This is a genomic window from Streptomyces graminilatus (assembly GCF_001418565.1).
GTDB lineage: Bacteria > Actinomycetota > Actinomycetes > Streptomycetales > Streptomycetaceae > Streptomyces > Streptomyces graminilatus.
In genome coordinates this window covers 2115-49905 of record NZ_LIQQ01000127.1, presented here as the reverse complement: position 1 = coordinate 49905, position 47791 = coordinate 2115, and the positions used below count along the sequence as shown (strand labels likewise).

The window sequence follows — 47791 nt, the reverse complement described above, 5'->3', positions numbered from 1 at the left end:
GGGGCAGGGCGAGGGGCGGGGGCAGAGGCTGCCGATGCGGCCCCCCGCCCCCGCGCAGCAAGAGCGGCGAAAGCTAGGCCACTTGGGCCTGCACCTGCGAGGAGATCAGCTCCAGGTGGTCCAGATCGTCGAGGTCGAGGATCTGGAGGTAGAACCGCTGGGAGCCGATCTCCGTGTACCGGCCGATCTTCTCCACGACCTCGGCCGGGGAACCCGCGAGTCCGTTGGCCTTCAGCTCGTCGACGTCACGGCCGATCGCGGCGGCACGCCGGGCCACCTCGCGGTCGTCCTTGCCGACACACACCACAAGGGCGTTCGAGTACGTCAGCTCGTCGGCCGCGCGGCCCGCCTGCTCGGCCGCCGCACGCACCCGGCCGAACTGGCGCTCGGTGTCCTCGATGGACGAGAACGGCATGTTGAACTCGTCCGCGTACTGCGCGGTCAGCCGTGGGGTACGCGTCGCGCCGTGGCCGCCGATGAGTACGGGGATCTTCGTCTGCGCGGGCTTGGGGAGGGCCGGCGAGTCGGTCAGGTCGTAGTGCGTGCCGTGGTGGCTGAACGTTTCCCCCGCCTTGACCCCCCACAGGCCGGTGACGATCGCCAGCTGCTCTTCGAGTCGGGCGAACTTCTCCTGCGGGAACGGGATGCCGTACGCCTTGTGCTCCTCCTCGAACCAGCCCGCGCCCAGACCGAGTTCGACCCGGCCGCCGGACATCTGGTCGACCTGCGCGACCTGGATCGCCAGGACGCCGGGGAGGCGGAAGGTGGCGGCCGTCATCAGCGTGCCGAGGCGGATCCGCTTGGTCTCCCGGGCAAGTCCGGCGAGGGTGATCCAGGCGTCGGTGGGACCGGGCAGGCCGTCCCCGTCACCCATGCGGAGATAGTGGTCGGAGCGGAAGAAAGCCCCAAACCCAAGGTCCTCGGTGGCCTTCGCCACGGCGAGCAGGGTGTCGTAGGTCGCGCCTTGCTGGGGTTCGGTGAAGATACGAAGATCCATGGCCCCCATCCTGCACGGCCGGGGACCGGTCAACCTCACCGGCACCCCCTGCCCCGCGCCTCCCCGGTCGGGTGAAAAACCGTCAACCGTGTGAGCGGTGCGGGTCCGTACCAGTGACCCCCCACGGCGATGATCGTTGGCTCGGGCGGAGCCGGCCCGACCGGCGCCCGCACCGGCACCGGCCGGTCGGCCCGTTCGATCGCCGACCCGCCCGCTACCGGTGTGCACCCGCGTCGGCTCCCCCGGGAGCCAGTGGCCGAGGAGGCCGTCCATTGTCCGAAGAAGTCGTGCCGCAGCAGGCGGGGCCCGCGCAGCCGAAGGGGCTGCTGCAGCAGATGGAGGAGCTGATGGCCGCGCTCAACGCGGACCTTTCCGCGCTGGACGCCGATTTCCAGTCGGCAGGTGTGTCGTCGGCGTCCGCGAAGGAGCCTGAGGCGGGTTGAGACCGCCGGGCCGGGCTGCGAGGCTCGGCCCCCTGGAATCCGGCCAGGGCCCACGGGGACGCGGGGCTGTACGGATCGCGGCTCCGCCGCCGGGCGCGGCCGGCCACCACCGCCTCGCACCAGGAAACGGGCCGCCTACCCCGCCACCCGCTCCGCTCCTCCCGCCGCCTCCCTGGCCGCCAGTTTGCGGAGCATCTCCAGGACCCGGTCGCGGGACTCGTCGGCCGCGTCGATCGATTCCATGCACTGCCAGTACGTCGTCTCGTCGTCCGCCGCGCTGGCGATGCCGACCAGGGCCATGCCGGCCTCGCCGAGGAGCGCGCCGAGGCAGATCAGGGCCTGGCGGGCGTCGCCCAGTTCGGTGAGCTGGGCAGCGCGTAACGCGCCGACGGCGAGGCGCGGTTCGTCCAGCACGCCGCAGCCCCGGCCCGCCAGTTCCGTCAACCCCAGTGCCTCGCCCCGCAGTTCGGGTGGCCCGGTGACCGCGAGGCGGCTGCCTATCGCCTGTGCGAGGGCCTGCGCCTGCCACACCTCCGCCAGGGTCCGAGGCACACCGTCGCTGCCCGCCAGGGCACGTCTGCTCTTCAGGATGAGCCGCACAGCGTCCATGCGCTGCCCCCGTCTGTCCCCGACGCGCTGTCCGCACGTCCGCCCGAACTCCACCGTCCACTACCCAGAGTGAAGTGATGTGGGACGAAAAGCCAGAGGAAGGCGGAAATCTGCGGACAACAAATGGAGAACGAGACGCAATTCAGCTACCCAAAGTGACTATTACCCTTCCTTTGCCGGGAACCTCTGTTCATTGCGGTCGATCTTCGCGTCGAGAGCCGCCAGTGCGTCGATGCCGAGCACCTCGCACAACTGGAGGAGATACGCGAGCACGTCCGCGACCTCGTCCGTCACCCGGTGGGCGGTGTCCGGGTCGTCCATCACCCGCGCCGACTCCTCGGGCGTCAACCACTGGAAGATCTCGACCAGTTCGGACGCCTCCACGCTGAGCGCGGCAGCGAGGTTCTTGGGCGTGTGGAAGGGCTGCCAGTTCCGTGCCGCCGCGAACTCGGCCAGCCTGCGCTGGAGTTGCGCCACGTCCAACCCCTCGCCGTGCTCGCGGTGTTCGCGCTGCCGGTGTCCGCGCTGCTCAGCGCCTTCGGTGTGTTCCTGATCCGTCACGGTTCCAGGTGTACCACCGTCACCCCGGGCACCCCCTCCGCCCACGACGCGTCGCTCACCGTCCCCAGGAGACGGATGTGTCCCCGCTCGCACATCCGGGCCGCCAGCCGCAGGAGTTCCGCGCGCTGCCGTACGTCCAGGGACCGGTCGAAGCCGTCGGCCAGGACGGTGAGTGCCTGGAGGGCGTCGGGCACCTCGCCGGGCCGGTCGACCGCCAGCACACCGGGGCCGGTCAGCAGGACCAGCGCCAGGCCCGCGTACCTCAACTCGCCGTCGCCCAGCCTGCCGAAGTGGGTGAGCGGGCCGTCGCCCCGGTCGAGCACGGCACGGACGCGGCCGTCGGCCACCTCGTCGGCGCGTACGTCCGACACCGGGCCCGTGCAACCCTCGCGGACGGCGCCGACCAGCAGCCCGTGGCGGACGGCGCATTCGGAGCGGGTGCGCCACAGGACCTCGGCCAGGTTGTCGCAGCCGGGCAGCAGCCGCCCGCTGGTCACCGGCACCGCCGCGCGCATCCGGTCGGGCCGGGGGTCGCAGGCGAACACGGAACGGAGGGCGACCACCATCTGTTCGGCGGCGGCGATGACCCTGCGCTGCCCGTCCGTCTTCCCGGCGACCCGCAGGGGCAGCAGGGCCGTGCCGAGCCGGTCGTCCGGCATCGGGGCGCGGGTGACCGACGCCGAACCGGCGGTGTACCAGGCCGCCTGGACGGTGCGCCGGCCGGGATCACGCAGCGCCGTCTCCAGCAGGACCACCCCGCCCGCGCTCAACCGCTCGCCCACGATCCGGAGTTCGGGCTCGGCCTGGACGGCGACGTCGAGCAGTACGGGACCCTCGGGACCGTCCGCCGTACAGCCGATGCGAAAGCCGCGCCGGTGCTGGGCGTCGGGCCGGGCGCGTTCGGGTACGCAGGCCGCCGGGTCCGGGAACGCCGTTTCGACGGCGGCGCCGGAGCCGAGGCGGGCCAGTGACTCGTACGCCCTGAGGGCGGTCGACTTGCCGCCGCCGCTCGGCCCGGCGAGCAGCGTGAGCCGCCCGAGCGGGAATCTGGCGCGGCGGTGCCCCGCGTAGGCGGACAGCCTGAGTTCGGTGACGGTCGGCCGGTCGGGACGCACCGCCCATCGCGCTTCGGCGGCCGAGGCGGGCGGTAAGTCCAGTGACCGGGTCATAACCGGACCGTAGGCCTCCGCCCGCGAGGCGAACCGTTCCGTCCGCCGCACCTTCCTACGAACGGGGGACGGATCGCACGGCAGCGGCGTGTCTCAGTGCTCCGGGAGTCCCGCTCCCCCCATGAGTCCGCCGACCTCGGTGCCGGGCGGGGTGAGCAGGAACACGTTCCGGTCCACCCGGTGCATCCCGCTGGCCAGCCCGAAGACGACGCCTGTGCTGAAATCGAGGACCCGCTTGGCGGTGTCCGCCTCGGCGCCCGTCAGGTCGAGGAGGACCGGTATGCCCGCCATCAGCGTCTCGGCGACCTCGCGCGCGTCCGCGAAGACGTTGACCCGCAGGACGACGAAACGGCGTCTGGCCTCGGTCGGCGCCTCGGGTATCGACCGGTGGCCCACCGCGGACGGCCAGGCGTCGCGGCCTCTCAGTGGTACGACCTGGGCGAGCCCCTCCCATTGTTCGTCGGTGACATCGTGGCTTCTCATCGACGCACTCCGCCCTGACTGGCACTGACTGTCTGCATCGGCCAATTCTTACTCATGGTCACCCGATCGGCCCAATACGACACGCTCAGCGACCCCCTGTGTGAGAAAAATCCGAACACCTATACGTACCTCACAGCACTGACAGTGCGACTGTGCAGTGGGCGTAACCGCTCATGATCCGATCACGTGACATCGACGTAACGGGCAATTCGTACGCTCATCGGTACCGGATCCGGCAAGGAGAGACAGAAAGACACAACCGGAAGACGCAGGACACGCAGAACACGCAAGACGGAGAGACGGCGAAAGGCAGCGCGTGACCACGACCCCCACGACCACGCAGGTGCGGACCGTGTGCTCCTACTGCGGGGTGGGCTGCGGAATCGTGCTGGACGTCGGGCTCGGACCCGATGGACGGCGTACGGTCTTCAAGGCGTCCGGCGACAAGGCGCACCCCGCGAACGCCGGGCGGCTGTGCACCAAGGGCGCGACCACCGCCGACATGCTCGGCGCGCCCGGCCGGCTGACCACCGCGCTGGTCCGGCACGGCCACGACGACCGGGGCGAGGAACTGGTGCCCGCGCCCGTCGCCGACGCCATCGCGGAGACCGCGCGCCGGCTTCGGGGAATCGTCGACGAGCACGGGCCGGACGCCGTCGCCTTCTATGTCTCCGGGCAGATGGGCCTTGAGGCCCAGTATCTGGCGAACAAGCTGGCCAAGGGGTTCGTGGGCACGAACCAGATCGAGTCCAACTCCCGGCTGTGCATGGCGAGCGCGGGCACCGGATACAAGCTCTCGCTGGGCGCCGACGGCCCGCCCGGCTCGTACGACGACTTCGACCACGCCGACGCCTTCCTGGTCATCGGGTCGAACATGGCCGACTGCCATCCGATCCTGTACCTGCGGATGATGGACCGGGTGAAGGCCGGGGCCAAGCTGATCGTGGTCGACCCCCGGCGCACCGCCACCGCCGCCAAGGCCGATCTGTTCCTGCAGATCAGGCCCGGGACGGACCTGGCGTTCCTCAACGGTCTGCTCCACCTTCTGCACGCCGGCGGGTACACGGACCCGGAGTTCATCGCCGCCCACACCGAGGGCTGGGAGGAGATGCCCGACTTCCTCGCCGACTACCCGCCGGACACCGTCTCGGCGATCACCGGCATTTCCGAGGACGACATCAGGGAAGCGGCGCGCGTTCTCGGGGCGGCCGACGACTGGATGAGCTGCTGGACCATGGGGCTCAACCAGTCCACGCACGGCACCTGGAACACGAACGCCCTGGTCAACCTGCATCTCGCCACCGGCGCGATCTGCCGCACCGGCAGCGGCCCGTTCTCCCTCACCGGGCAGCCCAACGCCATGGGCGGCCGGGAGATGGGGTACATGGGGCCGGGGCTCCCCGGGCAGCGGTCAGTGCTCGTGGACGAGGAACGGGCGTTCGTCGAGGAGCTGTGGGAGCTGCCGACCGGCACACTGCGCAAGGACGGCGCCGGGCACGGCACGATCGAGATGTTCCGGCGGATGGCCGAGGGGCACATCAAGGCCTGCTGGATCATCTGCACCAACCCGGTCGCCTCGGTCGCCAACCGCCGTACGGTCATCGAGGGCCTGGAGGCCGCCGAGTTCGTCGTCACCCAGGACGTCTTCGCCGAGACCGAGACCAACGCGTACGCCGATGTCGTCCTGCCCGGCGCGATGTGGACCGAGGCGGAGGGTGTCCTCGTCAACAGCGAGCGCGGCCTCACCCTCGCCCGGCCGGCCGTCGACCCGCCCGGCGACGCCATGGCCGACTGGCGGATCATCGCGGCCGTCGCCCGCGCGATGGGGTTCAAGGGTTTCGCGTACGAGAGCGCGGAGGACGTCTTCGAGGAACTCAAGCGGGCGTGGAACCCGAAGACCGGCTGGGATCTGCGCGGGGTCACTTACGAGCGGCTGCGGGAGACTCCGGTGCAGTGGCCGGCCGCGTCGGTGGACGGGCCCGCCCGCAATCCCATTCGCTACAAGGGAGTTGGGGATGGGGTCGGCGAAGGGGACGGTGAACTGCGGTTCCCCACCGCCAGTGGGCGCGGGATCTTCTACGCCCGTCCGCATCTGCCCGCCGCCGAACTGCCCGACGACGACTTCCCGTTCGTCCTCAACACCGGGCGTGTGCAGCACCAGTGGCACACGCTGACGAAGACGGGGAAGGTCGCCAAGCTCAACAAGCTGAACTCCGGGCCGTTCGTGGAGGTGCATCCGGAGGACGCCCTGGAGTTGGGGGTCGTGGACGGCGACTCGGTCGAGGTCGCCTCGCGGCGCGGGCGGGCCGTGCTGCCGGCCGTTGTCACGGACCGGGTGCGGAGGGGGTGCGTCTTCGCGCCCTTCCACTGGAACGACCTCTTCGGGGAGTACCTCAGCGTCAACGCGGTGACGAACGACGCGGTCGATCCGCTGTCCCTTCAGCCTGAGTTCAAGATGTGCGCGGTGTCCCTGGTGAAGGTGCACCGGCCCGAGGCACAGGTGCGGCAACCTGAGGCACCCAAGAAGGCTGCCCCTCAACTGCCGGTCTCCGCACCCGAGTTCTCCGCACCTGAGTTCTCCGTTCCGGAGTTCGCGTTCACGCCCGCTCCCCCGCCCGTTCTCAGCGCCCAGGAACGCCAGTACCTCTCGGGATTCCTCGCCGGGCTGCCCGCCGGTGCCGCCGGGATTCCCGTACTGCCCGCCTCCGCGCCCTTCAGCGCCGAACACGCGGACTGGGTGAACGGGATGCTCGCCGGCATGTACTCCAGGGCCGCCGACGCCCCGCCACGGGAACGGGTCGGTGTCGAGGTCGAGGTCGGCGGGCGGGAAGTCGTCGTGCTGTGGGCCTCGCAGACCGGCAACGCCGAGGAACTGGCCGGCGCGACCGCCGAGCGGCTGAACGCCGGCGGGCACCGGGCAAGGCTCGTCGGCATGGACGAGGCCGATGTGCCCGCCCTCGCGCGCAGCGCCGATCTCCTCTTCATCACCAGTACGTTCGGCGACGGCGACGCCCCCGACAACGGCTCCGGCTTCTGGGACTCGCTCTCCGGTGAGCAGGCGCCACGGCTGGACGGCGTGCGCTACGCCGTACTCGCGCTGGGCGACTCCTCGTACGACGACTTCTGCGGGCACGGGCGCCGACTGGACGCGCGGCTCGACGAGTTGGGGGCGGTGCGGATCGCGCCGCGCACCGACTGCGAGCCCGACTTCGAACCGTCGGCGGACGCGTGGCTCGACCAGGTGCTCGACGTGCTGGGCACGAAGGAGACGACGGAAGCGACGGAAGCGACGGAAAGGCCGGGCAGGACGGACAGGACGGAAAGCAAAGGCACCCGGACAGCGCGGGCGCCGCAGGACACCGTCCGTTCCGCCAAGCCCGCCCCCTCGCCCGCCCGGCTCGTCGGCAACCGGCTGCTCAGCCTGCCCGGCGCGACCAAGGAAGTACGCCGGTTCACCTTCGACACGAGCGGTACGGAGCTGACGTACGAAGCGGGTGACGCGCTCGGGGTGCGGCCCGTCAACTCCTCCTCCCTGGTGGCGGAATGGCTTGCCGTGACCGGGCTGGACGCGTCAACCGGCGTAGAGGTGGCGGGAGTCGGTGAGTTCGCGCTCTCCGAGGCGCTGCACCGGCAGCTCGACATCACCCGGATCACCCCCGACCTGCTGCGCTTCGTCTCCGAACGGGCCCGGGACAACCGCGAGTTGAAGAAGCTGATGCGGTCCGACAACAAGGACGGGCTGGCCCGCTGGTCGTGGGGTCGGCAGGCCGTCGACGTGGTCGCCGAGTACGGCGTACGGGCGTCCGCACAGGAGTGGGCGACGGTACTGCGACGGCTCCAGCCCCGGCTGTACTCCATATCGTCGAGCCCGCTCGTCGACCCGGCGCGGGTCTCGCTGACGGTGTCCGTGGTGCGGTACGAGAACCTGCACGGCCGGGCCCGCGGCGGAGTCTGCTCGCCGTTCCTGGCCGACGCCGGGCCGGACACGGCGGTGCCCGTCTTCGTACAGCGTTCGCCGCACTTCAGGCCCCCCGCCGACGCGTCGACACCGATGGTGATGGTCGGGCCGGGCACCGGGGTGGCGCCGTTCGTGGGGTTCCTGGAGGAGCGGCGGGCGCTCGGGCACGCGGCGCCGAACTGGCTGTTCTTCGGCGAGCAGCACCGCGCCACCGACTTCTACTACGAGGACGAGCTGGCCGGCCTGGTCGCCGAGGGCACCCTGACCCGCCTGGACACGGCGTTCTCCCGCGACCAGCGCAACAAGGTGTACGTCCAGGACCGGATGCGCGAGCACGGACCCGAGCTGTGGCACTGGCTCCGGGAGGGCGCCCACTTCTATGTCTGCGGAGACGCCTCCCGCATGGCCAAGGACGTGGACCGGGCACTGCGGGACATCGCGGTGGCGCACGGCGGCCTCAGCGAGGACGAGGCGGGCGTGTACGTGAAGCAACTCACGGCGGCGAAGCGCTATGTGCGAGATGTGTACTGACAAATAGCCCATTCCGGTCATTCTTACCATTTTCCTACCGGACTTTGCCCGTCCTTCCATCGGCCGCACACCGGGCGCGATTACGTTCCGATGTCGTGCACTTGGCAGAAACAGCGGCGGACGTCGAAGCGAAGACCGGCACCGCGCGATCCCGGAGCCCGGAGGCGGACGCCCCCGCGCAGTGGCATCGCGTCCTGACGCTGCTCGCGACCGTCAGCCTGTTCATCGGCACGCGGGCGGTGTGGACCCAGGCCGCCGGTCACCGGCTCGTCATCGCCGCCGTCATCTCGCTCTGCTATCTGTCGATCCTGGTCAGCGGGGTACTGGCGCTGACCGTGCGCCGGACGCGGTCACTCGCCCGGCTCGACCTGTGTGTCCTCGTCACAGCCGTGACCCTGACCCTGTGCACGTTCGTCATGAACCACGCCGCCGGCGACGAGGGCGTCCTCACCGCGCAGGCCGCCCGCGAACTGGCCGCCGGACATCCCGTGTACGGGCAGCCGTGGCCGTGGCTCTTCCGGCACAACCCCCACGTCGCTCTGACCCCGACGGCCAACGGCGGCTACGACCTCACGTACGGCTACCCGCCCCTGGCCATACTGCTGACCGCGCCGCTGCTGTGGCTCGGGCACGGCGCGCTCGCGGCGACGACGGTGACCACCGGGGCGCTGCTCGTCGGAACGGTGACGCTGTGGTGGCTGCTGCCGGTGCCGTGGCGGTCGGCGGTGACCATGGCGTGCCTGGGCTTCGGCTTCCTGCCGAGTTACGCCCGGCTCGGCTACCCGGCGATCCTCGGGCTGGCCCTGCTCATCCCGGTGGTGGTCCGCTGGACGCGGATCGGTGAGCGCGGGCGCCTGGGGTGGGGCGGCCTCGCCCAGGCCGCCTGTCTGGGCGCGGCCTGCGCGGCGCAGCAACTGCCCTGGTTCCTCGCGCCGTTCCTGCTGGCCGGGATCTACGCCGTGCGCCGTGGCGAACTGGGTGCCCGGCCCGCCGCCGGGGTGGTGCTGCGGATCGCCGCCGTGGCGGCCACCGTATGGCTGCTGATCAACACGTACTTCATCGTGACCGAGCCGCGCACCTGGGTGGAAGGGGTCGCGCTGCCACTGACGCAGAACGCGACGATCCACGGGCAGGGCCTGGTGGGAATCGCGCTGTACTACACCGACGGCAGCGACCGGCTGGCCTGGTACGGCCACGCGAGCATGCTGCTGTCGGTGGCTCTGCTGGCGCTGCTGATCCTGTTCATGCGGCGGCTCGGTCCGGCGGCGATGGTGCTGCCGTGGTGCGCCTTCTACCTGGCGACGCGTTCGCAGGACGGCTACTACCTGCTGATGACCCCGCTGTGGCTGGCGGCCGCGGTGACCACCCCGGCCGCGTCCTTCGCGGGCGCGTGGCAGCCCCGGCCGCGCTTCCTGGCGGGTCCGCGCAGGCGTCCGGCGCTGGTCGCGACGGCCGTGCTGCTCCTCGTACCGGCACTGGCGAGTGCGGCGGTGGCGGTGACGGGTTCGCCGCCGCTGCGGATGCGGGTGACGAAGGTGCTCGCCGTGCGGCCGCGCGCCGTGTCGGAACTGGCCCTCCGGATCACGAACCTGGACGACAGCGCCCTCACTCCCCACTTCACGCTCACCCTCGCCCAGGGCATGACCCGGTGGTGGAAGGTGGTCGAGGGGCCGGCCACCCTGCCCGCCCGCGGGAGCGCCGTCTACCGTCTCCGGCCGCCCGGACCGGTGTTCCCCGTACCCAACCGCCCTGGGACACGAATCCGGCTGCGGGTCTTCACGGAGTCGCCGGACACCTTGACGAGCATGGACGTCAGGGTGCCGGGCCAGCGGTAGCCCCTCCGGCGGGCGCGCGGGGGAGCGGAGGGTGGCCGTGACCGTCGCCGCCTCCTCGGGACCGGTCCGGGCGGCCCCGAGGGGTGCGGGACGATCCCCGTCAGGCCGCCAGACCCGCCAGACCGGCCAGAGCTCCCGACGAGGGCTCGTTCGCGGCCTCGGACCTCGCGGCCTCGGACGCGGAGTCCGGCGCCGCCTGGCTCTCGGCCTCCGCGAGCAGGCCGACGAGGGTCGCGCGGGCCCGGGCGACGCGTGACCGGACGGTCCCCACCGGGCAGTCGCTGACCTCGGCCGCCTCCGCGTAGGGCAGCCCCATCAGTTGCGTGAGGACGAACGCCTCGCGCCGCTCGTCGGGCAGCACGGCCAGCAGGTCGAGGAGCGCGATCCCCTCGTCGAAGCCGGGCAGCCCGCGCGGCTGGGCCAGTTCGACGGTCAGCAGCCAGTCCTCGGCGTCGTACAGCCGGGGCCGTGCGGCGGCGTGCCGGAAACTGTCGATCACCGCGCGCCGCGCGATGGCCATCAGCCAGGAGCGGGCCGAGGACCGCCCCTCGAACCGGTGCAGACTGCCGAGCGCCCGCAGGAACGTGTCCTGGGCGAGGTCGTCGGCGGCCTGCGGATCGGCACTCAGATGGGCGACGTACCGCACGACATCACGGTGCAGGGCGCCGACGAAACGTTCGACGGCGACCGGATCGCCGCCCCGGGCGGCGAGCGCCCAGGCGGTTATCGACTCGTCGACCGAGACGGCCGGGGAAGCCGAGGCAGTCGGGCGGGTCGGGAAAGCCGGGAGAGCCGGGAGAGCCGGGGCAGGGAGTACGGGCATTACAGGAGCGATCACTGGTGTCCTTCTCGGATCATCCGGATCCGGCAGGGCGGCCCGCCCGACACGACACGGCACGAAGCCATTCGATGGGGGGGCAGGCGGCGGGAGCCATGCGCGGGGATGTGGGCGCACGCCGCTGCCGGGAGAGGGAGGACGGCCGTCCGCGCAGGCGGGTACGGCCGAGGCCCGGAGCGCTCGCGGAGGCCGACGGAGAGTGTGTCGGCATGGCGTGGAGCGGCCCGGGGAACCGGCTGTCTCAGACGACAGCGATCCCCGTCGGCGGGCCCCGGGAAGTGATCGCGTGGACGAGCAGGAAACGCCGCGGCGCCCGGTCCGAGCCGCCCCGCCTCGGGCGCAGCCGGGGACGGTCCGGGGTCGCGGGCAGTGTGAGGGCCAGCCGCAGCGGAGCGATGAGCCGGCCGGCCACGGCCCGCAGGATGCGGAACGCGGCCCGCTCACCGTGCGCCAGCCACAGGCCGCACAGCAGGGCGGCGAGCGTGTGGGCGGCGAGCATGCCGTACGAGGACGACAGGACGTCCATGCCGTGGGCACCGTGGGCCATGTGGACGCCGTGGGCCATGTGGGCCATGCCCATGGAGTCCATGGAATTCATGGAGTCCATCGCCATACCGGCGGAACCCGTACCCCTGCCCGTGCCCGTACCGGCGCTCCGGGTGAGCGAGAACACTGAGTGGAGCGCGCCCTGGGCGACGACCACCACGCCGACGACCAGCGGGAGTCCGCGCTCGCGGCCGGTCAGACACCAGCCCACGCCGCCGGTGACCAGGGCCCCGGCCGCAAGCGTCCACCAGGCGACGGCGGAGCCGGACATGAGCACGTGACCAAGGGCGGCGAGCAGCACGCAGACGGCCGCGAACACCGCGGCCCGTAGCGTGCGCGCACCCCACCCGGCAGTCATGACGGCCCCCATCCTCCCATCCAGGGCTCGAACGTCACTGGTAGGTACGCAAATTACCGATCAGCCGTTCGGCCCTGCATCCACCGCCCTCACTATTTTGAACGCGTTCAAATATCTGCGCTACTCTCGCACCGACACGTTCCGAACCCCAGGGGGAGTCGTGAAGATAGTCATACCCGGAGGAACCGGTCAGGTGGGTGGCATCCTGAACCGGGCGCTCACCGCCGCCGGCCACGACGTCACCGTCCTGACCCGACGGCCCACGCGCGCCGGTGAGACCGGCTGGGACGGCGAGACCCTGGGCGCCTGGGCCGGGGCGGTCGACGGCAGCGACGTCGTGATCAACCTGGCGGGCCGCAGCGTGAGCTGCCGCTACACGCCCGCCAACCTGCGGGCCATGATGGACTCGCGGGTGCACTCCGCCCGGGTCGTCGGCGAGGCGATCGCGGGCGCCGCACGGCCTCCCCGGCTCTGGCTCCAGATGAGCACGGCCACGGTCTACGCCCACCGCTTCGACGCCCCGAACGACGAGACGACCGGCGTCATCGGCGGCACCGAACGAGGCGTACCGGACTACTGGGGGTACAGCGTCGAGATCGCCAAGGCCTGGGAGGCGGCCCAGGAGCAGGCGGCGACACCCGCCACGCGCAAGGTCGCCCTGCGCACGTCCATGGTGATGAGCCCGGACCGCGGCGGCGTCCTCGACGTCCTGCTGAGGCTGGCCCGGCTCGGCCTCGGCGGCCCGGTCGCCGGCGGCGCGCAGTACGTGTCCTGGATCCACGACCACGACTTCGTACGCGCGATCGAGTTCCTGACCGACCGGGACGACCTCACCGGACCGGTGAACCTGGCCGCTCCCCACCCCGTCCCGCAGCGCGAGTTCATGCGCGCGCTGCGCACCGCGTGGGGCGTGCCGGTGGGCCTGCCCGCGACACGGTGGATGGCGGAGCTGGGCGCGTTCGCACTCCGCTCGGACACCGAACTCCTGCTGAAGAGCCGCCGCGTCGTCCCCGGCCGCCTGCTCGACGCGGGCTTCACCTTCGAACACGCCGAGTGGCCGGGGGCGGCCACCGACCTCGTACGCCGGGTGCGGGGAAGGGCGCGGGCGGGGACTGGCGCCTGAGCACGACCGGGGTGGCCGCGCGAGTACCCCCTGGTGAGCGTCCCTTCAAGGGCGAGAGGGAAGCTGGTCTTGATCAACTCTCTCTGGAGGTACGTGAGATGACGAGCCGTCTGCCCCGCCGTACGGTGCTCTGCGGAATGATCGGCGGCCTGGCACCGGCCGCGGCCGGCACGGGCGCCGGATCCGCCATGGCCGCGGAACGCGCACCGGGCACCATCGGAAAAGCCACCGCACAAGCCACCGTACGAGGCAAAGGACAAGCCACCGCACGAGGAAAGGGACAAGCCGCCGGACCGGAGCCGTATGTGCCGGTGGCCGTGGGTGCCGGAGGCGGGCCCGCCGGGACGGACCGGGTGCATGTGCTCAAGGTCGGCCCCGATTCGGCGGCCACCGTTCTCGTGCTGGTGCCCGGTATGTTCGGGGCCGCGAACGACTTCCGGCTGCTGGCCCGTGACCTGGTCGCGGCCGTGCCCGGTCTCCAGGTGTGGGCCCTCGACCGGCGGCAGGAGAACCTCGTCGACCGGACGGGATTCACCGGCCCCGACCCCCTCACCTACTACCTGGACGGCCACTACCGCGCCCAGGACCCGGCCGCCTCCCCCTTCGCCGCGCACTGGGGCCTGCCCCTGGCCCTCGCCGATCTCCGGACCGTGGTCCGGTCGGCGGCGCGCGGTGGCCGGCGGGTGATGCTCGGCGGGCACTCCTGGGGAGCGACGACCGCGATGGCGTACGCGGCCTGGGACTTCGACGGCTGCCCCGGCTACCGGGACCTCGCGGGGCTCGTCGCCGTCGACGGCGGTGTGCTCGGGGCGTTCCACGGCACGGGCGAACCGCCGGTCCAAGACTCGCCGGACGAGATACGGGACCGGCTGGCGGCCATCGACGCCGGGGCGGTCTTCGACCTGACGCTGAGCGGCGTGGGCCTGGGCAGCCGCGCGGAGAGCACCCAGATCTGGTACCAGCTCGCCGGCCACTACGCCCTCCACGACCCCGACGGCCCCTCGGTGCTCCAGCCCCGCCTGCCCGAAGCCCGGCGCCTGCCGTACCGGGTGACCAACGCGGGCCTGCTGGGCTTCTTCGTGGACACGGGCTTCGGCTGGCCGAACTCCATCACCGTGCACTCCGGACACCTCGCCGACAGCGGTGACCTGCGCGGCTGGGTCGACACCGGCATCACGCCGATGAGCCGGGTCGCGGCGTCGTACGCCGGTCCGGTGCCGACCGTGTGGGAGTGGTACTGGCCCGCCCGGCTCTCCGTCGACCTCGACGTCACGGACGCCTACACCGACTCCCCGCTCGCCCGCTCCCTGGGCCTGCGACTGCACCACGCCGACCGTCTCGACGTACCGCTGTACGCCTTCGGGACGAGCTACGCCAAGGGCACCATCGAGGAGGCGGCGCGCACGGTGGTGGCCGACTCCCGTATCCCGTACGCCGTTTACGAGACCGACACCGGAATGAACCACCTCGACCCGCTCTTCGCGGCCCCGGCCCGGAACACGCTGACGCGGACGCTCTCGGAGTTCCTGAGGCGGCCGACGGCACACTGACGAACCGGCGGAGCGCCGTGACGGGTGTGCGGTCCCGACACCACCGGACAGGCAACCGGAAAGGCCCCTTCACGGCGGCCCGCATGCGACACGCCGCGGAGCAGGGACTGACCCGGTTCCGCCCCGACACCGAGCCCGAGCCGCTGGACAAGGCGGAGCTGCTGGAGATCGAGGGCGAGTGCCGCGGGGAGCGGCGCGCGCTGCTCGCCGCCACCGACGAGGCGTACCGGGCCGGCGCGCGGGGGCAGGCCTTCGCCGCGTGCGTACTGGACCGGGTGAAGACGCTGGGCGGCGGAGAACGGGACGCGCGATGGCTCGACCACGCCTACCAGGAAACGCTGTTCAGCGCGCGGAACCAGTTCCACGAGAAGTGGTCCACCGCCGACCCCGGCATGGCACCACCGGACCACCTCGACGCCATCCAGGCGTACGTCCGCGAGCCGGACCCGCTGCGCGCGAGCATCGTGCGGACGCATGAACGCCGCCCTGTCCGGCGTCGTGGACGACGTCCTCAGGGGGTGCCGACTCAGTCGTCGTTCCCGGAGTTCTCGCTCGGCAGGAACGTCTGGCGTGCCCAGAGGCTCAGCAGTGCCGTTCCACCGACAAGCAGCGGCACGGGGTCCCGGGCAGGGGGAGCCAGCACGTATCCCAGCACCGTGGCCGTGCAGACCGTCAGGGGGATGAACGCCGCCGTGCCCTCCATCCCCCGTCGCAGCGCGCGCTGAGCGGTGCCCAGGGCGCTCGCCCCGCCGGGCACCCAGGGGCCGACAGCGACCACCAACAGGCCTGCGGCGGCACAGGCGTCGGCGACCTGGCAGGACATCACCCCGGGGCTGGGCGGGCCGACCGCCCACAGTCGCAGGGTGTCACCGATCAGCATGAGGGACAGCCCGACGATCCCCACCCACAGGGTGACTCTCCGGTCGCTCCGTACGAGACGGCGCAGGGCGAACAGAAAACTGAGGAAGACGACCTCAGCGGCCCACAGGACGCCGATCATCCCCGTCCCCAGCCGCCAGCCGTCACCGGCCGACCGCAGCAGTACCCATACCGTCATGAACACGGCCCCGCCCGTGACGATCCCGTCGAGCACGCGCCGCAGCAGCACACGCCGACCCGTACCGGCGTCGGCCGCGACCACCAGACCGGCCATCGCCAGGCCGACCGTCAGCGTCACCCCGGTGACCACCACCGAACCCAGCCACGACGGGGCGTCCCGTCCCGAGCCCGGAGGCCGAGCCGACAACGCGGTGACCGCTCCCCGGTACACACCTCCGGCTACCGCGGAACCCCCCAGCAGCAGCAGACGCGTCCGCACCCGTCCGCTCGTGCCCCTCGCGCGGAGCATCAGGGAGGCAGCCAGCCCCCAGCAACCGGTGGACGGCCCGAAGACCACCGCCCGCGCCGCCCCGCTGCCGGCGGCCCACGCCCCGCCGAACGTCAGCACTGTTCCCACGAGACATGCCACGCCGACCGCGCCCCAGGTCCGTACCCAGGTCCGATGGCAGCGGCCCGCCCGGAGCCCGAGCACGTCCGGCGAATCCCCCAACCCCGACATCAGGTGCGCCTTTCCACCGGTCCCCCGCCCGCGGGGCCTCCCCGCAGCCCCCCGGATCCATTCAGGCACCGTAGAAGACCCGGCACCTGCCCCGAACGAAACCATCGGCTCATTCACCCGTGCTGAGTAAGGGTGCTGAGTAAGGGAGGGCCGAGTAAGGGGTGCCGGGTGAGGGATGCCGGGTGAGGGAGAAGACCCCGTTGCGCGCCGCCGCGGGCACCGGACGTCCGGTGGTCCGGTGGTGTGGCCCCGTGCTTCTCCTCGACGGCCACCGCCCGTATCAGCAGATCCGCGGCAGCTGCTCCCCGATCGGCAGATCGACCACCCGCGTTCCCCCGAGGCCCGTCCGGGCCACGACCATGCCGGGATGCGCCTCGACGGTCTCACCGATGATCACTGCGTCCGCGCCCAGCGGGTGGGCCCGCATCGCCGCCAGGACTGCGTCGGCGTGCTCGCGGGGGACGAAGGCCACCAGCTTGCCCTCGTTGGCGATGTACATGGGGTCCAGTCCGAGAATGGCGCAGGCGTTGGCCACGGCCGGCGGGACCGGGACGTCGCGTTCCCGGATGACCACCCCCGTGCCGGAGGCCGCCGCGATCTCGTTGAGCGTGGCCGCCAGGCCGCCCCGGGTGGGATCACGCAGTACGTGCAGATCGGGGGTGACGGCGAGCATGGTCTCGACCAGCCCGCCGAGCGCCGCGCAGTCGCTCTTGATCTCCACGCCGAATTCCAGGCCCTCGCGAACGCTCATGACCGCGACCCCGTGGACACCGATCGCGCCGCTGACGATCACGACGTCGCCGGGGACGACCCGCTGGGGGCGCAGATCGACGCCCGCCGGTACGAGACCGATGCCCGCGGTGTTGATGTAGATCCCGTCGCCGTGGCCGGCCTCCACCACCTTGGTGTCGCCGGTGGCCACCTCCACACCGGCGGCGCGCGCCGCCGCGCCCAGCGCCCGGGACACCCGGGTGACCGTGTCCAGCTCGACGCCCTCCTCCAGGATGAATCCGCAGGAGAGGTAGGCGGCACGGGCGCCGCTCATGGCGAGGTCGTTGACGGTGCCGTTGACCGCCAGGTCACCGATGCTGCCGCCGGGGAAGAACAGGGGCCGCACCACGTAGGAGTCGGTGGAGAACGCCAGCCGGGCCCCGCCCAGGGAGAGGACGGCGGCATCACCCATCTGGGCGAGCGCCTCTCCCCCGTAGGCGGGCGCGAAGATCTGCTGGACCAGCTCGGCGGAGAGGACGCCACCGCCCCCGTGGCCCATGACGACCCGGGGCCGGTCACGCAGCGGCGCCGGACACACCAACGCCTCGATGTCCAGGGTGGCGGTGACAGGGAGTTCGGTGGTGTCAGACAACGGGGCTCGCCTCCCGAACAGTCGTGGTGGTGGGCACGTCCAGCCGCCGGTAGAGGTAGTACGCCGCGCAGGCTCCCTCGCTGGAGACCATGGTGGCTCCCAGGGGGGTGCGTGGGGTGCACAGGGTGCCGAAGGCCTCGCACTCGTGCGGCTTGAGCAGCCCCTGAAGGACCTCTCCGCTGCGGCACTCGGCGGGTTCCTCCGTGCGGATCCCAGTGACCGAGAAGCGGTGCTCGGCGTCGTGGTCGCGGTACTTCGGCGACAGCCGCCAGCCGCTGCCGGGGATCACCCCGATGCCGCGCCAGGCGCGGTCGGTGACCTCGAAGACGTCCTCCAGCATGGTCCGTGCGGCCGCGTTGCCCTCCGGGCGGACGGCACGGGCGTAGGCGTTGTCGACGGTGTGCTCACCGCGTTCCAGCTGATGGACCGCCCGGCGTACGCCTTCGAGGATGTCCAGTGGTTCGAAGCCGGTCACGACGATCGGCACCCGGAAGCGTTCCGCCAGTTCCGGGTACTCTCCCACGCCCATCACGCTGCACACGTGCCCGGCCGCGAGGAAGGCCTGCACCCGGCAGCTCGGCGACGACATGATCGCCTCGATGGCGGGGGGTACGCGGACATGGGACACCAGCATGCTGAAGTTCCGGATGCCCAGTTTCCGGGCCTGATGGACCGTCATGGCGTTGGGCGGTGCCGTCGTCTCGAAGCCGATGCCGAAGAACACCACCTCGCGGTCCGGGTTCTGCTGCGCGATCCGCAGCGCGTCGAGCGGCGAGTAGACGACGCGCACGTCGCCGCCCTCCGCGCGGACCTGGAACAGGTCCCGTCCCGTGCCCGGCACCCGCAGCATGTCGCCGAAGGAGCAGAAGATCACCTCCGGCCGGGAGGCGATCTCCAGAGCCTTGTCGATGACCTCCAGCGGGGTCACGCACACGGGGCAGCCCGGACCGTGGATCAACTCGACCTCGTCCGGCAGGAGTTGGTCGATGCCGTGCCGGATGATGCTGTGCGTCTGCCCTCCGCACACCTCCATCAGGGCCCAGGGCCTGGTCACCGTGGCGTGGATGTCGTCGAGGAGCCTGCGTGCCAGCTCCGGGTCCTGGAACTCGTCGATGTACTTCACTGGTTGCGCACCTCTTCCACCGGGTCCATGCCCGCCTCCGCCGCCGCCGTTTCCCAGGGGTCGCCGAACTCCTCCTGCAACAGGCCGAGTTCGGCGAAGAGTTCGAGCGTCTGGCGGGCCGACTCCTCGTCCAGCCGTTGCAGGGCGAAGCCGACGTGGACGATGGCGTACTCGCCGACCCGAAGGTCGGGCAGGTACTCCAGGCACACCTCCTTGACCACGCCGCCGAAGTCGACGTTGGCCATCCGGGTGCCGTCCCGTTCCTCGATGTCCAGCACTCTGCCGGGTACCGCCAGGCACATGAGCCTCTCCTCGCTGTGGGGTCGCGCGTCGCTCAGTCGGTGGAAGTGGGGGTGGGAGTCCGAGTGGTCCGGGCGGCCACCATCAGCTGGCCGAGCGCCAGGCCGCCGTCGTTCGGCGGCACCGTGTGGTGCCGCAGAACCGTGAATCCGTCCGCGCGCAGGGCGGCGGCACAGGCCGAGGAGAGCAGCGTGTTGGCGAACACGCCTCCCGTCAGGGCGACCGTGTCCAGCCCGTGCCGGTCCCGGGCCCGCGCGCAGATCCGGTGCACCAGGCGGGTCACGCCCCGGTGGAAGCGGGCCGCGATCAGGGTGGGCCCGGCGCCCGCGCGCAGATCGCCGACGATCGCCGCGAGCACGGGCGCCGGATCGGCCCGTACGACGCCGCCGCCCCCGTCCTCCTCCGACTCGTGCAGGGCGAAGGCGTACGCGGTGGTGTCCTCGGCGGGAGCACGCAGAGCCGCGCCCTCCAGCTCGACGGCGGCCTGTGCCTCGTATCCGGCGTGGTGGCACACCCCGGCGAGCGAGGACACGGCGTCGAAGAGCCGGCCCATGCTGGACGTGGGGACACAGTTCAGGTCGCGCTCCAACTGCCGTTCCAGGACGCGGAGTTCGTCGGGCGGGCAGGCGGCCGTGCACGCGAGGTCGTCGGACCAGGCGATCCCGGCCGCCCACAGATGGGCCAGCGCCATGCGGTACGGCCGGCGCACAGCGGCGTCGCCACCGGGCAGCGGGACATACGCGAGGTGCCCGAACCGGGTGAAGCCGTCGTAGTCCGCGAGCAGGAACTCCCCGCCCCACACAGCGCCGTCGTCGCCGTGGCCCGTACCGTCGAAGGCGACGCCGATCACCTGCCGGGTGCCGTCCTGCCCGTGCTCGGCCATCGCGGAGGCGACATGCGCGTGATGGTGCTGGACGCGCGCGACGGGCCGACGCACCGCGTTCCGGTCGGCCCACCGGGCGGAGCGGTAGCCGGGATGCCGGTCGGAGACCAGGGTCTCGGGGCGCACCCCCGTGATGGACTCCAACTGCCCCACCGCGTGCTCGAAGGCCCGCTGCGTACCGATGTCGTCCATGTCACCGATGTGCGCCGACAGCCAGGCCTGCCGGTCCGCCCCCAGACAGAAGGCGTTCTTCAGGTCTCCGCCGACGGCGAGGGCGGGCCGCACGGGCAGCGGGAGGGAGACGGGCAGTGGGGCGTAGCCACGGGAGCGGCGGATCACCAGTTGCTCCCCGTCGCAGACGCGGACCACGGAGTCGTCGCACGGCACGTGGATCGGCCGGTCGTGGGTGAGCCAGGCGTCGGCCAGGTGCGCCAGCCGCTCCAGGGCCTCGATGTCGTCGGTGACGATCGGCTCACCGGACACGTTGCCGCTGGTCATCACGAGCAGCCGGGGACCGTCCGGGTCGCCGGGCAGGCCGAGCAGGAGATGGTGCAGGGGGGTGTACGGCAGCATCACACCGAGGTCGGGACCGCGCGGCGCGACGGCCTCGGCGGGCCGCGGATCCCCGAGGGCGTCCGTACGGCGTCTGAGCAGGACGACCGGCCTGGCCCGGCCTTCGAGCAGGCTCCGCTCCTCGGGGCTCAGCCTCACCAGGTGCTCGACGTCGGCCGCGCTCCTGGCCATGACCGCGAACGGCTTGTCCCCGCGTGCCTTGCGCCGGCGCAGACGGGCGACCGCTTCCTCGTTCGTGGCGTCGCAGGCCAGGTGGTAGCCGCCCAGGCCCTTCACGGCGAGGATCGCGCCGTCCGACAGCAGTGCGCGGGCCCCGTCGACCGGGTCCGCCCCCGTGACCTCCTCGCGCCCCTGGACCAGCAGTCGCAGCCGTGGTCCGCAGGCCGGGCAGGCGACCGGCTGCGCGTGGAAACGGCGGTCGGCCGGATCCGCGTACTCCCGGGCGCAGTCGGGGCACATCGCGAAGCCGGCCATGGTGGTGTGGGCCCGGTCGTACGGCACACCCGTGACGATCGTGAAGCGCGGGCCGCAGTGGGTGCAGTTGACGAAGGGGTGGCGGTAGCGCCGGTCCGCCGGGTCGGCCAGCTCGGCGAGGCAGTCGGCGCAGGTGGCGGAGTCCGGGGCGACCAGGGTGCGGGCCGGACCGGCGGTGCGGGAGGCAAGGATGGTGAACGCGGTGCCGCCGGCCGGACCGGCGGGCGGCAGCTCCCGGTGGTCGACGGACTCGACGCGGGCCAGCGGCGGTGCCTGGGTGGCGATCCGGTCGCAGAACCGGGCCACGTCCGAGGCGGGGCCCTCGACCTCCACGACGACGCCCTCCGACGTGTTGGTCACGTGTCCGGCCAGGGCGAGTTCGGTGGCGAGGCCGTACAGGTAGGGCCGGAAGCCCACGCCCTGCACCACTCCTCGGACGATGACTTGGCGGCGTAGCGGAGTGTCCTCGGCGACGGCGGCGGGCGCCTGTGGACCGCTCACGAGTGGGTGTGGGCCATCGCGCCGGTGGCCTCCGGGTGCGCGTGCGTGTGACCGTCGTCCGCGTGCGTGTGCGTGTGCGTGTGACCGTGGTGGTGGGGTTGCCGGGCCATGACCGGCGAGTGGACCGGTGCGCCGTCTGCGGCGGCCATCGCCCGGTCGAGCAGCACGCCGACTCCCTGCCCCCGGCGCGCCGAGGTCAGGACCACCTCGACTCCCGGATTGACCTGCTCCACGTTCGCGCGGAACGCGGCCTCGTCGAACTCGACGGCGTCCGCGATGTCGGTCTTGGTGACCACGACCAGGTGGGCGAGACCGAAGGCGGTGGGGTACTTGAGCGGCTTGTCCTCGCCCTCCGTCACGGAGGCGAGGGTGACCCTCAGCGTCTCCCCCAGGTCGTAGGAGGCCGGGCAGACCAGGTTGCCGACGTTCTCCACGAACAGCAGCCGGGTGTCGTCGGGCAGCCACCCTTCCAGGTGCCCGGCGAGCATCCCCGATTCCAGATGGCACAGTCCGTCGGTGAGCACCTGCTTGACCGGGACACCCGAACGCGCCAGGCGTGCCGCGTCGTTCTCGGTGGCGAGGTCGGCGGTCAGCGCGGCGACGGGAACGGACCGCTCCCGCGCGCACAGCAGTTCGCGCTCCAGCAGCGCGGTCTTGCCGCTGCCCGGACTGGACAGCAGGTTGACGACGACGGTGCCTCGCGCCGCCAGGTGTGCGCGCAGTTCGTGGGCGCCCGCGTCGTTCTTCGCGAGTACGGCCTGGCGCAGGTCGACGACACGGCACATGGTTCAGCGCTCCTCGGGGATCGGTTCGCGGGCGGTCGCGTGCGTGGGGCTGGGGCTTTGCCGGCGGCCGTCGTCCCAGTGCACGTCGAGGATCTGCAGTTCCCGGCCCGCGAGCAGTTCGGTGCGCGTGCCGTCGCACACGGGGCAGGTCAGCCGGGGTGGCATGCCGGTGGCCCATTCGTGTGCGCAGGGCGCGCAGCGGGCCCGCCCCGGCACCGCCTCGGTGACCAGCTCGGCGCCTTCCAGCAGGGTTCCGGCACAGGCCAACTCGAAGGAGAAGGCGAGCGCGTCGGGTACGACACCGGCGAGTTCGCCCACCTGGAGCCGTACCGATCGCACCGCCGTGACGCTTCCCGCCCGCGCGGCGGCCTCTGCCACCTGGTCCACGACGGCCAGCGCGACGGACATCTCGTGCATGGGTCTCCGTCCTGTGCGGCCTGCCTCCGGTCGGCCTTCATTAGAGGTGCGCGCACCCGGGTCGCGCGGCCCGGCACGCCGTCACCGGCCGGCGGGTACGCCGTTCGACGCAACCGCGCGGGACACCGGGTGGCGCCCGGGGTTCACATCTGCCGGATCCGCAGATAGCGCCTGACGTCGGGAAGCACCCCGGCGACGAGGGCTCCCAGAGCGGCCAGGGCCGCTCCGCCGATGACGATGACGATCTTCTTCATCCATCTCTCCTCACGTCGAAGCCTCAGCGGTTGAGGCCCGCGCCACGGACGGCACGCCGTCCCGCAGCAGCTCTTCGATCAGCCGGACGGCCCGCGGCAGCGCGTCGGACACCGGCTGACTGAGACCGATGCCCTCCTCGACACAGGCCGGTTCGCAACCGACGACCAGGACGCGGCGCGGCGGTTGTCCGCCGGTGCCTGCGCAGAGGGTGCCCAGCAGCGCCAGGACGGCGTCCGGGGTCATCCGGTGGCCGTCGATCGCGGGGACGGCGCCGGTGTCGCATCCGGCGCCGTCGGGCTCGATCACGTACAGCGTGCCGGGGGCTTCGCCGCGTGCCGTGGCGTCCACCAGGACGAGGGTGTCGTAGCCGTCGAGGACCTGGTAGGCGAGGTGGACGCCACGTACGCCGATGTCCACCACCTCGACGTGCTGCGGCAGTTGCCGTTCGGCCAGGCGGCGAGCGGTCTCCACGCCGAAGCCGTCGTCGCCGAGGAAGATGTTCCCGATGCCCGCGACGAGAGTTCTCGGACCTGCCGGTGCGGGAAGGCCCTCCGGTGGGGAAAGGTTCATACGTCGTCCTCCAGCGGGGTGATCTCGTCGGGCTGGAAGTACAGGAACCGTCCCTGCTCGCGGCGGATGTCGGCGCCCGGGTCGCCCTCGACGGTGACCGCCAGGTGCACCCCGCCGTCGACGTCGTGCAGCACCGCCTCGACCTTCGCGGCGCGGCCCCGCAGGAAGATGTCCTGCGCGTCGGTGCGCCGCAGGCCCGGGTGGAGCTCGACGCGGCTGCCCTTGCCCACCGACCGGCCGTCCACGACCACCCGGTCCTCGGTCGGGTCGAAGCCCGCGTCGCTCGCGGGGTCCCACCAGGGGGTGTCCGGGCGCGGCACCCCGTACTCGTCGGGAAAGCCGTCGGCCGGGGCGGTGGGACCATGGTCGGCGGGGCCGGGACCGGTGACCTCGCGCAGGCTCCGCACCGCCCCGTGCAGGCGTTCCAGGACCTCGGCAGGCATCGTGTCCGCCAGCTCGATCACGGCGGCGGCCCGCTCGTCGGTGCCCCTGGCCTCGCGTTTCTCCTCGTCGGTGAGGGCCGCGGTGCGCAGCGCGAGGATCTCGTCGATCTCGGTGGCGTCGTAGAGCGCGCCGATGCTCTCCGGCGCGATGGCCGGATGGTCCTCCAGGATGATCGGCGAGGACAGCACGAGGTCGGCGCTGCCGGGTTCGCCGGCGAGTACGGGCCAGGTGTGCAGGTTGCGGCAGGCGGCGACCGCGCCCTTCGCCCACTCGGGGGGATCGGTCATGGACAGGAACGATCCGGCGCTGAGGGCCATGAGGAGGTGGGTTGCCACCAGGGAGTGCGGCAGCGCGGCCTCCCGGTCGGCGGTGTGCCCCTCGGTCGGTGTCCAGTCGCTGGTGTTCTCGACGACGGCGGTCAGCCGCACGGCCCGGTAGGGACCGTCGAGTTCGTGGGCGGACAGCCGGACCGTCCCGCTGACCTCCGCGCACCGCCGGACCAGTCGGCCGACGGTCCGGCCCGCCGCGTCCAGGACCGGTTCGGTGTCCTCCCGGGCGGGGAGCCGGAAGGGGTGGACGATGCCGTCGCCGAGGAGTTCGTCCACCGGCGCGACCATCTCGACACGCTCCTCGCCGCCCTCGTCCCAGGGCACCAGCACCCGGTCGTCGAGGTGGAGTTCGGGGACCGTGTCCCAGCCGCCGTCGGGGCGGGCCCGCTGCACCGTGCGCCGCCGGGCGCGCAGGAAGCGCACCTCGACCGAGAGGGTCGCGTCCCCCTTCGGTTCCATCAGGCACTCGGTGTGCTGGAAGTCGTGCTCCTCGCACTCGGCGCCCCAGCCGGGCGGCACCAGCACCCCGAACTGCCAGCGCAGCCGGTTCTTGGCGGCGGAGGCGCGGTACGGGTAGAGCACGTAGCCCTCGAAGAGGACGGCGTCGGCCACCTGCCGGGCGAGGGCGAACCGCTCCTCCGTGTCGGAGGCGAACGCGGTCACGGTCACGGATCCGTCCTTCCGATGGTGGCGGTGAGCGCGCGGAACGGGTCGCTCCGGGGCGGGGCCACAGGGCTGTCGGCGTCAGTTCTGTCGGCGTCGAGCAGGGCCTTGAGGGTCGCCTCCCAGGAGGGCAGGGCGTGCCGGGAGCGGTAGGCGAGGAGGGCGTCCATGGTGTCGCGGGGCAGCCGGATCCAGCCGCAGCCGGGGAAGTGCTGCTCGACCATCTCCCGCCAGGTGGTGACCGGCATCCGGAAGGCCGCCTCCCGGTCCCAGGGCACCGGCTCCACCTGGAAACCGCCGGCTCCGGTGAACGCCGTACCGGAGAAGAGCATCAGCAGGGGGACCTCGCCGTCGGTAAGGGCGTTGAGGTAGCGGGTGGCGGCGATCTCCATGTCGTAGGTGCAGGGCACGACGAGGTCGGTCTCGATCTCTCCGGTGAAGCTCGGGACCATGACCGCGACCTGGGCGAACTGCACCGGCTGGAGGGTGCTGCCCCAGCGTGAGCGCTCGCCGAAGAGGTCCGCGAGGCCGTCTGCCTCGGCGGGCTCGTAGCCGCGGCGGGCGGGTTCGATACGGATCTGGCAGCGCAGCGCGAGGGCGTGCACACGCGCGTTGTCGCCGGCGGTGACGCGCAGCCGGAAGACGAGGGTCGGTCCGGCGGCGTACCGGTCGGCGCGGACGCCGACGCAGGCGAAGGAGAACTCCGTCATGACCGCGCCTCCCCCGACGGCTGCCCCGCCTCGCCCACGGGCCGGGCGCGTCGCGCCACCTCCGCGAAGAACGCGTCCAGCGCGGCGCGGGCCTCGGCCCCGCCGTCGAAGCCCTGCCACAACAGGCGCATACGGCCGACGAGTTCGTAGCAGATGTCGATCGGTACGAGGTGGCACTCGAAGCGGCCCTCGGTGCGGCGCAGCAGCAGCGCCTCCACGTCGGGCTGGAGCAGTCCGGCGAGGGGGCTGCCGCCGAGGACGGACGTCCAGGTGGCCGGGTCGAGTTCGCTCTCGGTGGCTCCGGCCGGGCTGGGGTAGAGGGCGACCAGCCGGTCGAGCGCCGCGTTGCGGAAGAGGAAGGCGACGCCGACCGGGATCTGCAACGCGTCCCACGTGCTCTCGTCGAGGCGGTGTCCGGGGTCGGTGAGGTATCGGTCCGGGACCGTGCGGAAGCGGCCCGCGGCGGCACCCGGCTGTGCCATCAGCAGGGCGCAGGGGGTGCAGGCGCAGGCGAGGGCGCGTTTCTCGGTGTCGACGAGATGGCGGTGTCCCGCCTCCACCGTGGCGGCGCACAGCTCGCACCGTTCGGGCTGCGGAGGTCTCTCGGTGAGGAACCTCCGCAGTCCGGTCGTGCGCGTCGCCGGGGACGCCGTCATCGGGCCCCCGCCGGTGCCGTGCTGATCTGGAGGAGCGTGGGCCCGGCGGGCGCGGTCCGTACGTCGACGGCTCTGACCTCGGGTGCGAAGCAGGCGAGCGCCGTCTCGGCGGCCTCGCGGGCGCCCGCGCCGGAGCCGGAGCCGCAACCGCAGCCACCGCCACCGCTCTCCCGGGCCCGCAGGGTCAGCGTGCCGCTCTCCTCGTCGAAGTCCACGACGTCCAGGGCGTGTTCCCGTACGGCGTCGAGGGCGCGGGCGATGCGGGTGTCGCGGTCCTCGGGGTGCAGTTCGTGCAGGACGAGCAGGCTCGCGACGAGTTCGTCACCGAGCAGCCCCGCCGACGCCTCGCCGGGAGCGGAGGACAGCAGATGGAGGATGCGGGCCAGGCCGGCGCCGTAGAAGTCCATGAGGGAGCGGACGAGTTCCTCCGCCGCCGCGGCGGCGGCCGGGTCGCCGCTCGCGGTCAGCCGCTCCAGCACCTCCTCGACCCGGCGTCCGGTCTGCTCCGCGTTCACCGGCGCCGTCACCGTCGGCGCGCTCATCCGCCCAGTCCGCTCAGACCGGTGGGCACGTGCATCGACTTCACGGTCTTGCCGCCGACGTACATGTGGACGCCGCAGGGCAGGCAGGGGTCGAAGCTGCGGACGGCGCGCATGATGTCGATGCCCTTGAAGTTCTCCGGGGTGTTCTCCTCGAAGATGGGCGTGTTCTGCACGGCGTCCTCGTACGGGCCCGGTGTGCCGAAGGTGTCCCTGGTGCTGGCGTTCCAGGGGGTGGGCGGGTACGGGTGGTAGTTGGCGATCTTGCCGTCGCGGATCACCATGTGGTGGGAGAGGACGCCTCGTACCGCCTCGGTGAAGCCGACTCCGATGCCCTCGTCCGGGACCTCGAACTTCTCCCAGGTCTGGGTGCGTCCGGCGCGGACCTCCGCGAGGCCCTTCTCGGCGCAGTGCAGGGCGACGGCGGCGGCGTACGCCTGGAAGTAGGTGCGGGCGCGGTTGCGCTCCAGCGCGTTGGACCACTTCGGGATCTTCCACTCGAAGGTGGTCTCCGGCTTGGTCATGGTGCGGGGCAGGTTGATGACCACGCTGTGGCCGGTGGCCTTGATGTACCCGATGTCGACGAGCCCGGACAGGGCGGTGGACCACAGGCGGGCGAGGGGGCCGCCGCCGGTGTCCAGGGCGAGGTGGTCCTTGCCGTCGAACCAGCGCGGGGACATGACCCAGCTGTACTTGTCGTCGAAGTTCCGCTTCTGCGGGGCGGGGATGGTGTGCTGGTTCCACGGGTGGCGCGGGTCCACCGGGTTGCCGAGCGGGTCGTGGGTGACGAACTGCTCCTGACCCTGCCAGTCCTCGTAGTAGGAGCTGCCGAGGAGGATGCGGATGCCGAGGTTGATCTCGGTGAGGTCGTTGGTGACGAGTTTGCCGTCCACGACCACACCGGGGGTGACGAACATCTTCCGTCCCCAGTCGGTCATGTTGGCGTAGGTGAAGTCGCAGTACTCGGGGTCGTTGAGCGCGCCCCAGCAGCCGAGCATGACCCGGCGGCGGCCGACCTCCTCGTACCCGGGCAGGGCCTCGTAGAAGAAGTCGAACAGGTCGTCGTGCAGGGGTACGACGCGCTTCATGAACTCCACGTAGCGCATCAGGCGGCTCATGTAGTCCGTGAAGAGCTGCACGGAGGCGATGGTGCCGACGCCGCCCGGGTAGAGCGTGGAGGGGTGCACATGGCGGCCCTCCATCAGGCAGAACATCTCGCGGGTGTAGCGGCTGACCTGGAGGGCCTCGCGGTAGAACTCCCCTTCGAGGGGGTTCAGCGAGCGCATGATGTCGGCGATGGTGCGGAAGCCGTGCTCGGCGGCGTGCGGGGCCTCGGTGCGCTCGGCGAGTTCGAGGACGCCGGGGTTGGTCTCCTTGACCATCTTCTCGCAGTAGTCGACCCCCACCAGGTTCTCCTGGAAGATGTTGTGGTCGAACATGTACTCCGCCGACTCGCCGAGGTTGATGATCCACTCGGCGAGATGCGGGGGCTTCACGCCGTACGCCATGTTCTGCGCGTACACCGAGCAGGTGGCGTGGTTGTCGCCGCAGATGCCGCAGATGCGGCTGGTGATGAAGTGGGCGTCGCGGGGGTCCTTGCCGCGCATGAAGACGCTGTAGCCGCGGAAGACCGACGACGTGCTGTAGCACTCCGCGACCCGCTTCTGCTTGAAGTCGATCTTCGTGTGGATGCCCAGGGAGCCCACGATCCGGGTGATCGGGTCCCAGGCCATCTCCACCAGGCCGCTGCCGTCGCCGGCCGCCTTCGTCTTCGGTGCCATCGTGTGTGCCGTGCCCTTCGTTGCGGGAGGGTTCGTGTGGGGGGGTGCACGAAGCGGGGAGCGGATTACTCGTGCTGTCCGCGTTACTCGGGTCGCTCGCGGTGGACGCTCACCACGGGGGCCGGTAGCCGGTGGCGATCTTCTCGCCGGTACGGCGCCACTTGGGCTCCTTGTCCACCGTCCTGGCCGTGATCGACCGCAGCTTGCGGACGACGGCGCCGTACGCCCCGCTGGCGTTGCTCGACAGCTTGGCGCCGGGAGGCTCGTCCATGAACGGCATGAACTTGTCGGGGAACCCGGGCATGGTGCAGGCGATGCAGATGCCGCCGACGTTGGGGCAGCCGCCGATGCCGTTCATCCAGCCGCGCTTGGGCACATTGCACTTGACGACCGGACCCCAGCAGCCGAGCTTGACCAGGCAGGTCGGCGAGTCGTACGTCGTCGCGAACTGGCCCTGCTCGTAGTAGCCGGCGCGGTCGCAGCCCTCGTGCACGGTTGCCCCGAACAGCCAGGTGGGACGCAGCTTGTCGTCCAGCGGGATCATCGGGGCGGAGCCGGCCGCCTGGTAGAGCAGATAGGTGAGCGTCTCGGAGAAGTTGTCGGGCTGGATCGGACAGCCCGGGACGCACACGATGGGGATGCCCGCGTGGGACTTCCAGTCCCAGCCGAGGTAGTCCGGCACGCCCATGGCGCCGGTCGGGTTGCCCGCCATGGCGTGGATGCCGCCGTAGGTGGCGCAGGTGCCGATGGCGACGACCGCCAGTGCCTTCGGGGCGAGCCGGTCGATCCACTCGCTGGTGGTGATCGGCTGGCCGGTCTCCGGGTTGTCGCCGAAGCCGCACCAGTAGCCCTCGGGCTTGATCGCCTCGTTGGGGATGGAGCCCTCGACGACCAGCACGAACGGGTCGATCTCGCCCCGCTCCCCCTTGAAGAACCACTCGATGAACGTGTCCGCGCCGCCGACCGGGCCGCACTCGAAGTCGATCAGCGGCCAGTGGACGGCGATCTTCGGGAGCCCCGGCAGCACGCCGAGCACGATCTCCTCGATGCTGGGCTGCATGGCCGCCGTCAAAGCGACCGAGTCGCCGTCGCAGCTCAGCCCCGCGTTGATCCAGAGAATGTGGATCGTGGGTGTCTCGTCGGCGGGCGCAGCGCCGACTGTCTTCGTCGTCGCCTCAGTCATGGGACCGCCTCCTGGGGAGGTAAGGGATGAAGGCCTGCATTTCGACCGTCGCTCTTCTTCGTAGCAGCCGTTCGGCCGTGACGAGACGCCTTAGAGGGCCATTCCAGTGACATCCGCGGCACAGGGGGTCGGGCCGGATCGCGCAACCGGGGCCGGACCGAGGTGCGGCGGGGTGCACACGGGCCGCTCCTTGTGGACGAAGGAACGCCGCAGGGCGTGGTACGGGGCGTCCGGGTCGTCGAAGGTCCGGCGCATCCGGTCCAGCTCCCGCTCACGGAAGCCGGCCAGCGGGGTCGCGCTCTCCAGCCGGTCCAGCTCCGACTTCTTGGCCGTGATCCGTGCCGCCGTCGCCGGAAGTGACGCCAGGCGCGCCGCCAGGCCGCCGACCTCCCGCGCGAACTCGTCGGGGTCGCGGTCGACCACCCGGTCGACGAGTCCGAGGCGCAGTGCGCTCGCCGAGCTCACCGGGAGGGCCTCACTCATGAGCCGTTCGGCGGTCGCGGGCCCCACCCTGCGCGGCAGGGTGTGGGTCCAGTACTCGGAGCCGTACAGGCCCATCAGCCGGTAGTGCGGGTTCAGCACGGCGCCCGAACGGCACCAGACCTCGTCGGCCGCCAGGGCGAGCATCACTCCGCCCGCCGCGGCGTTGCCCGCGACCGCCGAGACCACCAGCCGGTCCGTCGTCGTCAGGACGGCCTCGACCAGGTCGTCGATGGCGTTGATGTTCGCCCAGGACTCGGCGCCGGGGTCCTCGGCGGCCTCGATGACGTTGAGGTGGATCCCGTTGGAGAAGAAGTCCCGTTCGCCGCCCAGCACCAGCACCGACGTGGGCCGCGCACACGCCTCCCGGTAGGCGTCCAGCAGACGTCGGCACTGCTCCGTGCTCATGGCGCCACCGGGGAAGGAGAACGACAGGAAGCCCACGTTCCCGTCCTCCCGGTAGCGGATGTCCGTCCAGGTGCTGTGCCGCGCCTCGGGCGACAGGGGCGGGGCATGCTCGGGCAGCGGCGGCAGCAGGTCGCCCAGGGCCAGGACGGCGGGCAGTTTGAACGTGGGCGGCTGTCCGGGTCCGCGCCGGGGCCGCAGTTCGGGGATCCACACGGCGCCGTCCCTGGTGGCCCGGCAGACCGCCCCCGCGCGGGTGGCCAGCAGTTCGCCCGGCCGGCCCCGCAGCACGCTCTCGGGATGACCGCCGTGCAGATACCACTCACCGCCGAGCAGCGTGTCCAGCACTCCGGGCTGCGAGTCCGCCGCCCTCAGTTTGCGCAGCACGGTCCGCGTGGAGTCCTCGGCCCAGTCGATCCGGCGGACACTCTGGTCGAGGTACGGCCGGGAGCGCGGGCGGGCGCCGCCCGTTCCTGCCGCGTCCTGCTCGCACGGTACGTGGGTTCCTCCGGCGAATCGGTCCACCGCGAGCATGAGCGCCTCGATCGCGGCGTCGGCGATCTCACCCCGGTACAGCTCGCTCTTGGGCACCTCGGGGATCCGACAGGGCACGCAGGCCCACACGTCACCGGCGTCCATCTCGCCGTCGGCCTGAAGGACGGTGACGCCCCACTGGTCGGCGCCCTCGTGGATCGCCCAGTCCAGGGAGGACGGTCCCCGGTCACCCACGGGCCCCGGATGGACGACGAGGCAGGTGTACGCCGACCACACCTCCTCGGGAATCGCCGTCTTCAGCATCGGCGCCACGACGAGCTGCGGCGCGTGCCGCCGTACGGCGTCCGGCAACGGGCTGCCGGGGAGGGCGAGTTCCACCGCCACGGTGTGGCCTCGGTCGCGCAGTTCGGCGTGGGCGCGCTGGGTGAGGCTGTTGAACGCGCTGGCCAGGATCAGGATGTGCACGGCTGCCTCCGGGCGGACGGAACGGCAGGCAGGGATGGCCGCCGACCGAGATCCTCGGCCAGGGCGGCCCGCCGTTCCCGGCGGCAGACGGTGAGGTCATCCGAAAGCGGGCACCGATCCGCCGTCCGGCCTCACCGGGTCAGCGGCTGTGGACGATCACTGTCGTCGCAGGCCGCTGGTGACGCGCTCCCACGGGGAGCGGGTGGCACCGAAATGGGTCTCGTGCGTCCAGATGTGGGTGCAGGACCGGCACTGCAGGTGGAGCAGGCTGCCGACGTTGGAGAGCAGGTAGCGCCAGTGCTCGGAGCAGGTGCGCCCCTGCTCGCAGGTGCCGCATCCGCGACGGTCGTCACAGTTCGGGCAGGCCACCCAGGCGCGACGCCCGATGTCGGCCTGCGGGTCAAGCGGCAGCATGGCCGTCCCCTCTCCGTGGAAGCACACCGGCGAGGACCAGCTCGTCGTACACCCGCTGCTGCTCCGCGCTGAGGCCGGAGTACAGCAGTTCGTACGCCGCTTCCTCGCCGCGGAGTACGGCGACGGGGTCCCAGTCGGAGCCGAGGGCGTCCAGGACATGGGCGCGCCGAAGCAGCTCGTGCGAGCTCAGGTCCACGGCGAAGTCGACCGTGGGGAGGGCGCCGGGCCGGTCCGCCGCGGGGATGCTCGCCGCGGCGGGTTCGTCCGGTTCGCCAGGAAGGGCACGGTCTTGGGAGGACATGTGCCCGAACGTAGGTAAGCGATCCCCGCTCCGGCAAGAGCAGGTGGGAGAAGTCACACGCGGTCCGCGCCCCGGGGCGTCCGGAGGCGGACCGCGACGCACTCCGCCTGACGCGTCGGAGGAACCGGGAATCAGGCCGCGAGGAGCTCCGGCTCGCGGTCCGGCGTCTCGACCTTGGACTTCTTGTTCGGCAGCGAGAGGCGGAAGACCTTGTGCCACGCGGAGAACACCTGCTTGGGCAGCGGCCCGCTGACGTACTCCAGCTCGTACTTCTCGAACAGCGCGCGCACCTTCACCGCGACCTCGGCGTACCGGTTGCTCGGCAGGTCCGGGAAGAGGTGGTGCTCGATCTGGTGCGACAGGTTGCCAGTCATGAAGTGCATGGCCTTGCTGCCGCTGATGTTCGCGGAGCCCATCATCTGGCGCAGGTACCACTGGCCGCGCGTCTCGCCCTTGATCGACCGGCGCTCGAAGACCTGCACGCCCTCGGGGAAGTGCCCGCACATGATCACCGAGTGGGACCAGATGTTGCGGACCAGGTTCGCGGTGAACGTGGCGGCGAGCGTGGGGAGGAACGACGGGCCCGACAGCAGCGGGTGGATCACGTAGTCCTTGAGCACCTGCTTGCGGATCTTGCGGCCCACGGCCCTGACCCGCGCGCGGAACTCAGGGTTGTTGCGGCGGCGCTTGTGCAGGTTCTTGCCGAGCTCCAGGTCGTACGCCGCGATGCCGTACTCGAAGAAGCAGGCGTTGATGAAGTTCCACAGCGGCTGGGCGAGGTAGAACGGGTGCCACTTCTGGTCCTCGTCGACGCGCATGATGCCGTAGCCGAGGTCGTTGTCCTTGCCGATCACGTTGGTGTACGTGTGGTGCAGCTCGTTGTGCGAGTGCTTCCACTGATCGGACGGCGAGACGTGATCCCACTCCCAGGTGGTGGAGTGGATCTTCGGGTCCCGCATCCAGTCCCACTGGCCGTGCAGGACGTTGTGGCCGATCTCCATGTTGTCCATGATCTTCGCCACGGACAGACCGGCGGTGCCGATCAGCCACGCGGGCGGGAAGATCGAGAACAGCAGTACGCCCCTGCTGACCAGCTCCAGCTTGCGCTGTGCCGAGATGACCCTGCGGATGTAGGCGGCGTCCTTCTCGCCGCGGTCGGCGATGACCTCGTCGCGGATCGCGTCCAGCTCGCGGCCGAGTTCCTCGATCTGCGCCGTGGTCAGGTGGGCGGTGGGGTCGATGGCGGTCACGGTGCTCCTACCGTTCGATGTCGCAGGGGCCCGCCGCGGCGGACACGCAGGTCTGGATGAGGACGCCCGGCTCGGCCTCGGTGATCTCGCCGGTGCGCAGGTCGCGGACGGCGCCCGCCTTGAGCGGTGTGACGCAGCCGAAGCAGATGCCCATACGGCACCCGGAGGGCATGAGCACGCCGGCTTCCTCGCCGATGTCCAGCAACGGCGTGGCGCCGTCCGCCTCGACGGTCTTGCCGGTGGTGCTGAATGTGACCTCGCCGCCGCCGTCACCGGCGACGACGATGCTGGGGCGGAAGCGTTCGATGTGCAGGCGCTCTTGTACGCCGTGCTCGGTCCAGTGCTCTTCGGCGGCGTCGAGCAGGCCCGCGGGCCCGCAGGCCCAGGTCTCGCGCTCGGCCCAGTCGGGCACCAGTTCGTCGAGACGGGCGATGTCGAGCTTGCCGTCCGTGTCGGTGTGCACCTCGGTGAGCCGCAGCTTGTTGTCCGCGACCAGGTCGTGGAGTTCGTCGCGGAAGATCACGTCCTGCGGCTGTGGCGCGCAGTGGACCATGACGGCGTCGTCGAACTCGGTGTCGCGCAGCATGCCCATCACGGGCGTGATGCCGCTGCCGGCCGTCAGGTAGAGCACCTTGGCGGGCTTGGCCCGCGGCAGCACGAAGTCACCGGTCGCCTGGTCGAGGTGGATCAGCGTGCCCGGTTGCGCTCTGCGGACCAGGTGGTTGCTGACCTTGCCGTCCGGGATCGCCTTCACGGTGATCGTGACGCGGCCGTCCTGGCTGTTTGTCGGCGAGGTGACGGAGTAGGCACGCCACAGGCGCACCCCGTCGACGTCGACCCCGATCCGCACGTACTGACCGGCCGTGTGGCCGCGCCAGCCCCGCCCCGGTCTGATCACGATGGTCGCGGCGTCGCCCGTCTCGGGGTGCACGGCCTCGATGCGCCCACGCAGGTCGGCGCCCGCACGCAGTGGGCTGACCAGGTCGAGGTAGTCGGACGGCAGCAGCGGCGTCGTGACCATCTCCAGCAGTTTCCACGCCCTGCTGCGGAGGGCTGTACTCGTCATGACTCCAGCCTGCTGTGCCGCGAGGCGTAAAGTCCTGACCACAGGACGTAAATCTGGTCGGCCGAATTGTTCACAGGGAACAAAAACATGAGCCATGCAATCCGGAGGGTCAGTGAACTGGCCATGGATGAGACGACGGTCACCGCGCTTCGGGCCGCACTGAAGACCACCGCCGACGAGGTCGTCCAGGCGATCATCGACGAGGTCCCCTCCTACGCCAACGCCCTTTCGGGCCCCATGGGCGGCACCATCCGCCGAGCCGTCCGCACCGCCCTGGGGCACTACCTGGACCTCGCGAGCGGGAACGCCACAGGCGGCGACGCCGGTGACGCGGCCTACGAGCTGGGCCGCGGCGAGGTGCGCGACGGCCGTTCGATGGACGCCCTGCTCAGCGCCTACCGCGTCGGCGCCCGCGTGGCCTGGCGATGCCTGGCGGCGGGTGCCGTACCCGCGGGTCTGCCCGCCGCGGAGGTCGCCAAGTTCGCCGAACTGACCTTCGCCTACATCGACGAGCTCTCCGCCGCGAGCGCCGCGGGCCACGCCGACGAACTGGCCGCCCTGGGCAGGGCCCACGAGCGCCACCTGGAGCACCTGGCCCGCGACCTCCTCGCCGACGCGAGCCCGGACGTGCTGCTGGCCTCCGCTCAACGGGCCGGGTGGCAGCCTCCGGTTTCACTGACCGCGGTCCTGCTGCCCGCCGCCCAGGCCAGGCCCGCCTACCGCGTGCTCGACCCGAGCACCCTCGTCCTCGACGATCTGCCGGACGCCACCGGTGTGCTGCTCGTCCCCGATGCCGACCGGTCACATCTCCTGCGGCAGCTCACCGACCGCACCGCCGTGGTCGGCCCGGCCCGCCCATGGACCCGCGCGTCCGCCTCGTACGCACGAGCCGTACGCGCGCGCTCCCTCTCCTCCGACATCCGCGACACCGAGGACCACCTGCCCGAGCTGGTGCTGAGCGCCGACGCGGACGCGTTCGCGGACCTGCGCGCCCGAGCCCTCGCACCGTTGCGGATCCTGCCTGTCGCGACCGCACAGCGGCTGGAGGAGACGCTGCGGGAGTGGCTGCTGCACCAGGGCAGACGGGACGAGGTGGCGGCGGCGCTGTTCGTCCATCCTCAGACGGTCCGGTACCGGATGTCGCAGCTACGGGAGCTGTTCCCGGATCTCGCATCGCCACAGCGGGTCCTTGAACTGACGCTGGCGGTCGGCCTTCGGACGGCCGGCTGACGCGTACGCCGGCCGTCCACGACCGCGTCGGCCCTCATGTCCTCGTGGACGGCGCCGCCCTGGCACGAGCCGGTCCACGGGCGCGCGGCGGGGCGGACGGGCCGGGTCGCCAGGGGCAGAGGCGAGGACAGGGGCGGGGGATGATGGGGAGGAAATGACGGAACGTGAGGTCAGGAGCTTCCATGGCGAACCGGGTTCACCGGCCACGTGAGGACGCGGAGTTCGATTTCATCCTCGGGATGAGCGGAGTTCCGGTCCTCGCGTACTTCACCGGGACATGGCCCAAGGCAGTCGAGCCCTGCCGGGTGATGGACCTCGTCGTGGGTGGCGTCGCCGACGACTACACGGGCCGTCTGACAGCCGTCCGCGCCGACATCACGCGCTGTCCGGCCGCGACCGAGCGCTACGGGATCACCGGAGCCCCGTCCTACGTCCTGCTGAAGGAGGGAGCGGCGGTGGCACACGGCACCGGTCCCATGACCACCACGCAGGTACGGGCCTTCCTGGACGGCCACCTCTGAACGCCCGCTGCGGGCGCCGTCCGCCGAGAACGGCTCTCAGGGAATGCGCGGGGGGAGGTCGAGGGCGCCCTCGACGCCGGCTCACGCCGTCACCGTTCGGAGGTCCCGAGCCGCGCGGTCTCCGCGAGATCCACGCTCACGGTCTCGTCCGCTCCGCGGTGGCTGCGAGCGAGCAGCAGGAGCGCTTCGATCGGATGTTCGGCTTCGCGATCGGCGGTGAACAGGTCCTCACGGACACCGCCGAGGCTCTCGAAGTGAGTTCTTGGGAGGCGTTGGCGACGAAGCGGCGTCGGCTTTGAAGGCTTCTCCAGCCGATCCGGTCCTGTACGGCCTGCACCGTCTCGCACGCGTGCGACTCCGGTCGCTCGCATCGCGTACGGACGGTGCCCGGCCGTTGGTGAGCAAGGTGCCCCCTCGTCCCACAAGATGTCACCAAACCGCTGGTCAGGATGCCTTGCTCACCGGCTCCAGGATCGCGACAAGATAAACCGTGCGGGCGCACCACCTCGTGAACCGCGCCAGCCGACCTCGATGTCGCCACCGACATCGCGGCGCTTCGTAACGGCCTGGAAGCACGGCGCTGGCAGGTTCAGGCACTGGAGACCGCCCCGCTGTCCGTCCGTTCCACCGTGTCCGACCCGGCTGCGGGCCCGGACTCCCCTGGCCTGGTAGTCCGGTTCGCACCATTCAGCGACTCATCGCCCGGACCAGGGCCGACGTGCTCACCGAATTCGGGCTCAGATGCGCTGCACCGGGCACCGGCCCATCGGCGACGACCACGAAGCGGACGTGCGGGACCAGCCCCGCTGCGAGGCGGGAGGCCACGACGCAGCGTGCCGCGGCGCCGGTGGTGACAAGCTTACGTCCGGCGCATTGTCATGTGAGCCCGGCCAACAGGGACAAGGTGAGAGCGTCATCAGCACCGGTTGGCGACGCAGATCGGAAGCACGGTGCCCTGAAGGGAACCGTCGTCGCCCGGACGTGTAGGAGGGCTCGGGTCGCCCGGCATCGCCGGTGGATCGCCCGGCGCCGGACTGCCCGCCGCCGTGTTGTTGAACCAGGCCCGGACCCCGCCCTGTTGGTCAAGGACGACATAGTCGGCGCGGCGGTCACCGTTGATCTCGGCCAGTTCGACCTCGTCGCGTGAGTAGCCGACACCCGAGGCGATTGTGCCGCGGGACAACCACGCGCTGCCCGCACCGCCGAGATTGTTGACCCAGGCACGGATCTGGCCGTACTCGCCGAGCACCAGGTAGTCGTCCTTGCGGTCGCCGTTGAGGTCGGCGAAGACAACCGTGTTCCCTGCTGCGCCGACGCCTGCCGTGATTTCGCCCTGGGCGGCCCAGGCGACGGCGTCACCGGTGCCGCTGTTGAACCAGGCTTTGACCTGACCCTGGTCACCGACAACAAGGTAATCGTCGCGACCGTCACCGTTGAGATCGGCAAACCGCACCTGATCACGAGAACCCGCCCCCGCAGCGACCCCACCCTGGGCAGCCCAGGCGACGGCATCACCGGTACCGGTGTTCAACCAGGCCTTGACCTGACCCTCGTCACCGACAACAAGATAATCGTCGCGACCGTCACCGTTCAGGTCGGCGAACCGCACCTGATCACGAGAACCCGCCCCCGCAGCGACCTGCCCGATCCACTTCCAGCCGACACCGCCGCCGTCCGGGATGTTCAGCCACGCGCGGACCTCACCGTGATCCCCTACGACGAGGTAGTCGTCGCGGCCGTCGCCATTGAGATCGGCGAACCGCACCTGCTGACGCGGGGCGCCGGCGGTGGCGATCAGGCCCTGCCAGGCCCACGGGTCGGAGCGGCCGTAGCGGTAGTTGAGCCACATGGAGACCTGTCCCTCGGCGCCGACCTTGAGGTAGTCGGCGCGGCCGTCGCCGTTGAGATCGGCCAGGGCCAACTCGGTACTGCTGGCACCGACCCCGCCGGCGACGGCACCCTGGTAGTCCCACGACCGGCCACCGTCGCCGACGGCGTTGAGCCATCCTCGGATCCCGGCCTGGTCGTCCACCACGAGGTAGTCGTCGCGGCCGTCACCGTTCAGATCGGCAAACCGCACCTGATCGCGAGTGGCGCCTACCCCCGAGGCGATTTCGCCGCCCCCCGCCCACGGACGCCCGGCGCTGCCAAGGTTGTTCGTCCAGGCCCTGACCTGGCCCTGGTCGCCGACGACGAGGTAATCGGCGCGGCCGTCGAGGTCGATGTCGGCGAACCGCACCTGATCCCGGCTGGCGCCGATGCCTGCGGCGACTTCGCCTTGGGCGCTCCAGGCGACGGCGTCGCCCGTGCCGGTGTTGAACCAGGCTTTGACCTGACCCTGGTCGCCGACAACGAGGTAGTCGTCGCGGCCGTCACCGTTGAGGTCGGCGAACCGCACCTGATCACGAGGACCCGCCCCCGCGGCGACTTCGCCCTGGGCGGCCCAGGCGACGGCGTCGCCCGTGCCGGTGTTGAACCAGGCTTTGACCTGACCCTGGTCGCCGACAACGAGGTAGTCGTCGCGGCCGTCACCGTTGAGGTCGGCGAACCGCACCTGATCACGAGGACCCGCCCCCGCGGCGACCTGCCCGGCCCACTTCCAGCCGGGCGGGGAAGGCGTGTCCGCCGGGGGAGGGGTGGCGGAGCTGTCCCCGCAGGTCCCGGAGTCACCCGGCTCCGGCGACTGGACCAGGCCTTCCGCCACCGCACTGTCGAGCGCGCGGGAGAATGCGTCAGCCATCTTCCGGTAGCCATTGTTGTTCGGGTGCAACGAGTCGTTCAGGTCGGCGGTGGTCACCGCGCTCATGTCGACCAGCCGTACCGGCCCCCCGGCGGCCTGTAGCCCCTGGACCAGGCTCACCACCCGCGCGTTGTACTGCTGGATCCGGGCGTTCACGTCCGGTGACAGTGACGGCACCAGCGTGGCCACCAGCACGGTGGTCTCCGGCGCGAGCCGGAGAATCGTGTTGATCAGCGTGCGCAGGCGCTCTGCGGTGGCAGCAATGTCGACGTCGTTCCGTAGATCGTTCGTCCCGATGTGCAGGGTCACTGCATTGGGCCGGTAGCGGCGGATGGTGCAGTCCCGGACCAGATTGTTGATCTGACTGATCTTCCAGCCCGGATGTCCCTCGTGGTCGGTGTCCGGCAGCTCTCCGGTTTTCACCGAACCCACGAAGTCCAGCGCACCGGGGTTGTCCGACAGCAGGTCCCACAACCGGGCCCGGTAGCCCGTCCCGCCCGGGCTTCCGCCGACGCCCTGCGTGATCGAGTCACCCAGTGGCAGCAACCGTATGTCCGAGGTCCCGAGGGACCGGGGGCGGATCGGGAAGGACGGGCCGAACGGCTCGAACCGCCAGGGGAAGTTCCACCGGAGCACGTACAGCTCGCGGTCCCCGGCGGACTGCGCGGACTGCAACGACCCGGCGGTACCGGCCGAGACGATCTGCCCCTCGGAGAAGAACCAGGTCTGGTCCTCCGATGCGGGATCGCACGGCGCAGTGTGTACCGGTCGGCCGACGCCACCGCGCTCGATGCACCAGTTGTCGTCGAAAGCCAACAGATATTGTCCGGGCGTCGAGCTGAACAGCACCCGCAGCGCCTCGGCATCGTTGCCGGTCGGCGCCCGGAGGGCCGGCGCCGGGTCCTCGTGGCCGACAGCGTTGGAGAGCACCTGGTTGTCGACGTTCCGTACGTAGAAGCGGTACCGCTCGCCCGGAACCGGCCTGTCACACTTGTCGGCGGCGTCTCGGGGGGCGACCGCGCCGGGCCGACAGGCGTTGTTGATCCGGTAGCGGACGGCATAATGGTCCGACCCCACGCCCGGGCGGTCGGCCTGGACGGTGTTGTTGTTGCCGGTGTTCAGATACGCGTAATCGAGGACGCGGCCGTTCTGATGTGTGGGGTCGTCCGTCGCGATGATGTGGTTGTGAAGCGCGGCGGGCATCTGGCCGGGCTCCTCGTTGAAGTCGGCCAGCACCATGTAGTCCTCGTCCAGACCTCGCTGGGCAATGAACTGCTCCGCCACGGCGATGATGTCCGGGGCGTCATTGCGTGCGTTGGGACCGTTCGACTGCGCATGAGCGGTGAAGTACCAGTCATTTCCCAGCTGCACGCCGAGCACAGGCCGGATGGACCCGGGCACCGTCAGCGTCACGGCATTCTGCACCTGGTTTTCCGGCAGGTCGCGGATCACGAAGGCCAGCCCGTTGCGCTGCTGGCCGGTGAGGCCCCAGAAGATGTTGTAGTCCTCCCGCCGGGTTTCGCGGCTGCCCAAGTTCCACGTGTACATCTGCACCCTGCCGCCCGGGAAAACCCGCGGCACGTACGAGGCCCCCGTGGGCGCGTTGCTCCCCGCCTCCTGCAGGGCCAGGACCTGGATCCCCCCGTGAAGAAGGTTGGTGACCTCGGCGGTCCACCGGGACTGGGGAACTCCGGTGATGCCGTCGTTCCGGCCCTGCATGTTCCACTGCCCGGTCAGCCGGTCCGTGGGTGCCGCCGCCGCCGGGGTGACACCCGGGCCGACGGCGAAGTCGACCGCCACGATCAACGTCGCGGTGACGACCACGGTGCACACAGCGGCGACCCAGCGGCGCAAGCCCCATCGATGTCTGGCCAAAGGTCTTCCTCCACTGCCGGAAACCGAACGAGGCGGAACTGCCGTCCATGCGGTACCAGTCAGCCACAGTGGACTGAAGCGCGTACATCTCTTACGGAGAGGTGAGGAAGGTCTCAGAGGGCGTTCGGAGCAGGCGAAATGCCCTTGAGGCCCTAGCCTCGCGCTTTCATGAGCGTGCTCGTCCACGTCTTGATCAAATAAACGGAGAGTGCTCCTGACCTGCAACGATGGGACTTGTCTAGGGTTCTGTCGGCTGCACGGGAAGAAGTACTCTCCAGGTGAGGAAGCGAATCGGGTCCTACCCGCGTGTCCGCGTCGAAGGCGGCGGTCGCGGAGTCGTTTCGCAGGCCGGGGCGGTGCTGCTGGTCGAGACGATCGGCAAGTCCGGTCTCGATGCGGCGATATCGGCGGCACTCGTGCCCTGGCGCAAGCCGCGGACGGTGCATGATCCGGGCAAGATCCTGCTGGATGTCGGGCTCGCGGTGGCGCTGGGCGGGGACTGCCTGGCCGATGTGGGCATGTTGCGGGCCGAGCCGGCCGTGTTCGGGCCGGTGGCCTCCGACCCGACGGTCTCCCAGCTGATCAGCACGCTGGCGGCGGGTGGACAGCGGGTCCTGGCCGCGCTGCGCACCGCCCCCAGGCAGTCAGCCTCCTGCGTGAGGGGGGAACTCCAACTTTGAGGGTATGGCACTGACCAATCTTGGCGCGGCCCTGAAGCATGTAGGCCGTTTGGGCAAGGCGATCGCTCCACTCAGCCACCCGTTCCCCAGCCGCTACAGGCCGCCTGGCCAGCACCCCAACGTGCCTGACGCCTCATCAGAACGAGCGTCGTCTCAGCGTCAAGACATCGCCCGTAACGCCCACACCGCACATAGCGCACATAGCGCACATACTCAAAATCGCAGGTCAGGAGCCCTTCGTGACCGGCTCCAGGATCGCCACACACTCCACATGATGCGTCATCGGAAACAGATCGAAAGCCCGCAACGTCCGCACCCGATACCTCCCGTCCCGGAAGTACCCCAGATCCCGGGCCAGCGCCGCCGGATCGCACGCCACGTACGCGATCTTGCGTGCGCCCAGCTTCACGAGCTGCTCGACCGTCTTCCGGCCGGCCCCAGCCCGCGGCGGGTCCAGGACGATGAGGTCGACCTCGGTGATGCCCGTGCGCGGCAGGACCGCCTCGACCTTGCCCTGTTCGATGCGGACGCGTTCGAAGGCGGCGAGGTTGTGCCGGGCGTCCTCGACCGCGCGCTTGCCCGACTCGATGCCGAGCACCGCGCCCTTGTCGCCGATCCGGTCGGCCAGGGCGCCCGCGAAGAGGCCGACGCCGCAGTAGAGGTCGAGGGCCATGTCGCCCTTGCGCGGGAGCAGGCCCTGCATGACCGCCTTCGTCAGCGTGTCCGCGGCCATCGGGTGGACCTGCCAGAAGCCGCCGCTGCCGACACGGTGCGTACGGCCGTCGGCACGCTCGCGGACGAACGCGCGGCCGTGGACCCGGTGGATGCCGCCGTCGTGCTCCTCGACCCGCATGACGGAGACAGGCTTGTCGAGCTCGACGAGGGGAAGGCGGGCGCCCGGCTTCGGCTCCAGGATGACCATGCGGTCCTGGGATCCGGTCGCGGCGATCACATCGACGGACTCCATGCCGGCCCAGTCGCGCTGCTCGATGCCCAGCTCGCTGACACCCGGCGCCGCGATCATGCAGTGCTCGATCGGCTCGACCTCGTGCGAGCGGTGGCGGCGCAGCCCGGCGTTGCCGTCCGCGTCCACCGCGTACTGGACCCTCGTACGCCACTGGGGCACCTCGCCCGGCGGCAGCTTGTCGCCCTCGGCCGGCATCACCGTGCCGTCCCAGCCGGCCTCCTCCGGGGTCAGGCCGGCGAGCCGCTGCAACTGTTCGGCGATGACCTCGCCCTTGAGGCGGCGCTGGGCACCGGGCTTGGCGTGCTGCCAGTCGCAGCCGCCGCAGCGGCCGGGGCCGGCGTACGGGCAGGGGGCCTCGACCCGGTCCTTGGACGCCGTGAGGACCTCCACCGCGTCGGCGCGCAGGAACCGCGCGCCCTCCTCGCCCTCCGTCACCCGGGCCACGACCCGCTCACCGGGCAGCGCGTGCCGGACGAAGAGCACCTGGCCGTCGTCCGTACGGGCGACGCAGTGGCCGCCGTGGGCGACGGGACCGACCTCGACCTCGTACTCCTGGCCCGCCAGCGATTTCTTCGGTTCTGCCTGCATGGCGGGGTGACTCCAGAGAAGAGGGAAAAGGGAACGGCCGGACAACAGCCCACCAGTCTACGTGGGTGCCGCCCGACCGCTCACCACAAGCCCGCACGAGACGTACAAGACGTACGGGACTGGCCCGGGACCGTCAGTTCTTCGCGCTCGGTTCCTGGGTGTCTTCCGTCCGTTGCTGCGTCCGCTCCTCGGCGGGTCCGCGGCGGACGGATCCGGGCGCGTTCCACTCCTGCCGCTTGCGGGCCCGGATCTTGGCCGCCTCGGAGGACTGGAGCTGGTACGGCACCGACGTCACCATGACGCCCGGGGTGAACAGCAGGCGGCCCTTGAGCCGCAGCGCGCTCTGGTTGTGCAGCAGCTGCTCGTACCAGTGGCCGACCACGTACTCCGGGATGATCACGGACACGGCGTCGCGCGGCGACTCCCGGCGCAGCCCCTTCACGTACTCGATCACGGGCCGGGTGATCTCCCGGTACGGCGAGTCGAGCACCTTCAGCGGGACGGTGATCCCCCGCCGCTCCCACTCCTCCTGCAGCGCCTTCGTCTCCGCCGGGTCGACGTTGACGCTGACGGCCTCCAGGGTGTCGGAGCGCATCAGTTTGGCGTACGCGAGCGCGCGCAGGGTGGGCCGGTGGATCTTCGAGATCAGGACGACCGAGTGCACCCGCGACGGCCGTACGCTGTCGTCGCTCGGGCCCTCCGGCGCGGCGATCTCCTCGGAGACCCGGTCGTAGTGCTTGCGGATCGCGGTCATCACCGCGTAGAAGATCACCATGCCGAGCAGCGCCACCCAGGCGCCGTGCGTGAACTTCGTACCGAGTACGACGACCAGCACCAGCCCGGTGAAGAACGCGCCGAAGGTGTTGATGGCGCGGGAGCGGACCATGTGCCGGCGCTTCGCCGGGTCCTTCTCGGTGGCCAGGTGGCGGTTCCAGTGCCGGACCATGCCGGTCTGGCTGAGCGTGAAGGACACGAACACGCCGACGATGTAGAGCTGGATGAGGCGGGTCGAGTCCGCCCCGTAGATCCACACCAGCAGGACTGCCGCGCCGGCGAGCAGCACGATGCCGTTGGAGAAGGCGAGCCGGTCACCGCGCGTGTGCAGCTGGCGCGGGAGGTAACGGTCCTGCGCGAGGATCGAGCCGAGCAGCGGGAAGCCGTTGTACGCGGTGTTGGCGGCCAGGAAGAGCACCAGCGCGGTGGCGGCGGCCAGCAGGACGAAGAAGAAGCTGCCGTCACCGAAGACGGCCTCCGCGACCTGCGAGATCACCGGGTTCTGGACGTAGCCGGGGCCGAGCGGGACGCCCTTGTCCAGCAGGTCGTGGGCGGGGTTCTCGGCCATCCGCACCTTGGTGGTCATGGCCAGCACGATGATTCCGCAGAACATGGTGACGGCGAGGAGACCCATCGCCGCGAGCGTGGTCGCCGCGTTCTTGGACTTGGGCTTGCGGAAGGCCGGCACACCGTTGGAGATGGCCTCGACGCCGGTGAGCGCGGCACAGCCGGAGGAGAAGGCGCGGAGGAGAAGGAACACCAGCGCGAATCCCGCCAGTCCCTGGTGTTCGGCCTTGATCTCGTAGCCGGCCGTCGGTGCGCGCATCTCGTCGCCCAGCACCAGACCACGGAACGCGCCCCACGCGATCATGATGAAGACGCCCGCGACGAACACGTACGTCGGGATCGCGAACAGCTTGCCGGACTCCTTGACGCCCCGCAGGTTCATCAGCGTGAGCAGCACGATGACGGCGACCGCGCAGAACACCTTGTGCTCGACGACGAAGGGGACGGCGGAGCCGAGGTTCTCGATGCCGGAGGCGATCGACACGGCGACGGTCAGCACGTAGTCGACGAGCAGCGCGCTGGCGACCGTGAGGCCGGCCTTGGGGCCGAGGTTGGTGGTCGCGACCTCGTAGTCGCCGCCGCCGCTCGGGTACGCGTGCACGTTCTGCCGGTAGGAAGCGACCACGGTGAACATCAGTACGACGACAGCGACCGCGATCCACGGGCTGAAGTGGTATGCCGACACGCCCGCGATCGACAGGACCAGCAGCACTTCCCCGGGAGCGTAGGCCACGGAGGACAGCGGGTCGGAGGCGAAGACGGGGAGAGCGATGCGCTTCGGCAGTAGCGTTTCGCCGAGCCGATCACTGCGCAGTGCGCGCCCGATCAGGATCCGTTTGGGCACGTCGGTCAGTTTGGACACGGACAGGATCGTAAGCTGCCCGCCTTGTTCTGGGCACATCCGGGTGAAAACCCGATGGTCCACCGAGTGAAATTCCCGCACCCGAGACAGGCGGACACCCCCGGATCCGCGTCCTCATGGCTATATGACCAAACCACAACACTCCTTATGCCCTATTTGCCCATACTCACGGCTTTCCCGTATCCCCCTCTCGTCCGGGAGACCTCATGCCGCATCTCGCCGCGGAGCTGATCGGCGCCGCCGTCGCACTCGTGGTCCTCGCCCTGCTGACCGTGGCCAGCGTGCGCAGCATCAGCCGCAGGTAGGCGGCGACGGGTGCGTACGGAGTCCACGCGGGGGTGCCCTCCGCCCACCGTGCGTGTGTAGCTTGGGCCAGGGTCTGAGACCCTGTTCAGGCCAAGTCGACAACGGCGGGGCCATGACATCGGATCGGAAGGACGGTCGTGCACATCGTCATCATGGGCTGCGGCAGAGTGGGTTCCGCTCTCGCGCAGACCCTGGAGCAACAGGGGCACACGGTCGCCGTGATCGACCAGGACCCCACCGCCTTCCGACGACTGGGCTCCGGGTTCGGCGGCCGTCGTGTCACCGGGGTCGGCTTCGACCAGGACACCCTGCGTGAGGCGGGCATCGAGGAGGCGGGCGCCTTCGCCGCCGTCTCCAGCGGTGACAACTCGAACATCATCGCCGCCCGGGTGGCCCGCGAGATGTTCGGCATCGAGAACGTCGCGGCCCGCATCTACGACCCGCGCCGCGCCGAGGTCTACCAGCGCCTGGGCATCCCGACCGTCGCCACGGTCCGCTGGACGGCCGACCAGATGCTGCGCCGGCTGCTGCCGTCCGGCGCGGAGCCGCTCTGGCGGGATCCCACCGGTGGCGTCCAGCTCGCCGAGGTGCACGCGTCGTCGGCCTGGGTCGGCCACAAGATCAGCAAGATGCAGGAGGAGACCGGCGTGCGCGTCGCCTTCCTCACCCGTCTGGGCGAGGCGGTTCTGCCCACCTCGCAGACGGTGCTGCAGGAGGGCGACCTGGTGCACGTGATGATGCGTACGGACGACGTCGAGAAGGTCGAGGCGTCCTTCGCCGAGGGCCCTGAAGAGGAGGCCGGTCACTGATGAGGGTCGCCATTGCCGGTGCCGGTGCCGTCGGCCGCTCGATCGCGGGCGAGCTGCTGGAGAACGGCCACGAGATCCTGCTGATCGACAAGGCCCCCACGGCCATCTCGGTCGAACGAGTCCCCCGGGCGGAGTGGCTGCTGGCCGACGCCTGCGAGATCACGTCGCTGGACGAGGCCGCGTTGCAGCGCTGCAACGTCGTGATCGCCGCGACGGGCGACGACAAGGTGAACCTGGTCGTCTCCCTGCTCGCCAAGACGGAGTACGGCGTTCCGCGCGTCGTCGCCCGCGTCAACAACCCCAAGAACGAGTGGCTCTTCAACGAGGCCTGGGGTGTGGACGTGGCGGTGTCCACACCGCGTCTGATGTCGGCCCTGGTCGAGGAGGCGGTGAGCGTCGGTGACCTGGTACGCCTGCTGCGCTTCAGCCACGGCGACGCCAACCTGGTCGAACTGACCCTCCCCCCGGAGTCGGCCCTGGCCGGCACCCAGGTCGGCGATGTGGAGTGGCCGGAGGACACGTCCCTCGTGACGATCATCCGCGGCACCCGGGTCCTGACCCCGACCCGCGAGGACTCCCTGGAAGCAGGCGACGAACTCCTGTTCGTAGCCGCCCAGGCCAGGGAGGAACAACTGGAGGACCTCCTGTCGGTACGCAAGGAGGACTCCCCCAAATAACGGGCTCAGGCCCGGTTATTTGAGCCCGTCCGCCGCTGGAGGACAAGGCCACCCCAGGCCCGCCCATTTTCAGCCCGTCCGGCGCTTGAGGACGAGGCCGCCCCAGGCCCCCCAGCCCGTCCGGCGCTTGAGGACGAGGCCCCTTAAGGGCCGATGGGGGGTCTGGGGGCACAGCCCCCAGGAACGGCATGGGAACGGGAAAGGGCGGCGG

39 protein-coding genes and 1 pseudogene are annotated in these 47791 nt (G+C 70.9%); 10 read left to right on the top strand and 30 right to left on the bottom strand.

What is annotated here, in order from left to right; genetic code table 11:
- Window positions 1-73: 73 nt before the first annotated feature.
- On the bottom strand, window positions 74-997 hold the full coding sequence (locus AOK08_RS12445) for an LLM class F420-dependent oxidoreductase (RefSeq protein WP_055525570.1): 924 nt from the start codon (window positions 995-997) through the stop codon (window positions 74-76).
- A 272-nt stretch (window positions 998-1269) separates the two neighbouring features.
- Between AOK08_RS12445 and AOK08_RS46415 the strand changes: the two genes are divergently transcribed.
- The gene (locus AOK08_RS46415; protein ID WP_198539249.1) at window positions 1270-1440 is read left to right on the top strand and encodes a hypothetical protein; all 171 of its coding nucleotides are present in this window, start codon (window positions 1270-1272) and stop codon (window positions 1438-1440) included.
- A gap of 135 nt (window positions 1441-1575) precedes the next feature.
- Here the strand turns inward: AOK08_RS46415 and AOK08_RS12440 are convergent, their stop codons facing one another.
- From AOK08_RS12440 to AOK08_RS12425, 4 genes are all read right to left on the bottom strand, one after another.
- Window positions 1576-2049, bottom strand: coding sequence for a DUF6099 family protein (locus tag AOK08_RS12440; protein ID WP_055525569.1), 474 nt, complete (start codon window positions 2047-2049; stop codon window positions 1576-1578).
- A 162-nt stretch (window positions 2050-2211) separates the two neighbouring features.
- Window positions 2212-2532: a nucleotide pyrophosphohydrolase gene (locus AOK08_RS12435; RefSeq protein ID WP_055525574.1), complete on the bottom strand. Its 321-nt coding sequence runs from the start codon at window positions 2530-2532 to the stop codon at window positions 2212-2214.
- 74 nt (window positions 2533-2606) lie between these two features.
- The gene (locus AOK08_RS12430) at window positions 2607-3779 is read right to left on the bottom strand and encodes a hypothetical protein (protein ID WP_055525568.1); all 1173 of its coding nucleotides are present in this window, start codon (window positions 3777-3779) and stop codon (window positions 2607-2609) included.
- A gap of 93 nt (window positions 3780-3872) precedes the next feature.
- Window positions 3873-4262, bottom strand: coding sequence for a cell division protein SepF (locus AOK08_RS12425; RefSeq protein ID WP_055525567.1), 390 nt, complete (start codon window positions 4260-4262; stop codon window positions 3873-3875).
- A gap of 316 nt (window positions 4263-4578) precedes the next feature.
- On the opposite strand from AOK08_RS12425, the gene AOK08_RS12420 reads away from it, so the two are divergent.
- Together AOK08_RS12420 and AOK08_RS12415 are read left to right on the top strand one after the other, a co-directional pair.
- On the top strand, window positions 4579-8751 hold the full coding sequence (locus AOK08_RS12420) for a bifunctional nitrate reductase/sulfite reductase flavoprotein subunit alpha (protein WP_055525566.1): 4173 nt from the start codon (window positions 4579-4581) through the stop codon (window positions 8749-8751).
- A gap of 95 nt (window positions 8752-8846) precedes the next feature.
- On the top strand, window positions 8847-10586 hold the full coding sequence (locus tag AOK08_RS12415) for a hypothetical protein (RefSeq protein WP_055525565.1): 1740 nt from the start codon (window positions 8847-8849) through the stop codon (window positions 10584-10586).
- Window positions 10587-10686: 100 nt separating this feature from the next.
- Here the strand turns inward: AOK08_RS12415 and AOK08_RS12410 are convergent, their stop codons facing one another.
- The gene (locus tag AOK08_RS12410) at window positions 10687-11409 is read right to left on the bottom strand and encodes a sigma-70 family RNA polymerase sigma factor (RefSeq protein ID WP_055525564.1); all 723 of its coding nucleotides are present in this window, start codon (window positions 11407-11409) and stop codon (window positions 10687-10689) included.
- Between the two features lie 256 nt (window positions 11410-11665).
- Complete coding sequence (locus AOK08_RS12405; protein WP_063794050.1) at window positions 11666-12328, bottom strand: hypothetical protein; 663 nt, start codon at window positions 12326-12328, stop codon at window positions 11666-11668.
- A 160-nt stretch (window positions 12329-12488) separates the two neighbouring features.
- Between AOK08_RS12405 and AOK08_RS12400 the strand changes: the two genes are divergently transcribed.
- The gene (locus AOK08_RS12400) at window positions 12489-13451 is read left to right on the top strand and encodes a TIGR01777 family oxidoreductase (RefSeq protein WP_055525562.1); all 963 of its coding nucleotides are present in this window, start codon (window positions 12489-12491) and stop codon (window positions 13449-13451) included.
- Between the two features lie 98 nt (window positions 13452-13549).
- Window positions 13550-15001, top strand: coding sequence for an alpha/beta hydrolase (locus AOK08_RS12395; RefSeq protein WP_055525561.1), 1452 nt, complete (start codon window positions 13550-13552; stop codon window positions 14999-15001).
- A gap of 526 nt (window positions 15002-15527) precedes the next feature.
- Here the strand turns inward: AOK08_RS12395 and AOK08_RS12390 are convergent.
- From AOK08_RS12390 to AOK08_RS12300, 20 genes are all read right to left on the bottom strand, one after another.
- Window positions 15528-16448 carry a hypothetical protein gene (locus tag AOK08_RS12390; RefSeq protein ID WP_241826929.1) on the bottom strand — a complete coding sequence of 307 codons (921 nt, stop codon included), beginning with the start codon at window positions 16446-16448 and terminating at the stop codon, window positions 15528-15530.
- Between the two features lie 391 nt (window positions 16449-16839).
- Window positions 16840-17922 carry a hydrogenase expression/formation protein HypE gene (gene hypE / locus AOK08_RS12385; RefSeq protein ID WP_055525560.1) on the bottom strand — a complete coding sequence of 361 codons (1083 nt, stop codon included), beginning with the start codon at window positions 17920-17922 and terminating at the stop codon, window positions 16840-16842.
- Window positions 17915-19045, bottom strand: a complete 1131-nt coding sequence (gene hypD, locus AOK08_RS12380) for a hydrogenase formation protein HypD (protein WP_055525559.1) — start codon at window positions 19043-19045, stop codon at window positions 17915-17917. The genes hypE and hypD overlap by 8 nt, the downstream gene beginning before the upstream one ends.
- Entirely contained in the window at window positions 19042-19347 is a 306-nt protein-coding gene (locus AOK08_RS12375) for a HypC/HybG/HupF family hydrogenase formation chaperone (protein WP_079053988.1), read from the bottom strand. Before AOK08_RS12375 ends, hypD begins: the two co-directional genes overlap by 4 nt.
- A gap of 32 nt (window positions 19348-19379) precedes the next feature.
- Window positions 19380-21776, bottom strand: a complete 2397-nt coding sequence (gene hypF, locus AOK08_RS12370; RefSeq protein WP_055525558.1) for a carbamoyltransferase HypF — start codon at window positions 21774-21776, stop codon at window positions 19380-19382.
- Window positions 21773-22561, bottom strand: coding sequence for a hydrogenase nickel incorporation protein HypB (gene hypB / locus AOK08_RS12365; protein ID WP_055525557.1), 789 nt, complete (start codon window positions 22559-22561; stop codon window positions 21773-21775). Before hypB ends, hypF begins: the two co-directional genes overlap by 4 nt.
- 3 nt (window positions 22562-22564) lie before the next feature.
- The gene (locus tag AOK08_RS12360; RefSeq protein ID WP_055525556.1) at window positions 22565-22978 is read right to left on the bottom strand and encodes a hydrogenase maturation nickel metallochaperone HypA/HybF; all 414 of its coding nucleotides are present in this window, start codon (window positions 22976-22978) and stop codon (window positions 22565-22567) included.
- A gap of 143 nt (window positions 22979-23121) precedes the next feature.
- Entirely contained in the window at window positions 23122-23232 is a 111-nt protein-coding gene (locus AOK08_RS48875; RefSeq protein WP_405540346.1) for a DUF6893 family small protein, read from the bottom strand.
- 10 nt (window positions 23233-23242) lie between these two features.
- Complete coding sequence (locus AOK08_RS12355) at window positions 23243-23803, bottom strand: hydrogenase maturation protease (RefSeq protein WP_055525555.1); 561 nt, start codon at window positions 23801-23803, stop codon at window positions 23243-23245.
- Window positions 23800-25245, bottom strand: a complete 1446-nt coding sequence (locus tag AOK08_RS12350; RefSeq protein WP_055525554.1) for a hypothetical protein — start codon at window positions 25243-25245, stop codon at window positions 23800-23802. The genes AOK08_RS12355 and AOK08_RS12350 overlap by 4 nt, the downstream gene beginning before the upstream one ends.
- Window positions 25242-25949 (bottom strand): DUF6084 family protein, encoded by a 708-nt coding sequence (locus AOK08_RS12345; RefSeq protein ID WP_055525553.1) that lies wholly within the window; start codon window positions 25947-25949, stop codon window positions 25242-25244. The genes AOK08_RS12350 and AOK08_RS12345 overlap by 4 nt, the downstream gene beginning before the upstream one ends.
- On the bottom strand, window positions 25946-26605 hold the full coding sequence (locus tag AOK08_RS12340; protein ID WP_055525552.1) for a DUF5947 family protein: 660 nt from the start codon (window positions 26603-26605) through the stop codon (window positions 25946-25948). Before AOK08_RS12340 ends, AOK08_RS12345 begins: the two co-directional genes overlap by 4 nt.
- Entirely contained in the window at window positions 26602-27147 is a 546-nt protein-coding gene (locus AOK08_RS12335; RefSeq protein ID WP_055525551.1) for a protein kinase family protein, read from the bottom strand. The genes AOK08_RS12340 and AOK08_RS12335 overlap by 4 nt, the downstream gene beginning before the upstream one ends.
- On the bottom strand, window positions 27144-28925 hold the full coding sequence (locus AOK08_RS12330; RefSeq protein ID WP_055525550.1) for a nickel-dependent hydrogenase large subunit: 1782 nt from the start codon (window positions 28923-28925) through the stop codon (window positions 27144-27146). Before AOK08_RS12330 ends, AOK08_RS12335 begins: the two co-directional genes overlap by 4 nt.
- A 109-nt stretch (window positions 28926-29034) precedes the next feature.
- Window positions 29035-30108 carry an NADH-quinone oxidoreductase subunit B family protein gene (locus tag AOK08_RS12325; protein WP_055525549.1) on the bottom strand — a complete coding sequence of 358 codons (1074 nt, stop codon included), beginning with the start codon at window positions 30106-30108 and terminating at the stop codon, window positions 29035-29037.
- Between the two features lie 90 nt (window positions 30109-30198).
- Window positions 30199-31953, bottom strand: coding sequence for an enoyl-CoA hydratase-related protein (locus tag AOK08_RS12320; protein WP_055525548.1), 1755 nt, complete (start codon window positions 31951-31953; stop codon window positions 30199-30201).
- 156 nt (window positions 31954-32109) lie between these two features.
- A complete protein-coding gene (locus tag AOK08_RS12315; RefSeq protein ID WP_055525547.1) occupies window positions 32110-32367 on the bottom strand; it encodes a hypothetical protein in 258 nt (85 codons plus the stop codon).
- On the bottom strand, window positions 32354-32668 hold the full coding sequence (locus AOK08_RS12310) for a DUF6400 family protein (protein ID WP_055525546.1): 315 nt from the start codon (window positions 32666-32668) through the stop codon (window positions 32354-32356). Before AOK08_RS12310 ends, AOK08_RS12315 begins: the two co-directional genes overlap by 14 nt.
- Before the next feature lie 131 nt (window positions 32669-32799).
- Window positions 32800-33918, bottom strand: a complete 1119-nt coding sequence (locus AOK08_RS12305) for a fatty acid desaturase family protein (RefSeq protein ID WP_055525545.1) — start codon at window positions 33916-33918, stop codon at window positions 32800-32802.
- Between the two features lie 7 nt (window positions 33919-33925).
- Window positions 33926-34984, bottom strand: coding sequence for a ferredoxin reductase (locus AOK08_RS12300; protein ID WP_055525544.1), 1059 nt, complete (start codon window positions 34982-34984; stop codon window positions 33926-33928).
- Window positions 34985-35071: 87 nt separating this feature from the next.
- Here AOK08_RS12300 and AOK08_RS12295 point away from each other — a divergent pair, with 87 nt between their 5' ends.
- Complete coding sequence (locus AOK08_RS12295) at window positions 35072-36214, top strand: PucR family transcriptional regulator (RefSeq protein ID WP_055525543.1); 1143 nt, start codon at window positions 35072-35074, stop codon at window positions 36212-36214.
- Between the two features lie 182 nt (window positions 36215-36396).
- A complete protein-coding gene (locus tag AOK08_RS12290) occupies window positions 36397-36735 on the top strand; it encodes a thioredoxin family protein (RefSeq protein ID WP_055525542.1) in 339 nt (112 codons plus the stop codon).
- A gap of 916 nt (window positions 36736-37651) precedes the next feature.
- Here the strand turns inward: AOK08_RS12290 and AOK08_RS12285 are convergent.
- Window positions 37652-41350: an FG-GAP-like repeat-containing protein gene (locus AOK08_RS12285; RefSeq protein ID WP_198539248.1), complete on the bottom strand. Its 3699-nt coding sequence runs from the start codon at window positions 41348-41350 to the stop codon at window positions 37652-37654.
- Window positions 41351-41628: 278 nt separating this feature from the next.
- On the opposite strand from AOK08_RS12285, the pseudogene AOK08_RS12280 reads away from it, so the two are divergent.
- Window positions 41629-41985 (top strand): annotated as a pseudogene (locus AOK08_RS12280) (transposase); the annotation flags it as partial.
- Between the two features lie 271 nt (window positions 41986-42256).
- Here the strand turns inward: AOK08_RS12280 and AOK08_RS12275 are convergent.
- Both AOK08_RS12275 and AOK08_RS12270 read right to left on the bottom strand, forming a co-directional pair.
- On the bottom strand, window positions 42257-43585 hold the full coding sequence (locus AOK08_RS12275; RefSeq protein ID WP_055525540.1) for a class I SAM-dependent RNA methyltransferase: 1329 nt from the start codon (window positions 43583-43585) through the stop codon (window positions 42257-42259).
- A 133-nt stretch (window positions 43586-43718) separates the two neighbouring features.
- Window positions 43719-45788 (bottom strand): APC family permease, encoded by a 2070-nt coding sequence (locus AOK08_RS12270; protein ID WP_055525539.1) that lies wholly within the window; start codon window positions 45786-45788, stop codon window positions 43719-43721.
- Between the two features lie 443 nt (window positions 45789-46231).
- Between AOK08_RS12270 and AOK08_RS12265 the strand changes: the two genes are divergently transcribed.
- Window positions 46232-46903: a potassium channel family protein gene (locus AOK08_RS12265; RefSeq protein WP_055525538.1), complete on the top strand. Its 672-nt coding sequence runs from the start codon at window positions 46232-46234 to the stop codon at window positions 46901-46903.
- The gene (locus tag AOK08_RS12260; RefSeq protein WP_055525537.1) at window positions 46903-47580 is read left to right on the top strand and encodes a potassium channel family protein; all 678 of its coding nucleotides are present in this window, start codon (window positions 46903-46905) and stop codon (window positions 47578-47580) included. Before AOK08_RS12265 ends, AOK08_RS12260 begins: the two co-directional genes overlap by 1 nt.
- The last annotated feature ends 211 nt before the right edge of the window (window positions 47581-47791 follow it).

Coding starts and splice junctions, on each gene's coding strand:
- AOK08_RS12445 (WP_055525570.1), bottom strand. CDS start 997: ATGGATCTTCGTATCTTCACCGAACCCCAGCAAGGCGCGACCTACGAC.
- AOK08_RS12440 (WP_055525569.1), bottom strand. CDS start 2,049: ATGGACGCTGTGCGGCTCATCCTGAAGAGCAGACGTGCCCTGGCGGGC.
- AOK08_RS12430 (WP_055525568.1), bottom strand. CDS start 3,779: ATGACCCGGTCACTGGACTTACCGCCCGCCTCGGCCGCCGAAGCGCGA.
- AOK08_RS12425 (WP_055525567.1), bottom strand. CDS start 4,262: ATGAGAAGCCACGATGTCACCGACGAACAATGGGAGGGGCTCGCCCAG.
- AOK08_RS12410 (WP_055525564.1), bottom strand. CDS start 11,409: ATGCCCGTACTCCCTGCCCCGGCTCTCCCGGCTCTCCCGGCTTTCCCG.
- AOK08_RS12405 (WP_063794050.1), bottom strand. CDS start 12,328: ATGACTGCCGGGTGGGGTGCGCGCACGCTACGGGCCGCGGTGTTCGCG.
- AOK08_RS12395 (WP_055525561.1), top strand. CDS start 13,550: ATGACGAGCCGTCTGCCCCGCCGTACGGTGCTCTGCGGAATGATCGGC.
- AOK08_RS12375 (WP_079053988.1), bottom strand. CDS start 19,347: ATGTGCCTGGCGGTACCCGGCAGAGTGCTGGACATCGAGGAACGGGAC.
- hypB (WP_055525557.1), bottom strand. CDS start 22,561: ATGTGCCGTGTCGTCGACCTGCGCCAGGCCGTACTCGCGAAGAACGAC.
- AOK08_RS12360 (WP_055525556.1), bottom strand. CDS start 22,978: ATGCACGAGATGTCCGTCGCGCTGGCCGTCGTGGACCAGGTGGCAGAG.
- AOK08_RS48875 (WP_405540346.1), bottom strand. CDS start 23,232: ATGAAGAAGATCGTCATCGTCATCGGCGGAGCGGCCCTGGCCGCTCTG.
- AOK08_RS12355 (WP_055525555.1), bottom strand. CDS start 23,803: ATGAACCTTTCCCCACCGGAGGGCCTTCCCGCACCGGCAGGTCCGAGA.
- AOK08_RS12345 (WP_055525553.1), bottom strand. CDS start 25,949: ATGACGGAGTTCTCCTTCGCCTGCGTCGGCGTCCGCGCCGACCGGTAC.
- AOK08_RS12340 (WP_055525552.1), bottom strand. CDS start 26,605: ATGACGGCGTCCCCGGCGACGCGCACGACCGGACTGCGGAGGTTCCTC.
- AOK08_RS12335 (WP_055525551.1), bottom strand. CDS start 27,147: ATGAGCGCGCCGACGGTGACGGCGCCGGTGAACGCGGAGCAGACCGGA.
- AOK08_RS12330 (WP_055525550.1), bottom strand. CDS start 28,925: ATGGCACCGAAGACGAAGGCGGCCGGCGACGGCAGCGGCCTGGTGGAG.
- AOK08_RS12325 (WP_055525549.1), bottom strand. CDS start 30,108: ATGACTGAGGCGACGACGAAGACAGTCGGCGCTGCGCCCGCCGACGAG.
- AOK08_RS12315 (WP_055525547.1), bottom strand. CDS start 32,367: ATGCTGCCGCTTGACCCGCAGGCCGACATCGGGCGTCGCGCCTGGGTG.
- AOK08_RS12310 (WP_055525546.1), bottom strand. CDS start 32,668: ATGTCCTCCCAAGACCGTGCCCTTCCTGGCGAACCGGACGAACCCGCC.
- AOK08_RS12300 (WP_055525544.1), bottom strand. CDS start 34,984: ATGACGAGTACAGCCCTCCGCAGCAGGGCGTGGAAACTGCTGGAGATG.
- AOK08_RS12295 (WP_055525543.1), top strand. CDS start 35,072: ATGAGCCATGCAATCCGGAGGGTCAGTGAACTGGCCATGGATGAGACG.
- AOK08_RS12290 (WP_055525542.1), top strand. CDS start 36,397: ATGGCGAACCGGGTTCACCGGCCACGTGAGGACGCGGAGTTCGATTTC.
- AOK08_RS12275 (WP_055525540.1), bottom strand. CDS start 43,585: ATGCAGGCAGAACCGAAGAAATCGCTGGCGGGCCAGGAGTACGAGGTC.
- AOK08_RS12260 (WP_055525537.1), top strand. CDS start 46,903: ATGAGGGTCGCCATTGCCGGTGCCGGTGCCGTCGGCCGCTCGATCGCG.